Annotated in this window: 53 protein-coding genes and 1 tRNA gene (2 of these 54 only partly in view); 13 read left to right on the top strand and 41 right to left on the bottom strand. The window is 51.6% G+C overall.

Features of this window, described 5'->3' with window-relative positions; all coding sequences use genetic code 11:
• The 3 genes from NST37_RS07150 to NST37_RS07140 all read right to left on the bottom strand — a co-directional run.
• Positions 1-1,758, bottom strand: the 5' portion of a protein-coding gene (locus tag NST37_RS07150) for a UvrD-helicase domain-containing protein (RefSeq protein WP_327957009.1). It extends 312 nt beyond the left edge of the window; the window shows 1,758 of its 2,070 coding nt (coding positions 1-1,758); it begins with the start codon at positions 1,756-1,758; its stop codon lies beyond the left edge, outside the window.
• A gap of 199 nt (positions 1,759-1,957) precedes the next feature.
• Entirely contained in the window at positions 1,958-2,542 is a 585-nt protein-coding gene (locus NST37_RS07145) for a TetR/AcrR family transcriptional regulator (protein ID WP_003387927.1), read from the bottom strand.
• Between the two features lie 278 nt (positions 2,543-2,820).
• Entirely contained in the window at positions 2,821-3,396 is a 576-nt protein-coding gene (locus NST37_RS07140) for a LysE family transporter (protein WP_003387930.1), read from the bottom strand.
• Positions 3,397-3,533: 137 nt separating this feature from the next.
• Between NST37_RS07140 and NST37_RS07135 the strand changes: the two genes are divergently transcribed.
• Together NST37_RS07135 and NST37_RS07130 are read left to right on the top strand one after the other, a co-directional pair.
• Positions 3,534-4,400 carry a LysR family transcriptional regulator gene (locus NST37_RS07135; RefSeq protein WP_003387931.1) on the top strand — a complete coding sequence of 289 codons (867 nt, stop codon included), beginning with the start codon at positions 3,534-3,536 and terminating at the stop codon, positions 4,398-4,400.
• 142 nt (positions 4,401-4,542) lie between these two features.
• Positions 4,543-4,683, top strand: a complete 141-nt coding sequence (locus NST37_RS07130) for a putative holin-like toxin (protein WP_339186494.1) — start codon at positions 4,543-4,545, stop codon at positions 4,681-4,683.
• A 176-nt stretch (positions 4,684-4,859) separates the two neighbouring features.
• On the opposite strand, the gene NST37_RS07125 is transcribed toward NST37_RS07130, so the two are convergent.
• From NST37_RS07125 to NST37_RS07105, 5 genes are all read right to left on the bottom strand, one after another.
• Positions 4,860-7,136, bottom strand: coding sequence for an excinuclease ABC subunit UvrA (locus NST37_RS07125; RefSeq protein ID WP_339186492.1), 2,277 nt, complete (start codon positions 7,134-7,136; stop codon positions 4,860-4,862).
• A 155-nt stretch (positions 7,137-7,291) separates the two neighbouring features.
• The gene (locus NST37_RS07120; RefSeq protein WP_122958667.1) at positions 7,292-7,633 is read right to left on the bottom strand and encodes a metalloregulator ArsR/SmtB family transcription factor; all 342 of its coding nucleotides are present in this window, start codon (positions 7,631-7,633) and stop codon (positions 7,292-7,294) included.
• Positions 7,634-7,896: 263 nt separating this feature from the next.
• Complete coding sequence (locus tag NST37_RS07115) at positions 7,897-8,451, bottom strand: DUF1062 domain-containing protein (protein WP_339186490.1); 555 nt, start codon at positions 8,449-8,451, stop codon at positions 7,897-7,899.
• A 199-nt stretch (positions 8,452-8,650) separates the two neighbouring features.
• The gene (locus NST37_RS07110) at positions 8,651-8,926 is read right to left on the bottom strand and encodes a CD3324 family protein (RefSeq protein ID WP_003387935.1); all 276 of its coding nucleotides are present in this window, start codon (positions 8,924-8,926) and stop codon (positions 8,651-8,653) included.
• Between the two features lie 360 nt (positions 8,927-9,286).
• Positions 9,287-10,240 carry a YafY family protein gene (locus tag NST37_RS07105; protein WP_243015094.1) on the bottom strand — a complete coding sequence of 318 codons (954 nt, stop codon included), beginning with the start codon at positions 10,238-10,240 and terminating at the stop codon, positions 9,287-9,289.
• Between the two features lie 93 nt (positions 10,241-10,333).
• Between NST37_RS07105 and NST37_RS07100 the strand changes: the two genes are divergently transcribed.
• Positions 10,334-11,311, top strand: coding sequence for an NADP-dependent oxidoreductase (locus NST37_RS07100; RefSeq protein ID WP_251238156.1), 978 nt, complete (start codon positions 10,334-10,336; stop codon positions 11,309-11,311).
• Between the two features lie 55 nt (positions 11,312-11,366).
• Here the strand turns inward: NST37_RS07100 and NST37_RS07095 are convergent.
• A tRNA-Ala gene (locus NST37_RS07095) sits at positions 11,367-11,442 on the bottom strand.
• Between the two features lie 400 nt (positions 11,443-11,842).
• On the opposite strand from NST37_RS07095, the gene efeO reads away from it, so the two are divergent.
• The 3 genes from efeO to NST37_RS07080 are packed head-to-tail and all read left to right on the top strand — an operon-like array spanning position 11,843 to position 15,882.
• Positions 11,843-12,703 carry an iron uptake system protein EfeO gene (gene efeO, locus NST37_RS07090; RefSeq protein WP_051567333.1) on the top strand — a complete coding sequence of 287 codons (861 nt, stop codon included), beginning with the start codon at positions 11,843-11,845 and terminating at the stop codon, positions 12,701-12,703.
• Positions 12,704-12,706: 3 nt separating this feature from the next.
• Positions 12,707-13,978, top strand: a complete 1,272-nt coding sequence (gene efeB / locus NST37_RS07085) for an iron uptake transporter deferrochelatase/peroxidase subunit (RefSeq protein WP_339186487.1) — start codon at positions 12,707-12,709, stop codon at positions 13,976-13,978.
• Positions 13,979-13,995: 17 nt separating this feature from the next.
• Complete coding sequence (locus NST37_RS07080) at positions 13,996-15,882, top strand: FTR1 family protein (protein ID WP_251238158.1); 1,887 nt, start codon at positions 13,996-13,998, stop codon at positions 15,880-15,882.
• 206 nt (positions 15,883-16,088) lie between these two features.
• Here the strand turns inward: NST37_RS07080 and NST37_RS07075 are convergent, their stop codons facing one another.
• From NST37_RS07075 to NST37_RS07065, 3 genes are all read right to left on the bottom strand, one after another.
• A complete protein-coding gene (locus NST37_RS07075; protein WP_339186485.1) occupies positions 16,089-16,598 on the bottom strand; it encodes a copper amine oxidase N-terminal domain-containing protein in 510 nt (169 codons plus the stop codon).
• Positions 16,599-16,631: 33 nt separating this feature from the next.
• Positions 16,632-17,927 carry a hypothetical protein gene (locus NST37_RS07070; protein WP_339186484.1) on the bottom strand — a complete coding sequence of 432 codons (1,296 nt, stop codon included), beginning with the start codon at positions 17,925-17,927 and terminating at the stop codon, positions 16,632-16,634.
• Positions 17,928-18,153: 226 nt separating this feature from the next.
• Positions 18,154-20,739 (bottom strand): Ig-like domain-containing protein, encoded by a 2,586-nt coding sequence (locus NST37_RS07065; RefSeq protein WP_339186482.1) that lies wholly within the window; start codon positions 20,737-20,739, stop codon positions 18,154-18,156.
• A 457-nt stretch (positions 20,740-21,196) separates the two neighbouring features.
• On the opposite strand from NST37_RS07065, the gene NST37_RS07060 reads away from it, so the two are divergent.
• On the top strand, positions 21,197-21,808 hold the full coding sequence (locus tag NST37_RS07060) for a YdcF family protein (RefSeq protein WP_003387951.1): 612 nt from the start codon (positions 21,197-21,199) through the stop codon (positions 21,806-21,808).
• On the opposite strand, the gene dnaI is transcribed toward NST37_RS07060, so the two are convergent.
• From dnaI to nrdR, 3 genes are all read right to left on the bottom strand, one after another.
• Complete coding sequence (dnaI, locus tag NST37_RS07055) at positions 21,809-22,750, bottom strand: primosomal protein DnaI (protein ID WP_003387953.1); 942 nt, start codon at positions 22,748-22,750, stop codon at positions 21,809-21,811. It abuts the gene before it with no gap.
• 8 nt (positions 22,751-22,758) lie between these two features.
• Positions 22,759-24,237 carry a DnaD domain protein gene (locus tag NST37_RS07050; RefSeq protein WP_003387954.1) on the bottom strand — a complete coding sequence of 493 codons (1,479 nt, stop codon included), beginning with the start codon at positions 24,235-24,237 and terminating at the stop codon, positions 22,759-22,761.
• A gap of 228 nt (positions 24,238-24,465) precedes the next feature.
• Positions 24,466-24,939: a transcriptional regulator NrdR gene (gene nrdR / locus NST37_RS07045; RefSeq protein WP_024983186.1), complete on the bottom strand. Its 474-nt coding sequence runs from the start codon at positions 24,937-24,939 to the stop codon at positions 24,466-24,468.
• Positions 24,940-25,075: 136 nt separating this feature from the next.
• Between nrdR and NST37_RS07040 the strand changes: the two genes are divergently transcribed.
• The gene (locus tag NST37_RS07040; RefSeq protein WP_003387956.1) at positions 25,076-26,206 is read left to right on the top strand and encodes an HD-GYP domain-containing protein; all 1,131 of its coding nucleotides are present in this window, start codon (positions 25,076-25,078) and stop codon (positions 26,204-26,206) included.
• Between the two features lie 206 nt (positions 26,207-26,412).
• Here NST37_RS07040 and NST37_RS07035 read toward each other — a convergent pair whose 3' ends face one another.
• Complete coding sequence (locus NST37_RS07035) at positions 26,413-27,459, bottom strand: glyceraldehyde-3-phosphate dehydrogenase (protein ID WP_003387957.1); 1,047 nt, start codon at positions 27,457-27,459, stop codon at positions 26,413-26,415.
• A gap of 372 nt (positions 27,460-27,831) precedes the next feature.
• Here NST37_RS07035 and NST37_RS07030 point away from each other — a divergent pair, with 372 nt between their 5' ends.
• Positions 27,832-28,005, top strand: coding sequence for a hypothetical protein (locus NST37_RS07030; RefSeq protein ID WP_170208340.1), 174 nt, complete (start codon positions 27,832-27,834; stop codon positions 28,003-28,005).
• 221 nt (positions 28,006-28,226) lie between these two features.
• Positions 28,227-28,667 carry a VOC family protein gene (locus NST37_RS07025; RefSeq protein ID WP_122958654.1) on the top strand — a complete coding sequence of 147 codons (441 nt, stop codon included), beginning with the start codon at positions 28,227-28,229 and terminating at the stop codon, positions 28,665-28,667.
• Between the two features lie 281 nt (positions 28,668-28,948).
• Here NST37_RS07025 and argH read toward each other — a convergent pair whose 3' ends face one another.
• From argH to polA, 9 genes are all read right to left on the bottom strand, one after another.
• Positions 28,949-30,367, bottom strand: a complete 1,419-nt coding sequence (argH, locus tag NST37_RS07020; protein ID WP_024983184.1) for an argininosuccinate lyase — start codon at positions 30,365-30,367, stop codon at positions 28,949-28,951.
• 28 nt (positions 30,368-30,395) lie between these two features.
• Positions 30,396-31,124, bottom strand: coding sequence for an amino acid ABC transporter ATP-binding protein (locus NST37_RS07015; protein ID WP_122958651.1), 729 nt, complete (start codon positions 31,122-31,124; stop codon positions 30,396-30,398).
• Positions 31,125-31,153: 29 nt separating this feature from the next.
• Entirely contained in the window at positions 31,154-31,813 is a 660-nt protein-coding gene (locus NST37_RS07010) for an amino acid ABC transporter permease (protein WP_003387961.1), read from the bottom strand.
• 96 nt (positions 31,814-31,909) lie between these two features.
• Positions 31,910-32,737 carry a transporter substrate-binding domain-containing protein gene (locus tag NST37_RS07005; RefSeq protein ID WP_003387962.1) on the bottom strand — a complete coding sequence of 276 codons (828 nt, stop codon included), beginning with the start codon at positions 32,735-32,737 and terminating at the stop codon, positions 31,910-31,912.
• A gap of 230 nt (positions 32,738-32,967) precedes the next feature.
• Complete coding sequence (locus NST37_RS07000) at positions 32,968-34,263, bottom strand: hypothetical protein (protein ID WP_339186480.1); 1,296 nt, start codon at positions 34,261-34,263, stop codon at positions 32,968-32,970.
• A 122-nt stretch (positions 34,264-34,385) separates the two neighbouring features.
• Complete coding sequence (locus NST37_RS06995; protein ID WP_039071172.1) at positions 34,386-34,949, bottom strand: lytic transglycosylase domain-containing protein; 564 nt, start codon at positions 34,947-34,949, stop codon at positions 34,386-34,388.
• Positions 34,946-35,548: a dephospho-CoA kinase gene (gene coaE, locus NST37_RS06990; protein ID WP_003387965.1), complete on the bottom strand. Its 603-nt coding sequence runs from the start codon at positions 35,546-35,548 to the stop codon at positions 34,946-34,948. The genes NST37_RS06995 and coaE overlap by 4 nt, the downstream gene beginning before the upstream one ends.
• A gap of 4 nt (positions 35,549-35,552) precedes the next feature.
• Positions 35,553-36,422, bottom strand: a complete 870-nt coding sequence (gene mutM / locus NST37_RS06985) for a DNA-formamidopyrimidine glycosylase (protein WP_003387967.1) — start codon at positions 36,420-36,422, stop codon at positions 35,553-35,555.
• A 165-nt stretch (positions 36,423-36,587) separates the two neighbouring features.
• Positions 36,588-39,236: a DNA polymerase I gene (polA, locus tag NST37_RS06980; RefSeq protein ID WP_003387968.1), complete on the bottom strand. Its 2,649-nt coding sequence runs from the start codon at positions 39,234-39,236 to the stop codon at positions 36,588-36,590.
• A 141-nt stretch (positions 39,237-39,377) separates the two neighbouring features.
• Here polA and NST37_RS06975 point away from each other — a divergent pair, with 141 nt between their 5' ends.
• A complete protein-coding gene (locus NST37_RS06975) occupies positions 39,378-40,217 on the top strand; it encodes a divergent polysaccharide deacetylase family protein (protein ID WP_003387969.1) in 840 nt (279 codons plus the stop codon).
• Here the strand turns inward: NST37_RS06975 and NST37_RS06970 are convergent.
• Positions 40,194-40,940 (bottom strand): N-acetylmuramoyl-L-alanine amidase, encoded by a 747-nt coding sequence (locus NST37_RS06970; protein WP_003387970.1) that lies wholly within the window; start codon positions 40,938-40,940, stop codon positions 40,194-40,196. The genes NST37_RS06975 and NST37_RS06970 overlap by 24 nt on opposite strands.
• Positions 40,941-41,065: 125 nt before the next feature.
• Between NST37_RS06970 and NST37_RS06965 the strand changes: the two genes are divergently transcribed.
• Positions 41,066-42,010 carry a DMT family transporter gene (locus NST37_RS06965; RefSeq protein ID WP_003387971.1) on the top strand — a complete coding sequence of 315 codons (945 nt, stop codon included), beginning with the start codon at positions 41,066-41,068 and terminating at the stop codon, positions 42,008-42,010.
• Positions 41,973-42,113, top strand: a complete 141-nt coding sequence (locus NST37_RS06960) for a hypothetical protein (RefSeq protein WP_155807931.1) — start codon at positions 41,973-41,975, stop codon at positions 42,111-42,113. The genes NST37_RS06965 and NST37_RS06960 overlap by 38 nt, the downstream gene beginning before the upstream one ends.
• 15 nt (positions 42,114-42,128) lie before the next feature.
• On the opposite strand, the gene NST37_RS06955 is transcribed toward NST37_RS06960, so the two are convergent.
• The 15 genes from NST37_RS06955 to icd form a co-directional block, all read right to left on the bottom strand.
• Entirely contained in the window at positions 42,129-42,623 is a 495-nt protein-coding gene (locus NST37_RS06955) for a metallophosphoesterase family protein (protein ID WP_031932243.1), read from the bottom strand.
• 176 nt (positions 42,624-42,799) lie between these two features.
• Entirely contained in the window at positions 42,800-43,870 is a 1,071-nt protein-coding gene (locus NST37_RS06950; protein ID WP_003387973.1) for a branched-chain amino acid aminotransferase, read from the bottom strand.
• 194 nt (positions 43,871-44,064) lie between these two features.
• Positions 44,065-45,267 (bottom strand): macrolide family glycosyltransferase, encoded by a 1,203-nt coding sequence (locus NST37_RS06945; protein WP_003387974.1) that lies wholly within the window; start codon positions 45,265-45,267, stop codon positions 44,065-44,067.
• A gap of 75 nt (positions 45,268-45,342) precedes the next feature.
• Complete coding sequence (locus tag NST37_RS06940) at positions 45,343-45,909, bottom strand: PadR family transcriptional regulator (RefSeq protein ID WP_031932240.1); 567 nt, start codon at positions 45,907-45,909, stop codon at positions 45,343-45,345.
• A gap of 178 nt (positions 45,910-46,087) precedes the next feature.
• The gene (locus NST37_RS06935; protein ID WP_003387976.1) at positions 46,088-47,665 is read right to left on the bottom strand and encodes a DHA2 family efflux MFS transporter permease subunit; all 1,578 of its coding nucleotides are present in this window, start codon (positions 47,663-47,665) and stop codon (positions 46,088-46,090) included.
• A gap of 14 nt (positions 47,666-47,679) precedes the next feature.
• Positions 47,680-48,912, bottom strand: a complete 1,233-nt coding sequence (locus tag NST37_RS06930) for an efflux RND transporter periplasmic adaptor subunit (RefSeq protein ID WP_024983179.1) — start codon at positions 48,910-48,912, stop codon at positions 47,680-47,682.
• Between the two features lie 4 nt (positions 48,913-48,916).
• Positions 48,917-49,576, bottom strand: coding sequence for an efflux RND transporter periplasmic adaptor subunit (locus tag NST37_RS06925; protein WP_024983178.1), 660 nt, complete (start codon positions 49,574-49,576; stop codon positions 48,917-48,919).
• A gap of 9 nt (positions 49,577-49,585) precedes the next feature.
• A complete protein-coding gene (locus NST37_RS06920; protein WP_003387981.1) occupies positions 49,586-50,011 on the bottom strand; it encodes a MarR family transcriptional regulator in 426 nt (141 codons plus the stop codon).
• A gap of 177 nt (positions 50,012-50,188) precedes the next feature.
• Positions 50,189-51,145, bottom strand: a complete 957-nt coding sequence (locus NST37_RS06915) for a VanW family protein (RefSeq protein ID WP_339186477.1) — start codon at positions 51,143-51,145, stop codon at positions 50,189-50,191.
• 108 nt (positions 51,146-51,253) lie between these two features.
• Positions 51,254-52,342, bottom strand: a complete 1,089-nt coding sequence (locus NST37_RS06910) for a hypothetical protein (protein ID WP_227277843.1) — start codon at positions 52,340-52,342, stop codon at positions 51,254-51,256.
• A 174-nt stretch (positions 52,343-52,516) separates the two neighbouring features.
• Entirely contained in the window at positions 52,517-53,173 is a 657-nt protein-coding gene (phoU, locus tag NST37_RS06905; RefSeq protein ID WP_003387985.1) for a phosphate signaling complex protein PhoU, read from the bottom strand.
• A 102-nt stretch (positions 53,174-53,275) separates the two neighbouring features.
• Positions 53,276-55,039: an ATP-binding protein gene (locus tag NST37_RS06900; RefSeq protein WP_024983175.1), complete on the bottom strand. Its 1,764-nt coding sequence runs from the start codon at positions 55,037-55,039 to the stop codon at positions 53,276-53,278.
• 16 nt (positions 55,040-55,055) lie between these two features.
• Positions 55,056-55,751 carry a response regulator transcription factor gene (locus NST37_RS06895; RefSeq protein WP_003387987.1) on the bottom strand — a complete coding sequence of 232 codons (696 nt, stop codon included), beginning with the start codon at positions 55,749-55,751 and terminating at the stop codon, positions 55,056-55,058.
• Between the two features lie 504 nt (positions 55,752-56,255).
• Complete coding sequence (gene mdh, locus NST37_RS06890) at positions 56,256-57,194, bottom strand: malate dehydrogenase (RefSeq protein ID WP_031932236.1); 939 nt, start codon at positions 57,192-57,194, stop codon at positions 56,256-56,258.
• A 78-nt stretch (positions 57,195-57,272) separates the two neighbouring features.
• A protein-coding gene (gene icd, locus NST37_RS06885) for an NADP-dependent isocitrate dehydrogenase (protein WP_003387989.1) crosses the window boundary here: on the bottom strand, positions 57,273-57,671 show its 3' portion. 885 nt of this gene lie beyond the right edge of the window; the window shows 399 of its 1,284 coding nt (coding positions 886-1,284); the start codon falls outside the window, past its right edge; its stop codon occupies positions 57,273-57,275.

The following is a 57,671-nucleotide window of genomic DNA, read 5'->3' as shown; positions in this document are numbered from 1 at the left end:
GCGCTGCTCCGATTTCTGGAAGCTTGCGATGATTTTCTTGATCTGTGCAAGCTCGGCGCTGCTGTCACTCGCCTTTTTGATCTCAGGGGAAGGGCCATGGCGTTCGATCGGAATCATTCGGCTGTTCGGGTTGATTTGCTGGGCAAACCTGATAATTTCCATGGTCGAGCGGTAGCTCTTTAACAACTCAACGGTTTCCGCATTTGGAAACACCTTTTTGATCTCTGTTATCGAAGAGGAGGAGTAAGGATTCACGGATTGATTGCAGTCCCCCAGAATGGTCTTTTTGCATGTGAACAAACGGGACAAAACGGCGTATTGTACGGGTGTATAGTCCTGCATTTCATCCACCAGCAAATGCTTCACTTCCTCAAAGCCCTTTGTTCCTTCCAGGTGGATTTTTATATAGACCAGAGGAAAAACATCGGAAAACTCCAGCATCTTTGGCTTTTTCAGCTTGAACAATTCCGGTCTTCCCATGTATTCATAGAAATCCTTGTAGATTACAAGCAAATTCAGAGATGCAAACATTTTCTTGATTGCCGCTTTGACTTTTCTTGCTGTGGCTGCTGTTGCTTTGTCGCCATTTTCATCCCTTGCGTTTGCCGCAATGATCGACGCTGTTTTCTCCAGTCTTTGCTTGATTGGCAGGTTTGCGGCACCGCGATAAGCGCGCATGATGTCTTCTTTTGCGATATGCACGTTGTCGAATGCTATATCATCTGGGACAAAGGAAGCCTCGCTCATATGGGCCAGAAACTGATCCAGACGTTCTACCATCTCTATGCCGGATTTATATTGGATGCGTTCAATGAGAGACTGGTCGTTCGAGGCTGCAAGCTCCGCCACCTGCTGGCTGAAGCTCTCGAATTTGCATACGCCGTCAAGCTCTTTCTCCGCAATCTCTTCGATCCCGATCTCCATAATCTTCTCCTCCCCCAGCTCAGGGAGGATGTTGGAAATATAGTCGGAAAACACTTTATTCGGGGAGATAATCCATATATTCTGCGAAGTGATCGTCCCTTTGCTTCTGTACAGCAAAAAGGCGACCCGGTGAAGGGCGACCGAGGTTTTGCCTGATCCGGCAACGCCTTGAATGATTAGTTCATGGGAATGCTCATTGCGAATGATGACGTTTTGTTCCTTTTGAATGGTAGCGACAATATTTTTCATCTTCTCGTTGGATGTCTGACTGAGCTCTCTTTGCAGGACTTCGTCGTTGATGTTCAGCGAGCTTTCAATCATGTATTGCATGACGCCATCTTTGATCTTATATTGTCTTTTCAAACAGACCTCCCCTTCAACCTGTCCTGCCGGAGAGGGGTAAGAGGCTCTGCCTACCTCAAAATCATAGAACATGCTCGCGACAGGGGAACGCCAATCATAGATGAGGTTCTTTTGGCTGTCCTCTTCGCTGAAAGCATGGACCCCGATGTAGTGGGAATCGCTTCTGCTCTGGCCGTCAAGGACGAAATCCACTCTTCCGAAATACGGGGACTCTATTAGTTTCCGAAGCCTTCTTTCTTTGTCGACAGCCTTCTCTCCCTGGTCAATCGTGAGCATGATGTCGATCTTGTTTGCTGCTGTTTCCGCCGGGTCAAGCTCGGACCTGTTCTCCCAAAGGTATTTTTTGGATTCCATAATCTCATGATGTGCCTTGCTGATCTTTTGCTCAATCGTTTGCAGCGCTTTTTGCAGCTTGGACACGATGTTGGCCAAATGTTCTCTTTCTTCCATTTCCGTCTGATTCTCGATCATAGACGCCGCCCTCTTTTCTTAATAAGAATGTACTCATAAGTGTAGAGAACTTCGCAAAAAAATATAGACTTATACTTTTCTTTGTAGTATTATATTTTAATCGTGGGTCCAAAAAACGGCATACAAAAATGCCATAAATTTGCATATTAAAGATGACAAAAACCAAGTTCCTGAGAGCAGGACTTGGTTTTTTTGGTGATTAACCATGACAGAAATCCTTGATAATCTGCTTCTTTACTTCCTCAACCGGATAGCCGGGGTACACAGTCATCAGCAGCATAACACCGTGAAGCGCGGAGGAGAAGTATAAGGAACGGAGTGCTGGATTCGCTACTTCCATTCGCTCGAATATTGCACACTGGGTTTCGAATTGCCTGGCCATTTCCTGGTTTAACATTTGGCTGTATTTGGATAACACAGCATCCTCTTCAGGCTGCGTCTGCAGATGAAGGAGAAACCGGTACGCCTTCGGATTTTGTACAATGTGGCTTAACGCGCCTTCAACAATATGTGCCAACTGATCTTTTGGTGAAGGGAGCGCGGACGCCGTTTCGATGACATTCGCTATCTCGTCTGTCCGAATTCGAACGATTTCTGCCAAAAGGCCTTCTTTGCCCTGATAGTAGTTGTAAAGCAGCCCCTTGGAGATGCCTGCTCTTTTGGCAATATCCTCGACAGATGAAGCATGGTACCCCCGTTCAAGGAAGACCTCCATGGCTGCGGTACTTATACTGTTCTTGGTCTGTTGGCGAATTCGTTCGTTTTCTTCCCTGCTGCGTGGCATGGATCATTCACTCCTTCGATTTTAGAAAAGAATGAATATGCGTGGCAAGGTCCTCAGCGTGCGTCAATGTCAACATATGATCCGCTCCCTCCACCTTGGCGAATCTATTTCTTCTATCGCAACTTCCGAAGCCGAGCGCTTTTGAAACGGTCTACTGTGCCTGGAAGTCTTCTTACCGGACGGCTCCTTCCCTCGTTTTATTGTACATTTTCCCATTTATGCGTGACATGTTCGGGTCACAGTAATAAACGCTGGAGAAGGTAAAGCTCACTTCTTTCTTAGAAAATGGTTATCGCAGAATAGATGAGCAACAAGCACATGATCATATTTATGATCCTATCGTATTTTGCAAATACCTTTTTAAAAGTCGCACCACATAAGGCCCACAATAGCAATGCTGCGCAGCCAATCAGTATGGTGACGCACATAAAAAAGAGCTTGGCTTCATTTGAGTCGTGATAGGGAAGAATGAAAGTTGACATGGCAGTTAAGAAATACAAGATGCTTTTTACATTCAAAATCTGAAAAAGCAGGCCTGCAAAAAAAGAAGACCGGCTATTCGTGTCCGTACCCTCGGCTCCCTTGGAAAATGCCATTTGCCATGCCAGATACAACAGGTACGCCGCACCCGCTGCTTTCAAGTATGGTTCTGCCATGGGAATCCACTGATAAAGACTTGCCGTCAGCAGCGAGGTACCTATCCCAAGCATAATAAACCCTGAAACTATTCCCATGTTGAAGGGAGCAGATCCTTTGAAACCATATCTTCTTGCCGTGTTCATCACTAACAGGTTGCTTGGCCCCGGGGTAATGGATGTAATAATGATATAGAGAAGGAATGCGGTAAGATTCATTTCCTTGATCTCTCCTCTCGTTAATCAGTTGCAAAAGAATACGTGATTCATTGTAATACCTGCCTATTTATCGGTAAAATTGAAATCACGAATACCAAATATCATTTTTTTGAATACACAAGAGGAGGCCAACCCTTTTGGATATACGACATTTTCTTACGTTTCGAACCATTGTCGATGTCGGCAGCTACACGAATGCCGCCAAAAAATTGGGCTATACGCAATCAACCATTACTTCTCATATACAAGCGTTGGAAAGGGAGATCGGCGGCGAATTATTTACTTACATCAGAAGAGAGCTGCAGCTGACCTCCCTGGGAAAAGAACTGATTCCCATGGCCGATGAATTGCTCGATACGTATCATCGCATAACCCAGATGAAAAACCATGACAAAGTAAGCGGAGAGCTAAAAATTGCTGCCCCGGAGTCATTAACGATTTCGCGTTTGGGGCCCATTCTGAGGGAATATACAACGAAATATCCGGATGTTACGATCATCGTAAGCAATGGCACCTGCGGGCAAAACCAAAAAGATTTGATGAGCGGACTCGTCGATATTGCTTTTATGGTTTGGCCCAAATTGGAAATCGATCATTGCATCCACCATCAATTGCACAAGGAAGAGATCGTTTTGATCGCCAGTCCAAAAAAAAAGCGGCACTTTGATGAATATAAAGGGACTGACGAATACTTTATTGCGAATGAAGATGGATGCAGTTATCGCACCATGTTTGAGACGTATCTCGTGCAGAATCAAATCCCGACATTTCAAACGATGGAACTGTGGAGCCTGGAGGCCATCAAGCAATGTGTGATGAGCGGTTTGGGCTTTTCAGTATTGCCCTATGTCACCGTAAAAAATGAAGTTGAAAACGGATTATTGAATATTCTTGAACACAACGAACAATTTGAGCCCATTTACTCGCATCTGCTCGTCAAGTCAAAAAAGTCGCTTTCTCCTGCGGTGCAAAAGTTTATTGAGCTGACGTTGGAAGCTGTGTAGGTACGGAGAATGGAAATGCTGAAACGCAATGGGTCTCTGCTTTTATAGCATTTTTGAAGCTGGTGGATCGTAAAAGTTCAATAGCCGATATTCTACTTAAAGAACATCGGCTTTTATTTTTTTATATACCGTACAACTTTTCATGTTTTACACGGCCAGTGTAACGTTTCTACCGGCTAGGGTTAAAGACGCTTTGACACGGATGATCGGTTTTGGTCCGCTTCTTATTGCACTGCTCTCACTGATTGTCGCGATCAGTGCTGCGATTAGCCAAAAGAAATAGACCGCCCTCGCCAAGGTAAGCGGTCTATTTCTTGATCACAGATCCGAAGCCGACTGCCTTTGAAGCAGTCTGCTGTGCCGGGGAGTCGTGTTACAGCACGGCTCCTTCTTCTTCTTACCAAACATTTTCCAGTTTTTACAGGCAAGATTCGCGTCATGAAAATATACAGACTTGCTTTACGGCAGTGGATTAGATGCCTTCATCAAGTATTTTCCCGTGATCGACTGTTCCGCATGGATGATCTGCGAAGGGGTGCCCTCGAACACCACCTGCCCGCCCTTGCTGCCGCCGTCCGGTCCCATATCGATGATCCAATCCGCTTGGCTGATCACATCGAGATTGTGCTCGATGACGATCACCGTATTGCCGGCATCCACGAGACGGTTCATGATCCCCAGAATGTGACCGATATCTGACATGTGTAGTCCGGTCGTCGGCTCATCCATCACATAAATGCTGCCTTTCTTATGCAGCTCGCTTGCCAGCTTGATGCGCTGGCATTCCCCTCCCGAAAGCGTGCTGAGCGGCTGACCGAGCGTAATATAGTTCAGCCCCACATCACTCATCGCCTGGAGCTTGCGAACAACCTCTTTTAGCTCAAAAAAATCCAATGCCTGCTCCACAGTCATCTCCAGCACTTCTGCAATTGACTTGCCGTTCAGCTTGTACGCGAGCACTTCTTCCTTGAATCGTCTACCTCCGCATACTTCGCATGGCAGCTTCACGCTGTCGAGGAATGCGAGGTCTGTATACACAACACTCAGCCCTTGGCAGTTCTCGCAAGCCCCCTTGGAGTTGAAGCTGAACAATCCTTGGCTCACCTTGTTCGCGGAAGCAAACGCCTTGCGCACATCATCCATAATGCCCGTATAGGTCGCGGGATTCGAGCGTGTTGACACTCCTACCGCCGATTGGTCGATGATAATCGCATCCGGATGCTGGCTGAGGAATACTTCGTTAATCAGCGTGCTCTTGCCCGAGCCGGCGACACCCGTAACGACTGTGAGCACCCCCGTTGGAATATCTACACTTACATTTCGCAGGTTGTGCAGTGTGGCATTCTTTATGGACAGCTTGCCGGACGGCTGCCTGCAATCGTGCTTCAGGAGGAGCGGCCGCTTCATATGGGTGCCCGTCAGCGTATCTGCTTCGAGCAGCCCCTGGAAGCTTCCTTCATACACGATGGTACCGCCGCGGCTCCCGGCATATGGTCCAACATCGACGATATGATCCGCCACCTTGATCACATCGGGATCATGCTCGACGACGATCACGGTATTCCCCTTGTCGCGCAGCTTCTGAAGCAACCCATTTAACCGGTGTACATCACGGGGGTGCAAGCCAACGCTGGGCTCATCGAAGATGTAAGTGACATCCACAAGACTGCCGCTCAGGTGCTTCACCATCTTGACGCGCTGCGACTCGCCGCCGGACAATGTATCCGTCTCCCGGTCCAGCGTCAAGTAGTCAAGTCCGATATCCACCAAATGCTGCAACCGCTCTGTCAGCGATTTTACGATCGGAGCGGCGACCTCGTCGTCAATCTCCCGTATGACGCCGATGAGCTGTCCGACCTCCATGGAGGACAGCTCCGCAATGTTCCGTCCATTGATCCTGCAACTGAGCGCGGCCTGACTGAGTCTCGCGCCGTGGCAGCTGGAGCAGGTACCTTCGGTGATGTACGGTGCAACAGCTTTTTGTGTGCGCTCCGATTTCGTCTTTACATCCTGCTTGATGTACTTGTTGGTGAACTTCTCGATGACACCCTCCACTGTAATATTCATTGCCTTCCCGGCGAAATCCATCTCCACTTTCCTCGCCTTGGCGTACAGCAGCTGCTCCAGCTCCTCCTCCGAATAATCGCTCAGTTTCTTATCGAGATCGAAGGCCCCCGATTGCACGATCATATTCCACTCCCAGCCGTTCACCTTATAGTCAGGGAGCAGGATGGCCCCTTCATTCAACGACTTTGACATGTCCAGCGCCTTGCTCATGTCTACTCCCAGCCTGCGGCCGATTCCGTTGCACTCGGGACACATGCCCTGCGGATCGTTAAATGAAAACATGTGCGCTTGTCCAATATAGGGCTGACCCACTCGGGAGAAGAGAAGACGAAGAATGGGAGAAATGTCGGTAATCGTGCCCATTGTGGAATGGGAACCGCCGCCCAGCCGCTTCTGATCCACAATAACCGCCATGCTCAGGTTCTCGATCGCATCCGCATCTGGCTGCGGATAGCGCGGCAGGAAATTACGCACGAACATGCTGAAGTTCTCATTTAGCAAACGCGTGGATTCTGCGGCAATCGTATCGAAGACGATTGATGACTTGCCCGATCCGGATACCCCGGTGAAAATTGTGATCTTCCGCTTGGGAATGCGCAAGGATACGTTCTTGAGATTGTTTTCCCTTGCAGCCGAGATTACGATATATTCCTGATTGGATTCGCTCATGTTATCATCCTTCCGAAAGTGAATTTCTGCTTGCCTCCTCGCAGAACGGCCGCAAGCGCTTGAAGATCAGGGTTTGGCATTGGCGGTTGATACGCACTCGTTCCAGGTTGCCTGGTAGTTCCGAGAGCAATTCGCGGTAAAGCTATTGAGCCCTGTCATACGTTCTCCTTTCTTTTGTAGTCGTAGTCGAACATATTGTCTTCGAAATTGTCGAGTCGTTCTTCCCACAGGATGCTGAATGAATCGAACCATTCATCCAGCTCCTGAAACGGCCGGGCTTCAAGGCTATATATTCGCTGCTGGGCCTTGCTGCGGACGCGTACCAACCCAGCCTCGCTCAAAATACGCAAATGGCGAGACACTTGCGGTTGGCCGATGTTGAGAGCCTGAACGATTTCACTTACGGATCGCGGTCCTTGTTTTAAAAGTTCGACAATGTTAAAACGGTTCGGCTCGGCGATCGTAATTAATGTTAGTTGCATCGATGTCGTGTTCATGTTTTTAATATACACCATCGCGTATATACACACAAACGCATATAACGACTTTTTTAACCACCTCACTATCAGGGAACCAGCATTTCTTTCCAGCTTCAAAACTCCGAAGCTGTGAGTGCGATTTTTTACGTTCGATGTCGGAAACCGCCAGTGAACGTCTTCGACGGAACTCCGTCATTTAAAGATAAACAAAAAAACGGCATCTCTGCCGTGTAGAAGGAAAACGGCGGCTACATACCTGTTGTCAAAACCGCCGTTGACTTTCAGTTCTCAATTATCAAAACAACTTCTGTTTGTATTCTGCATTTTTTTAAGTCAAGCCCGCTAGCGCTTCGGATTGACTCGTTGGTTATCCTTTGCTCAAAAGCCTTTTGAGACAAATTCAAGATTTCCCGTAACAAAGCAGATACTTTCAGCCGAGATGGATAGGGGCTTTTTATGTGTAATTCGATAGGCATGGAAAAATCAATAGCGGGCCCTCGTATTTTGTACTTTGGAAGGCCAACTTCAGCTCCGTTTTTCTGTATCAGCTCCGTATCCATAGCATATTTCTCCACAAGCTCTCCGTTATTGCTATGGAACCCCTCCAATATTTCGGAGGCAATGCTTTTGCGATTGATACGGGAGTAAATAGTCATATTCCATGTAGAATCGCAATTTGAACATTTATAGATTAACCATATATCTAAATACTTGCATTGAGCATTTACACGAAATAATCCGGAACAAACATACTCTGTTTTTTTGCCACATTTCTTGCAATACTTGATTGCAGGTGGTGGAGATAGATACTGTATATCCACGTTTACGATTTGCATAAAATGTTATCCTTCCTATTCAGAATGAAATAGGAAAGAGAAAAGGCGGATTGTCACAAATCCTTTTCATAAACGTCCCCCCAGTCTGGCATTTCGTCTACCTACATTGTATGATCCTGTCCTGCAAAGCCAAACCTCAAAGACTTTTCGTAAAAGAAAATGAGCCAATACAGTAGATAAACTGCATTGGCTCATTCTATCAAGGAATGTTTCTTTGTTCCCGTATTATCCTTTGCATGCTTTTCAAAGACAAAAAATATTTATCAGCTAATTGTTGCAGACTATTCCCCGCCAAATACTCTTCATAAATCTGCCTATTTCGCTGCTGTAATTCTGTGCGGGTAGATGTATTTGACCCCCATTCTTTTTTCTTGCCTGATTTTCTGGGGATATAGATAAACTCACCGTCTACATACTCTTGCACCATCTCAAGCAAGTCATTCGGGAGTATATGAATCGCTCTCTTATAGCTCATTTTGCTCTCCTAAAAGTTTTATTTTTAGGAATAGCAAAGGCTATCTATGTTCGCATCTGATTTCTACCCTTGTAGCTGTTCATTGCAATAGCCTTTGCTATGCAATGTTAACGATTGGATTAAGCATATATACAAGCCTCCTCCTGCCTAATTTTGTAAAATTATAACACCGCCCTGCTTTGTTATCAAGAACAAGAGCATTTTGGTGCAGCACCGAGCGTGGGCTCCAGATGGGACCTACCCGGGATCGAACCGACGACCACTTGACTGCCCAGTGTGGCGCACTCCCGTAGTAGTGGTTTATTCAACTGCTCCAAAAAGCTGATTGGGTACGATCCGCGACTGCAACGGGAGCAACCGTTACCTATCAGAATAGTGCTTGAGCAGCTCTTGTGACAGGAAATAAATACGGTCAATGATTTCACGCGGCTCGATAACCTTTGCCGCAGTACCTAACTGGAGAAAATACCTGGATACAAATTCGACTTCACTTTTATCAATCATAGTGTCAATGTATCCTTGATCTTCATTCATCATCACAATATCAGGCTCCAACCAGGGCTGGCTCCGGCATTGTCTCAGTCCTTCCCTCGTCAACTCCACGTATAATCGGAGCGGATTCATTGGCGATTTGGCAGCGTGTCTGTCCAACCATTCACGAAGAGTGACTTGCGGGTCTTGATGCCTTTCCATAACCTTCAAGGATAAAATCCGGTCTGTTCGAAACAATTTTACCTCGTTTTTGGCAAGATCAATGGCAGGCATATACCAGAATCCATTGTACGTATAGATACCGATTGGGGAAACTTCGCGGATCGTATTCTTTTCTTTTGACGCGTATTCGATTTGCAGGTTCTGCTTCTCTACAGAAGCTTCGATAATTTCCTTTAGAAATTGTGACGGAACGCTTCTTTTTATATTCCAAAAGGACAACACACCCTCCAGCCGATCTATTTTTCTCTTTATATCATGCGGAAGGCTTGAATACAGCTTTGCGGAAACAGATTTGATCTCAATGTCAAAGGGCAGTGATTGATAGAATTGAAGTGATTGAAATGCAAAGAAAATGGAGAAGGCTTCATTCTCGTCAAAGATAATGGGCGGCAGCAGCCTGCTGTTCAACACTCGATAACCGCCGTTTCGACCAGGCTCGGTATAGAGGGGGACGCCCATTTCACTCAACTCTGACAAATACCTATGTGCTGTTCGCACCGAAATATCGAATTCATAGGCAACGTCCTGAGCAGTAAAGGAGCGCTTCGCATTGACATACATCATCAGGTTGAATAAGAGCTTTGCCTTGGATATAAACATTCACTCCTCACCATAAAACATGTCAGTTATTGTCATGGTATTCTTGTACACTTTCAAATGCAACAAAAACACAGGTCAAATGAGGAGGTTGCTATGATTAATAAGATGGATACGATGAAAGCTGCGGTGCTTAATCGGTTTGGTGGTCCTGAAGAACTCGTTCTGCAAAAGATTGATTTGCCCGAGATCGGACCCGAGGACGTGCTGATTCGCGTTGAATACGCAGGTGTGGGAGAATGGGATACATTTGAACGTCAAGGAGGGTATGCGTCAATGCTGGGCATAGAACCCCGTTTTCCTTATGTATTAGGTTCAGAAGGGGCTGGAACTGTGGCTGCAACAGGCGAAAAGGTTTTGGCATTCAACATTGGCGATAAAGTGTACGCCCCCGGCTTTCTTCATCCCCGAGGCGGATTCTATGCAGAGTATGCATCTGTTCATGTCAAATACGTGTCTCCGATTCCAAATGGTATGACCGTTCAGGAAGCAGCGGTGGTCTCCGGAGTGGGGATTACTGCGCTGCGTGGACTTGAAGATGTATTGGAGCTTAAACAAGGAGAGTCTATCATGATTTTTGGCGCCAGCGGAGGAGTAGGCCACTTGGCGGTACAGCTTGCGAAGTGCAAAGGGGCACGAGTATTTGCCGTTGCTTCAGGTAAAGACGGCGTTGAGATGATACAGAATCTCGGCATCGATGCGGTGATGAACGGCCGTACAGAGGATATTGCTTTGGCATCTAGTACGTTCGCTCCTGAAGGTTTCGATGCTGCCTTGTTTTGCGCAGGCGGGGAGGCCGCCAATGCAGCGATGAAATGTATTCGCAGGGGGGGACGCGTCGCATATCCCAATGGCATACGCCCCGCGCTGCAGGCACGTGACGGAATAATCGTATCTGGATATAACGGCGAACCGGATACCGACATTATTAGGCGATTGCATCATTACCTTGAAAATGATCAAATAACCGTTCATACCAGCCGCACGTTTTTGCTGGAAGAAGCACGCGATGCACATATCGCGCTCACGAATCATTACCTGGGGAAATTATGTCTGAAAGTAAGCTCGGAATGATGGTGGCATGAAATCAAAAAACGCAGCCGGGATTGGCTGCGTTACTTGCTATATATGGTGGAGCATAGCGGGATCGAACCGCTGACCTCTACACTGCCAGTGTAGCGCTCTCCCAGCTGAGCTAATGCCCCATATTTTCCTTAACTTCTCTCGCTTACAAATAGGAGTATAGCACATCCAAATTTATGATGCAACTAAAAATTTCGCTTTCCAAACCTAAAAAGTTTAACCCCCGCCTTTCAATTATATCCTCCATCCCCCTCGGAAACACTCCCCCGTTTTCACTCCCTGCCCTCAACAAAAAACAGTTGACGATTTCCCCTCTCCCCTATTACTATAAACAACAGCATTGATAATGATAAACATTATCAATTACTTATATCCAACTTTTATCTCTTCCTTATTCATTCGTTCAACCCATACTTACTGACCAAAAATCAAAACACAAAACGCTCAACCAGAAAGGGGAAAACTCCCGTGTCCATCAAGTCCAATCCTACCAAATTCCTCGCAGTTCTCAGCCTGTCGGCGATGCTTGCTGCTTGCGGCCAAGCCGGAACCGCCGAAAAAACGGACACAGCGGCCGGTCAATCGCAGTCCGACGCAGTAGCCGGCACTAGTCAAGCCGGTGAAACCACTCAAACTAGCCAGTCCGCCGCTTCAAACGAAGCCGACCAGGCAGCGATCGAGCAATACCACAAATTCGTCATCAGCCAGACGGATCAATTTGTAAAAGAAACCGACGCTTTCGTCAAAGCGGTCAAGGCGGGCGATCTGGAAACGGCCAAAAAGCTGTATGCGCCTACCCGCATGTACTTTGAAAGAATCGAGCCAATCGCCGAATCGCTCGGAGATTTCGACCCGTGGATCGACGCTCGCGAAGGCGATGTACCGGATAGCGAATGGCGCGGCTTCCACCGTTTGGAGAAAGCGCTATGGGTAGACAAGTCAACCAAAGGCATGGACAAAGTGGCTGACCAGCTGCTCCAGGACGTAAAACAACTCCGCGTGAAAGTAGAGCACGTCGAGATCGACACCCAGATGCTCGTGACCGGCGCTGTCGAGCTGCTGAACGAGGTCTCCTCCAGCAAGGTTACCGGCGAGGAAGAGCGCTACTCCCATACCGACCTTTACGATTTCGCAGCCAACGTCGAAGGCGCCAAGGAAATTTACCTGGTCCTGAAGCCGACACTGGAGAAAAAAGATGCAGCCCTGGCGAAAGAAATCGACACCCGCTTTGCTGAGCTTGACCAGTCGCTTGCACCGTACCGCAAAGGAACCGATTTTGTTCTCTACACAGAATTGAAACCGGAAGAAACAAAAAAACTGAGCCAAACGATTGACGCTTTAGCCGAGCCATTGTCCAAAATCGGCACGGTGTTGGAGGGGTAACGGATGGATTCCAATCAGGACCGGAAAACATACACCCGCCGCGACTTGCTGAAGCTGGCCGGAGCAGGAGGCGTCGGGCTGCTGCTCGGCGCCGGCGGCGTGGGCAGTCTGATGATGAACAGCAAGACGACGGCATCTGGGTCCCCCGATACTCATCCATCTGCTTCCGAAGACATCGTTCCGTTTTACGGGAAGCATCAGTCTGGCATTGTGACGCCCATGCAGGATTTTATTTGCATGGGTGCTTTTGATCTGACGACGACCGATGTCCAAGCGGTGCGGGAGCTGTTCAAAAGCTGGACAGAGGCCTGTGCGCGGATGACTGCGGGGCAGGGCGTCGGGGATGAAAGCACGAATGCATTCCTTCCCCCTAAAGATACGGGCGAGGCCATTGGGCTATTGCCGACACGGCTCACCTTTACATTCGGGGTGGGCGCTTCCTTCTTTGACCAGAGGTTTGGCCTGGCTGGAAAACGGCCGGAGGCACTGATCGACATGCCCCGCTTCAAAGGGGACGCGCTGGTCGACGATTGGTCGGATGGCGATGTGGTCGTGCAGGTATGCGCCAACGATCCGCAGGTCGCCTTTCACGGAATACGCAACCTGGCCCGGATCGCCCGGGGGAAAGCTGTCCTGCGCTGGCTCCAGCAAGGCTTCCAGCGCACAGGTGCCGCTGACCCGAAAGGCTCCACTCCCCGCAATTTGCTCGGCTTTAAAGACGGGACGAACAACCCCGATGTACAAAATGCGAGCGTTGCCGATGAGGTCGTCTGGGTTTCCTCCACTGACGGTCCGGCCTGGATGACAGGCGGCAGCTACATGGTCGTCCGCCGGATTCGCATGCGTATCGAAGTGTGGGACCGCACCTCGCTTGGCGAACAGGAGCTGACCTTTGGCCGCCACCGCGATTCCGGTGCACCAATCGGGGAGAAGGACGAATTCGCCAAGCTCGATTTCAGCAAAAAAGATGCCAAAGGAAGGCCGCTCATCGACCCGGCCTCGCACGTGGCGCTTGCCCATATGGAGGGCAAGGTGCAAATCCTGCGTCGAGGCTACTCCTACTCGAACGGCATTGACCTTAAGACCGGCCAGCTCGATGCAGGCCTGCTGTTTATTTGCTACAACCGCGATCCGCGCAAGCAATTTGTCCCGATGCAGCAAAAGCTCGCTGCCCAGGACCGGTTGAATGAGTATATCGTGCACGTCGGCAGCGGACTGTACGCGTGCCTGCCCGGTGTCGGGCAGGGCGGGTATATCGGAGATACATTACTGTGAGGTTGGAGGTGGGCTTTTTGAAACGCACAATATCGATTCTGCTGCTATGCTTCCTGCTTGTGTTGCCGGCCTCCTCATTCGCCGCTCCCGAATCGGGCGCCGCCAAGCAGTCAGACCAGCTGATCTCCCTCGTCAGCGATGCGTTGATCTCAGCAGGAGACAAAAATCTGGATCAAGTGAAGGACGCGATCTCCAAGCTGAAGACGCTCTGGGCGGAAACAGCTGCAAAGGAAGCTGAGGGAGCTTCCTCGCCTGGTACGAGCAGTAATTCTACGCCAGGCACAAGTACGGATTCCCCGGACGCCCCCGCCCCGATTGCGGGCGAGGCCAAGAGCAACGGTCCAGAGGCGAAGGCTGTCACGGAGGCCATTGCCGCTGTCGAGCAAGAGCTCTCGCAAGCAAATCCCGATACGGATGCCGTTTATGCGAGCGTGTCTGCCTTGGCAAAAGCGATCGATACGTACGTCTCTTCCCTCGACGGCGAGAGCAAGCAGGAAAAGGCGCATGAAAGCATCAAGAAAATCCTGCCGCTCATTCAAAACAGTCTGACCGCAATCCAGTCGGAGAAATGGGAAGAGGCCAAAAGCAGCTACCAATCGTTCGTCAATGGATGGTACAAAGCAGAGAGCCTGATCCGCCAAGAGGACGGCAAGTTTTACGGAAAGATCGAAGTAAAAATCACCGGCGTGCGGATTGCGCTGAATACAGAGCCGCCGGACAAGGCAAAGGCCGTGCAAAAGGTGCAAGAATTGATCTTTGTCCTGGACGACTATCTGGCCGGCAAATCTGCTGCAGCAAGCGGCGATACGGGGGCTATGGGCGAGATTCACAGTATCTCCGACCTGATTCAGCTGCTCAACGCTGTGCAAACGGACGTGCAAAACGGCCGGGCGACAGACGCAGCGGACAAAATGGACCAGTTCATTGTAGCCTGGCCAACGGTCGAGGGAGTCGTTTTGACGAAGTCGCAGGATGCGTACAACCGGATTGAAAGCAGGATGGTTTCCATCCCCAGCCTGCTGCTCTCCCAGCCTCCGAAGCTGGAGCAGGCGGATGCATTGTTAAATGAGCTCCGTGATGAGCTTGCGCCGTACAGCCAGTCCGCTTCCTACTCGGCTTGGGATGCCGGAGTGATCCTGTTCCGCGAAGGCTTGGAAGCTATCCTGGTCATCGCTGCCCTGCTGACGTTTTTGAACCGCACGGGCAATGCCGACAAGCGAAAATGGATCTGGTCCGGCGCCGGTGCAGGCGTGGTTGTGTCTGGAGTGTTTGCGCTCGTCCTGACTGTATTTTTGTCCCACCTGTCCACAGGCAACTCCCGCGAGCTGATCGAAGGGGTTACCGGTCTGATCGCCGTTGTCTTCATGGTGACGATCGGGGCGTGGCTGCACAGCAAGTCCAATCTGCGCGCCTGGAACCAGTTCGTGGAAAAATCGATTGGCGCATCGGTGGCAAAAGGAGCGCTCTGGTCATTGGCTTTGACGTCTTTTCTGGCTGTAATGCGGGAAGGCGCAGAAACGATCATTTTCTACATCGGGATGGCGCCTTCTATTCAAATGTCTGACCTTCTGTTCGGCATCGGGGTCGCACTCGTTTTACTGGCCGTGATCGGGTACGCGCTGATCAAAATGAGCTCTCGCATTCCGATTCGCTCGTTCTTTTTGGTCGCGAGCCTATTGCTCTACTATTTGGCGTTTAAATTTATCGGCGTGAGCATACATGCCCTGCAGATTTCAGGGAAGCTTTCGGCGCATATGTCTGATCTGTTGATCGACGCCCCTTCATTTGGTTTGTACAGTAGCTGGGAGGGCACCATTCCGCAACTGATCGTTCTGCTTGTCATTGTGTGGAATATAATCCGGGTCGAGCGGAAAAACCTGAAAGCCAGGGCTGCTGTCTCTTAACGCTGAGCATTCCCATTCAATAGAAAATCCCTCTGGCAATACGGCGACTGCTCTTTCGTTTGCAGTCCGCCAAAGCTAGAGGGATTTTTTATTGACTAACACAAATCTTTTTATTGACTAGTTACTACACTTATCAAGGAAGAAATATCACGTTAAGCTCTGCCGTCTTTTCGGGCAGCGGACAAAAACGGTTTCCCCCGCTTCGCCTATTCGTTGCTGATCACGACCGAGTTGGAGTAAGCATCCCAGCCTACCTTCGCTCCCAGCGCTTCGCTGACAAAACGGATCGGCACCATCGTCGTGTCTCCGTTAAAGAGCTGGGCCGGGACGTCCAGATTGATCTTTTTTCCGTTCTTATACGCGACCTTGGACCCGATCGTCAGTTGAATCGTGTTGTTGTCTTTCGTAGCCGTTACGGTTTGGGTCGCTTCGTCCCATTCTACCTTTGCCCCTAGCGCTTCAAAGATGGCACGCAAAGGAACCAGCGTACGACCGTCGATTTCGACCGGAGGCATTTGGAACACTTGCAGCGCCCCGTCGATGAAAATGACGATATCCCTCGTTTGGTTGACGGTGACAAAAGCCGGCAAAGAGGTTGCCCAGGAACCGCTGGCCGTATCCTCCACCTCGATCACAATCGTGTATCCACCTGTCGGCAGGTTCAGCCCTTGCAGGGAGAAGACCGGATTCTTCGGATTCAGCGAAATGCGCTTCACCGACTTGCCGTACTCATCATAGACGACGACATACTACTCATAACTGCTGTACGAGCTTTTCCACTCCAGGGTGATGCTGATCGTTCCATCGCTGTTTACTTTGATGCCGCCCGGAAAGGAGGCGCCGCTCGGAATCGTAAACGTCGAGCTGCTTTTCGTTGAGATCGTCCACGAAATGCTGGAGGAGTACGATTTTTTGCCGCCGTTCACCATTTCCAGAACGAGCGCGTATTCGCCTGCCGGAAGGGACAGGCCTTTGCCGGAGATGGTTGGATTTTTCAGGTTGATCGGAATGCGTTTGACGACCTTGTCGTCCTCATTCAAGACGAGGAGCGTAAATCTCGCCTTTGCGTACTCACTGGTAAGGTCCAGACGGATCTGAATGGTGCCGTCGTTTGACAGGCGGATTTGTCCAGGGAAGTTGAGGCTCGGTACAAATCCTCCGTTGCCCGCAGTTCCTGTGCCTATTCCTACACCTGCTCCCGGTCCTGTACCGACATTACCCGCGCCGCTTCCTGCCGTTCCCGCTGTCGGTATGACAAGCACAGCCGATTCGGAGCGAAGAACGTCACCGCCGTCTGTGACTTCCAGATATATCGTGTATTCACCGCTCGTCAGCTTCAGGCTGCCAAGTGAAATCTGCGGGTTCTTTGGATTGATGCTGATGCGCTTTACTTCCTCGCCATTCTCATCGATGATCACCATCACCCATTTGGCTCGCGTGGAGACAGCGGATGACTTGATCGTAATCTGGATGGTGCCATCCTTGTCGACCTTGATTCCTCCAGGAAAGACTTTCTCCGCTCCCGCATCAGGCAGCACGATTTGCTTTTCCTTGGAGTACTCTTCTCTCGTCACGTCCGGTACGAAAAACGCGGTATCGCGTCCCCGTACGATTACCGTGTACTCGCCCGGGGCGAGATCCAAAGCCTTCGCCGGAATGGTGAATGTCAGTGTTTTGATATTGATTTCAATGCTTTGTCCAGATGGATGGAGAACTCTTTCCTTGCCGTTCTTTGCTTTGGTCGTCACGCCCGAAGCCAGCTTCTCTTTGCCTCCATTCCAAATCTGAATCTCCCCGCGATTCTTTCCTTTTTCATCGGTAAACAAGAGCGACACGTCTGCCTCGTATCGCGTATCGACCACCACCGTACCCGTAATGCTTCCTGTCTGATCTGCGATTACCTCCTGAAAAACAGGGGGAAACGAGTACGTAGAGACAAGCTTCGCCGTATCGTAATCTGCTGCGTAGGCGGGACCTATCCCTGCGGAAAGAATGAGAGAAAATACGGTAAATACGATACTGCCTGCTTTGAAACCCCTTTTCATGCTGTCAGTCTCCTTTTGTCTGATTAAAAGAATAATGGCCGTTCTCCTGAGTGTTCAGGAGATATATTTGTTGCACATTCTTTTATCGGCAATAACCGATGCGAAATTTAGGTATTTGTACCTGATCTTTAAGTCCGAACAAACGAAAGAACCCTGCACATTCGCAGAGTTCCCGTTGCTGATAGACACGCTATTTCTGTTGCACTTTTTCTTTCTGTTGCATTCGCTATTTCACGATCACGACCACCGGTGTACGCTTGCCGCCATACGTGACCGTAATCGTCGCCTTTCCTGTACCCGTCGCCTTGATGATGCCGTCCTTCACGTCGGCCGTCAACAGGCGGGAGGTTGTCCAGAGAGCCGGTATGGTTACATCTTCTTCCGTGCCATCCGTATAGGTGGCAATCGCCTTCACCTTTTTGGTCTCTCCTTTTTTCATTTCGATCTGAACTACATCGGTTTTCAGATACTTCAACATATCCACTTCGACCGGAATGGTAACGGTTTTTCCGTTGTAACGGGCAGTGACGGTCGTCTTGCCGTAGCCGACGCCCGTAATTAATCCTTTGGACACATCGGCGACTTTGTAGCCGGATACCTTCCATTCGGCATCTGCACTGACGTCCGAAGTCCTGCCGTCGGAGAACTTGGCGGTCAGCGCGACTTGCACGCTTTTACCGGATTTCAGTGAAACAAATCGCTTGTTTGCCTCCAGGGCCGTCACGATTCCGACTTCGACCGGCACGGTGACGCTTTTGCCTCCGTAAGTGGCTGTAATCGTGGCGCGTCCGCTGCCATAACCAATGACATGCCCTTTGTCGACATCCGCCACCTTTGGATTGCTCGATTTCCATACGGCGTCATCCGTAACCTTGCGGGATGTGCCGGAAGCGTCTGTTGCTGTCAAAACGATGTCAGCCGACTCGTTGACGGTCAAGATCAGCATGCGAGGCTCAATGCTCAGTGTTTGGGCCTGATCGACTTCGACAGGAATGGAGATCGTCTTGCCGTCAAAGACAGCCGTAACTGTTGTTTTTCCTGAAGCCATCGCCGTTACTTTGCCAAGCACGACTTCAGCAATTTCCGGATTAGCACTTTTCCATACAGCCTGGGCGGTGACATCCTTTTCTTCGCCATCCGTGTAGGTAGCGGTCAGCTTGATCGTCTCGCTTTGTCCATTCTTCATGACCAGCTTCTTCTGGCTCGGGACGATGCTTTGGATGACACCTACGTTCACCGGCAGACTGACAGAGCGGTTCGCATAGGTGACCGTAATCGTAGCCGCACCAGTGCCGACGCCAATTACCGTACCTTGGCGCACAGTCGCTACATTATCCGCGCTGCTCTTCCATTCCGCCTTTTTGGTTACATCTTCGTTGGCTCCGCCCGGATAAATGACGGTCGCCTTTACGTCTGCAGAACCGCCGATTTGGAGATTCAGCAAGGTTTCATCCAGTGTCAGCTTTTGCGGCAGGTCTACATCGACCGGGATGGTCACTTGCTTTCCGCCGTATTTGGCTGTAATGGTGGCTGATCCGGCTTTATAGGCAGAAACAACGCCGTCCTTGACGAACGCGATGTCACTGTTGGAAGAAGACCACTCTGCCTTGTCGGTAATGATTTCCGGTTTCCCGGAGACAAAGGTTGCTTCCAGCGTAATTTTCTCAGAGCTTCCAGAGCGCATTGGCAAGTATGCAGGCTTCGGATCGAGATAGCGGGGCACCTCTACATCCACCCGGATTTGCACGCTTTTTTCTGCGTATTTGGCAGTAATGACCGCTTCGCCTGATGCGTGGGCAATGATTTTTCCTTTGCTGACAGAAGCGACCTCAGGCTTGTCGGAGCTCCATTCCGCTGTTTCTGTTACCGTATCCTTGTTGCCATCTGCGTAGAGAGCCGTGAGCTCAAGCGTTTCCTCGTCGCCAACGTGCATGAACAGATCCTGCTTGTTCACTGTCAGCGTACGAGTCGAGTCAACATCTACCTTGATAGTAGCTGTTTTTGTACCGTACTTGGCCGTAACGACCGCTGTACCCGGCCCGTATGCGGTGATTTTCCCCTTGATCGCATCCGCTACCGCTTCGTTGTCGCTGGACCATTCTGCGACACCGGCGACGTCTTCTTCGACCGAGCCATCCGGGTACAAGGCGGTCAATTTAATCGTTTCAAATTTGCCATTCAGCAAGGAAATTTGCGTTTTTTCCGGCTCCAAACGACGGACAATTTCCACGCTGACCGGGATGGCGACGGTCAGGCGTCCGAACTTGGCTGTTACCGTAGCCGTACCCGAGCCATGACCTTTGATCAGTCCGTTGGTCACAGTGGCTACCGATGTATTGTCGATCGCCCAGTCCGCTTTTTCTGTTACCTCTTCCGTTTTGCCATCACTATAGGAAGCGGTCAATTTCAACTGTTGGGATTTATCCTTCCTGATATCGACCGACTGCTTGTCCACTGTCAAGGCTTTCAGCTTTTGGGTGACCGTGGCTGTAGCCACCGCTTGTTTTCCCATGTAAGAACCTGTAATGACAGATGTCCCTACCGCTTTGGCTGTAACCGTTCCTGCGTAGACAGTGGCTACGCCTGTGTTTTCACTATTCCATTCCGTCTTTATCGTGACATCCTCTGTCTTCCCTGAGACATATACCGCAGTTACTGACAGCGAGATCGTGTCTCCGGTCTCCATCGCTAATTCGTTTTTGGACAGGACCAGACGTGAGATTTCATCCGCTGCCAATGCTGTCCCCACGGTTCCGCCTCCACATATGAGCAGCAGAGCGAGAAACCCAAGTAACAGTTTTCTCCAGTTCATGACTTTCCTCCCCCGTTGGTATTTTGAAGTCCCTTTTATGGTTATCGGCACCAGGGAATAATTTTACATGAGCCTTGCGTTTTAATTGTGTCCAAAATGTGTCTGAATAGTGTCAAGGAACCGCCTTTGGAAAAACTCCCCGGAAAAACATGCGCTCCCGTAACGCTTTTCAAGCTAGAATCGTCATTAATACTTGAAAAGCTGCTCGACCAAATCCATGACGTGTCTTGTGGTCCGACTGCAGCCATACAGCTCCGAGCGTGTGCCGAAGTACCGAACGTGTACCGCGTCCGCAGGAGGCACCCTTTTCCGCAAAAAAAGCAGCCGTCGGGGCGGGCTGGGCATTTTTCATTGGTTCGGACGATTCTTTTGGTCCAGCCGATTCTACATAATTGATACAGGAGCTTGAGGAAAAATGAATGTACAAACAGGAAATAACGATGGAAGGTCAGTTCGAATGAATCCATCCCGCATAAAGCCCAGCAAGAGCCGAAAGCAGCGAATATTTCGAATCCTCGCTGCCTGTATCGTGATCTTGGGCTGCTGGTCCGGATATCTTTTGTGGAAAATCGAGCGCACGATTCAGGAGGCTGTGCCGCGAAAGGCGGATGTGGCGATCGTTCTCGGTGCAGGCGTCTGGGGTGACCGTCCGAGTCCGGGACTGCGGGAGCGGCTGGACCAGGCGGTGGAGCTTTATCGGGAGGGGTATGTACCATACCTCTTGGTTACGGGGGGGCTTGGCGAAGGGAAAACGTCCACGGAAGCAGCCGTCATGCGAAACTATCTGGTTGAACAGGGGGTGCCCGAGGATCGGATCTTCATGGAGCATCAAGCCCGGGACACCTACGAAAACCTGCTTTTCAGCAAGGAAATCATGCAGCAGCACGGGCTGTCGCAAGCTCTCGTGGTCAGTCACGATTACCACCTGGCGCGAGCGGTCGACATGGCCGAGTCGATGGAAATAGACGCTTCGCCCGTCGGAGTGAAATCCCACGTCCTGTACGGCCCTTACCATAAAGCAAGAGAGGTGCTGGCTCTCACCAAATGGCACCTCTCTCATCCGTTTTGACTATTTTCCTTCGATCCGCTGGTTTTTTCGCATAATCGGATATACATCGACATAATGGCGGATTCGCTCCATGACGCGAGCCGCCTTTGTTCGTTCGATCCGGTTGCCGTTGGAGATGGACATGTGCTCCTCCAGCTCTTCCAGCGAGTAGTTGGAAGTAAACAAGGTAGGCAGGTGATTGTTGACGCGATGGTTCAAGATGACGCCGATAATCTCGTCTCTCACCCATGGCGTCAGGTTTTCCGCCCCGATGTCATCGAGGATGAGCACGGGCACTTCCTTCAAGACCTCCAGCTTCGCCGAATGGGAATGGTCAGCCAGCGAGTCTTTCATCTCCCGGATGAAATCCGGCACATAGACCATCAGCGAAGGCACGTTCCGTTCGGAAAGCTCGCGGGCAATCGCCCCCATCAGGTAGCTTTTTCCGACTCCAAACGGTCCGTGCAGGTACAAGCCTTTCAGCTTTTCCCCTGTTCCTGCCCGCTCGCTGAATAAAATCCCCGCTGCGACAGCGGCCCGATTCTCCGCATCCAGCTCCAGTTTTTCAAAGCTGGCCTGCATCGTCTCTTCGGAAATATAGTAGCTGCGCATCAGCCGGCGGCGGCGCTGGTCTTCCTCGTACACTTGCTGCTTTTCACAAGGCGTAATCGGACTGACGATGGAACCTTGAGTCACTTCGAGTTTGCTCCTGTGTCCCTTGACCAGGTTCGGGCATTTCTCCAATCCTGGACAGCGCTCGCACCAGTATTGCTCCTTTACGGCTGTATAGACGCTGGAGAGCGCTTTGAGATAGTCATCGCGGCCAAGCTCGGGATGTGCCTGCTGAAACGCCTGGAGGTACCCGGATGAACGGAACATTTTGTCCAGCTGCTGGTCAGGCGTCAGTAGCTGCCGAGGCGTCCGCTTGGCCAGCTCTTGCATAAATTCTCCGATTGATTCCATCTGCCTTTTTACACTCCTCTCTGCCGCTTCCTGAGGGATTCGAGCATCTTTTTCAGTTCCGGATCATCCTCGATCGTCTTGACCCGCTCCGGCTTTGCTTGTGGCGTCTCCTGATCGCTTTGTTCCCGCTGCTGCTCCTGGGAAAGCTGCCATTCTACCGAGGCAGGCAGCTTGTCCTGCAAAACGGCGCGGCCATTTCGGCGGACCGGTGTATCCTTGCCCGTTTTTGTTTGTCTTGTTTTCTCCGCATGCTGAGCCTTTTGGTCGGCCCGCTCCAGTATCTGGCGGACGGCTTCGTCCACTGTCGTAATCCGCTTTGCCTTCCAGCTGTCGCGGATTGTCTCCATGTAAGCCTTTGGCAGCTCCATCTGCATGCTGCTGAGCGTATGGAGCAGCAGCGCATTGACCACCTCGACCGTCATCCCGTCGTTGAACAGCAGGCTCTCCGCCCGCTCCAGAAATACTTTGCTCACGCGGCCTCCGACGACCTTTTCAAGCAGCGTCAGCGGAGAGAGCTGGCGGCAGACCCGGACGAACATTTCGCTGCCTGGCTGAGGAAGCTGGCCCGGCCCCCATTCCTCTTCACCGGGAACCGCGCTCGGCGCTATCCGCACGAGCTTGTCGTCGGTATAGCGTTGAATCAGCCGTTTGCGGAGCACCTCGCTGTCCAGCGAGCCGTCCGGCTTGTACAGCGTCCAGTCTCTGAGCTCCTGGCCCAGTCCCCAACTGTCCAACTGGTAGAAATGTTGCAGCCTGTACAGAACCTCGACGCCTTCTTTGGAAAACACCTTGTCGGACTTGGCGTTGTCCGGAAGGTAGTGACGCAGCGAAGACAGGCTGAGCGGATGGTCCACGGCAGGCTCAAACCCGGCCTGCATCGGTGCGGGAGGATAGCTCTTTTCCATCTCCGAGAGGAACTGCTCCCGCTCCGAGCCCCGATGCACTTCCAGCTCGGAAGCTTTCAATGATTGAAACACTTCGTGAAAATCCTTGGTCACATCTTCGGTGATCGTATATTCCTGATCCAAAGCCGCTCCCAAGTGATCCGCATATTTTTGTCTGAGCTGCTGGTAACGAATATTTTCAATCTTGTTTAACAACATGAGCGACAATACGTAATCCGCAAAAAATTCATTCGGTGTCAGCGGAGGCTTCACCATGTACTCGTAAAAGTAGTCTCGCTGCAGGTTTTCCCTGCGCCGGACTGTGACGAGGCCGAGTGCTTCCAGCCGCTCACGGGCCAAGAGCAGTCGATCCAGTGTAAGTCCGCTCATCAGCATCAGATTGCGGTGTGTGCTTTCAGCTGCGGCCCCGCTTACCTCCTGCACCTCGTGAACGAGCAGTTGATAGAGGGAAAACGAATCTGAACCGATGATCGGCAAATATAGCTGCGTGACGTAGCCCAGCTCGGCGAAGCTGAGAGGTCTCATCATTCGGACCACGCAACGATCTTTGGGCATCAGTTCGTTCCAAACGAGACGGCGCATGTATCTTGTTCCTTCCTGTCCATTCTGGTTCTCCTATTATAGCATGTCTGACTGGTGATAGATACGAGAGTGACTGGAAGCCGGGAGCCGAAGCGGCTGCAAAGCATGCCGTCTCGGTCCGTCGAATATGGGCTGCCTTTCGTCTGTATGCCAAAAAAGGCGGAGGCTGAAGCGCCTGTCGCCTGAGACTAAGTACCCAGAAAAATATATGGTGACCGCAGTGGCTTTTTATGATTCCGTGTTGCCGCGAGCCTGGGACAGCAGCTCCTCCAGTTCTTTCATGAAAACATTGATGTCTTTGAACTGGCGGTAGACCGAGGCGAAGCGGACATATGCCACTTCATCCACATGGTACAAACGCTCCATGACCTTCTCCCCGACATCCTTGCTTGGTATTTCGGCTTGACCGCAGCTGCGGAGCTCTCTTTCAATCTCATTTACCACATTTTCCAAGACTTCGAGCGTGACAGGCCGTTTCTCGCATGCCCGGACCAACCCGCGCAGTACCTTCTCCCGGCTAAACTCTTCTCGTGTTCCATCCTTTTTAATGATCAGCAGCGGTGTTTCCTCGACCACTTCAAACGTGGTGAAACGGCGCTCGCATTCTTCACATTCGCGTCGACGTCGGATTGACTTGTTATTGTTAAAAGGGCGGGAATCTAGGACTCTAGTCCCGTTATACTCGCAAAACGGACATCGCATCCGAAATCAACTCCAATACTGTCAATACTTTTAATAGTGTCCCTCAATTTGACAGCCAAAGTCAAGTCAATCCTTCTACCTATTTCATGCACCTGACTATTGGAGTACAATAATGGTACAAGCTGGAGGGATTCGTATGAGATTAGTTTCAATCAGACATGTGCAACCCGGGATGAAAGTGGGACGCACGATCTTTACGGAAGACGGCAAGGTTTTGCTCGGCGTTGGAATGACGCTTACCGATCGCCTGATCCAGGGATTGCAGCGATCCGGTATTGACTCTCTGTACATAGACGATCCGCGCACGGCCGATATTGTGGTGGAGGATGTCATTCGTCCGGAGACCCGTCAGGTTGCTGTCGAAACCATTGAGAAAACCGTCAAACAGATCACCAATTCCAATAAATTGGCCCGCAAAATTTCGCTCAAGGAAATGGGGCTGCACTTTCAACAAGCATTCGGCTCCATCTTGGACGACCTGATGCAAAACAGACAAATCGTCATGCATCTGGCCAATATATCTACTCACTCCCCATCTCTGTACCATCATTCCGTCAATGTCGCGGTGCTGTCTACCGCCGTGGGAATGTCGCTTGGCTACAATCGCAATCAGTTGATGGAGCTCGGGATTGGGGCAATGCTGCACGATATTGGCAAGGTGGAATTGCCCGCCGAGATGCTGAAAAAGACCGAGCGCTGGAATCAGGAAGAAATGGAAGCTGCCAAACAGCACTGCATTCTGGGATTCAATATATTGCGCAAACAGCACGATATTTCACTTCTCTCTGCGCACGTCTGCCTGCAGCACCACGAACGTCTGGACGGCAGCGGATATCCACAGGGCCTAAAGGGTAAGAATATTCACGAATATGCACAAATTGTTGGCATTTGCGATATTTACGACTCGCTTACTTCTCCGCGTCCATGGCGCAAGCGCTACATGCCGCAGGATGCTCTCGAATATCTCCTCGGCTCAGGCGGCCATTTGTTTGAACATCGGCTGATCAATGCCTTCCGCAGCCACATCGCGATTTTTCCGATCGGAAGCAGCGTGGTGCTCAACACGGGCGAGGTAGGCGTCGTCTGCCGCGTCGATCCGGAGTACTGCCATCGTCCGACCGTCCGAATCCTGAAGGACGGGCGCGGGAATGACGTGCGGGCAAGCTATGATCTGGATCTGAAGACGAATATCAAGCTGTTTATCGTCGGATTTGAGGACGATCAGCTCTTCTCCCTCGGAGGATTGTCGGAGAGCAAGACGACGTAATTCCATTACTTGGGAATTCCCTCTGCCAGGAGTTGTGATTTCGAAGACAGGACGCAGAAATTGTATCTGCGTCTTTTTTGTGCGTGGCTTTTGTAACGGGAGCGTAAGTATGGTACACAAAAAACCCCCAAGCAGTTGGGGGTTTTCGCAATTTATTGTTTCATTCCGCTCATTGATTCTGTGTTTCCATTCTCTAAGCTTCTGCATTACTTCGCTGCGACTGCTGCCTTCGCCTCTTGGCGAGCCTGATTGTGGTCTTCGGAGACGTGGCGAACCAAATCGACTACACGGCAGGAGTAGCCCCACTCATTGTCATACCAGGCGATTACTTTGACTTGGTTGGTGCCCATTACGAGAGTGGAAAGACCGTCGATAATAGAGGAATGGTCATTGCCGTTGAAGTCGCTGGACACGAGCGGCTCATCGCAAAATTCGATGTACCCCTTCATGCTGCCGTCCGCCGCTTCACGCAACACGCGGTTTACTTCCTCTACAGTAACTTGCTTTTTGGTATTGATCACCAGATCGACCACGGAAACGTTTGGCGTCGGTACGCGCAATGCAAAACCGTTCAGCTTGCCGTTCAATTCTGGCAATACTTTTCCTACGGCACGAGCTGCACCAGTCGTTGTAGGAATGATCGATTCGCCAGCTGCACGAGCCCTGCGCAGGTCTTTATGCGGATTGTCGATGTTTACCTGGTCGTTGGTGATGGAGTGAACAGTCGTCATCAGGCCCTGCTCGATGCCAAATGCCTCATGCAGCACCTTGGCAACCGGTGCCAGACAGTTGGTCGTGCAGGATGCGTTGGAGACGATGTGGTGCTTCTCATGATCGTAAATATCGTGGTTGACCCCCATAACGATGGTTGCGTCTTCTTCTTTGGCGGGAGCTGTGATCACTACTTTTTTCGCACCGCTCGCAAGATGCTTGCCTGCCCCTTCGCGGTCCTTGAACTTTCCGGTTGCTTCCACCACGATTTCCACGCCGAGCTCTCCCCAAGGCAGCTTGAGCGGATCGCGGTCAGAAAGGACAACGGTCGGTTTTCCGTCTACGATGATTTTGTTGTCTTGTACTTCCACTTTATGGTTAAACCGTCCATGAATGGTGTCGTATTTCAACAGGTGTGCGAGTGTTTCGGGCGGATAGCTTGCGTTGATAGCGACGATTTCGATGTTGGGGTCCTGAACGGCGCGGCGAAATACCATGCGCCCAATTCGGCCGAAACCATTAATACCTATTTTGATAGTCATATTTAGAAACCCCTTCCCTTATTGAGTTACACTTATCCGTTACTCTTATTATAATAAGTATGACACAATTATCAATGTGTTTTACTGAAAAATAAATATTTGGACGATTTGCCTGATGCGATTGTCCTGAATTTCCGCTGATTTGTCCTGACGTTCCCTGGTTTCGGGCCTCTCTTCGGCCTGATTTTTGCCTGCTTTTGGCTATTTGGAGAGGCCTATAAAAACTCATTGAAGGGCTTTAGTGGAGGAGATGAAAAAGGGAGAAAACGGCTCAAGGTTCGGTGGGACACTGCATGGAAGCTACTCTGTCCGGCCGGCTTCCAAAAGCGAAACCGCGTCCAAAAGCAGTATATTCAGGAGGCAACTCAGAGGTTGGACGCTAAAAACGTGTTTCGCTTTTGGAAGCAGGCCTGGGTCGTGTCCCAAAGACCTTCGCTGTTTTCTCCCTTTTTCATCTCTACAGCTTTTTTCTTTGGCCGTCTTTTTTTGAGAGCGAATCATGGTGGTTTGCTGTTTGCTCAAATAACTGGATTTGGCTGGCGGTGATTCGCCAACGGCAGCTATGTTTGGGGACGCTTATCGGTTGATTCCACGATTGCAGAAGATAAAGTCAAAAAAAAAAGAATCTACTATTGTTTATTGGAAGATCAGGTGTTGGATAGGAAATGATATGTGATAATTACTTTCATAGATACTTCAACATATTCATTTGGATGTGCTCGCAAGTGTGATTGAAGCAAGTCAAAATAATTGGAGGCGTTCAAAATATGGTACAGTCAATCGTTCATATCGCTCTCGTTGTGAAGGATTATGATGAGGCAATCGAGTTTTATACGAAAAAGCTGAATTTCACATTAGTAGAGGACATCTACCAACCAGAGCAAGATAAGCGGTGGGTCGTAGTATCTCCCCCCGGTTCGGCTGGCACGACGTTGTTGCTTGCAAGGGCATCCAAGCCTGAACAAGAGCCCTTTGTCGGAAATCAGACAGGCGGCAGAGTTTTTCTCTTCTTGCATACAGATGATTTTTGGAGAGATTATCATGAAATGGTTTCCAGAGGTATCGAATTTGTGAGAGAACCCAAAGAGCAACCATATGGAATGGTTGCGGTATTTAAGGATCTGTACGGGAACCTGTGGGATTTGCTGGAACTAAATGATGATCACCCCATTTCTCAAAGAATGAAGCGGGGAGAAGGTTTGTCCTAAACAGAAGCAGTTTATAACGTGAACTATAGTAGGCGGCAATCGTGAGTTTGCCGGATAGCATTGCTCTGCAGGAGATTTCCTGACAGTGAATACTGTCAGCAAGCAAGAAAGCCGCTTGGCCAGCAATCCTGACCGCTTGAGCTCTCGTATTTTATTCAGTCGAGTGCTTAAAATTAAAAGTTAAAAGTTATCGCTTATAAAAAAACACGGGCCCCTGTGTAGGCGACCCGTGTTTTGCATTGTTCTTTTTCATTGTTCATTGTTTCAAAATTCTTCGCCGCTTAGTCCAGCGGCTCGACTTTCATGGCCTCGTCCACCCAGTCCTTTAGCTCGGAGATGGCTTTGTCGGCACGCTCGATGGCCGCTTGCACGCGCTTGCTGCCGGTGCCGCCGAAGACGTCACGGGCGTCGACCACTGTCCTCACGTCGATGGCTGCATACACGTCCTGCTCAAAATGCGGGCTGTGCTCCTGGTACTCCTCCAGTGTGAGGTCGGCGAGGAATTTGCCCTGGGTGATGCAATACAAGACCAGCTTTCCGATCACCTCGTGCGCCTGGCGGAACGGCATGCCTTTTCGCACCAGGTAGTCTGCGAGGTCTGTCGCGTTGGAGAAATCCTCCTTGACTGCCTGCGCGAGCCGCTCCCGGCGGACTTCCATCGTGCGGACCATCCCCGCGAACAGGGCCAGCGCTCCTTTTACCGTCTCCACAGTGTCAAACATGCCTTCCTTGTCTTCCTGCAGATCCTTGTTGTAGGTGAGCGGCAAGCCTTTGAGCACGGTCAAAAGGCCGAACAGATTGCCGTACACTCTGCCGGTTTTTCCGCGCAAGAGCTCGGCCACATCAGGATTTTTCTTCTGCGGCATGATCGAGGAGCCTGTGCAGTACGCGTCGTCCAGCTCGACGAAGCCGAATTCGGTGGACGACCAGAGCACCATCTCTTCGCAGAAGCGGGACAGGTGCATCATCAAAATGGAGGAAGCTCCGAGGAATTCCAGGACGAAATCCCGGTCGCTCACGGCATCCATCGAGTTGTCGTACATGCGGGCAAAGCCCAGTTCTTTGGCGACGAGCTCCCGGTCGATCGGAAACGTCGTGCCGGCCAATGCCCCGGCTCCCAGCGGCAGGATGTCAATCCGTTTGAGCGCATCCTGCAGCCTTTCCGCATCGCGGGCAAACATGCCGAAATACGCGAGCAGGTGATGGGCCAGGAGCACTGGCTGGGCCCGCTGCAGATGAGTGTAACCGGGAATAATCACGTCCTGATGCTCCCTCGCTGAATCCGTCAAGGCTTGCAGCAGCTCTGTCACCAGCGCGATGATCTGTTTCGTTTCACGGCGCAGATAGAGGTGAATATCTGTCGCCACCTGGTCGTTCCTGGATCGGCCGGTATGCAGCTTGCCGCCCACGGGACCAATCCGTTCGATCAGGCTTTTTTCAATGTTCATGTGGACGTCTTCGTTTTCGACGGAGAACACAAACCGTCCTTCCCGGACATCCTGGAGAATGCCCCGCAGCCCTTCAGAGATCGTGTCAGCGTCCTCCTGCGGTATAATGCCGCAAGCGCCCAGCATCTTGACATGGGCCAGCGAGCCACGGATATCATCTGCCGCCATCTTTTGGTCAAAGCCGATCGAAGCGGTAAATTCCTCGACCAGCTTGTCCGTCGGCTTGGTAAAACGTCCGCCCCATAGTTTCATCCTGCTTCTCTCCTTTTGGTTCAATCGATCAGTGGTTGAGCACCTTCGCCAGGAAGTCTTGCGCCCGGTCCGTTTTCGGGTTGCTGAAAAATTCCTTTGGCTCCGCCACTTCAACAATCTTTCCTTCCGCCATAAAGACGATTTGATTGCATATTTCCTTGGCAAAGCCCATCTCGTGGGTCACGACGGCCATCGTCATACCCGTCGCTGCCAGCTTGCGGATGGCATCCAGCACTTCCTTGACCATTTCCGGATCGAGCGCCGATGTGGGCTCGTCGAACAGCATGACCTTCGGGTCCATCGCCAGCGCTCTGGCAATCGCCACGCGCTGCTGCTGCCCGCCCGACAGCTGGCCCGGATAGGAGGCGAATTTGTCACCCAGCCCGAGAGAAGCCAGCAGTTCTTTTCCTTTTTCTTCCGCTTCCTTTTTATTGGCGTTTTTCACATTGACCGGAGCGATCGTGACATTCTCGAGAGCCGTCAAATGCGGATACAGGTTGAACGACTGAAAGACGAATCCGATGTTGGCCCGAAGCTTGTTGATATCCGTTTTTTTGTCATGGACAGAGACGCCGTCGATCAAAATTTCCCCTTCCTGGATATCCTCCAGGGCATTGATCGTGCGGATCAGCGTACTTTTCCCCGCTCCGCTCGGTCCGATCAGGGCAAACACCTGCGACTGCGGAATCTCCAGATCAATATCGTGCAGGACCTTTACCTGCCCGTAGCTTTTGGAGACGTTCCGGATGGAAATCATGAAGCAGTCCTCCTTCTCCTTGTCAAAAGTTATTCCAGCACGCGGTACTTCCGCTCAAAGTAACGAATGATCTGCGAAAGGCTGAATGTAATGACGAAGTACACCGCGGCGATAAACGTCCATACCTCCAGTACGCGGAATGTCGTCGCAACCAGATTGTGTCCGACCAGACTGAGATCGACGACGGCGATGACAGAGGCAAGCGACGAATCTTTGATCAGGATGATGAATTGGGAAGCGAGCGGCGGCAGCACCTTTCGCAAGGCCTGCGGCAAAATGATCAGCTTCATCGCCTGAAAGTAATTCATCCCCGAAGACCGGGCCGCTTCCATCTGCCCGCGCGGCACAGACTGAATTCCAGCCCGTACAATTTCCGCCACGAAGGCGCCGGAGAACACCGCAAGACCGATAACCGCCGACCAAAACGAGCCGAGCTTCATAAATTTGCCGAGAACAAAGAAAATCCACAGAAGCAGCACCAACAGCGGAATCCCCCGGATGACCTCTACATAGCTTGCCGCTAAAAACGAGAGGACACGATTGCGGGAGATCCGGCACAAACCGGCTATGATCCCGATCGGTATGCTGATCGCAAGCGACAGCGCGGAGATTTTCAAGGTAACCAATAATCCTTCCATGAAAATGTCGAAATTATCGGTGATGACGCTCCAGTCCATCTGGTAATTCACATGCTCACCCTCCCACTTGCAACATTTTTTCTTGATAAGACAGAGGCGGGAAGAACCAGACGATCGGCTCTTCCCGGCGAGGACAAACCCGTGCTCCTATTTCTTCTGCTCCACATTGCTTCTCCAATCGCTGGAGTTAAACCATTTATCGATGGATGCCTTGTCTTCCGGGCTGTTTTTGTAGGCAGCCAGGAATGTATTCAGCCATTGCAAGGTGGCAAAATCATTCAGTTGAACGGCAATCCCCAGATTTTCCGCAGAGATCAGGTCATAGATGCCTTTGACGCTGTAGTCTTTTTGCGCTTCGTATTCGCGAACCACCACTTCTTCTGTCACGACCCCGTCTGCTTGTCCCTGATTCAGCGCCAGCGCAGCGGAAGCGACGTTTTCAAAGTCCATGACCTGGGCTTGCTTGAAAATTTGCTTAGCCAAAAGGGCTCCTGTCGTGCCTTGCGATACGGCGATTTTTTTGCCTGGCTGATCGAGGTCCTGCCAGGATTTTGTCACGTTGTCCGCTTTCGGTACCATGATGATTTGTCCGGTGGAATAGTAAGGGTCCGAGAAGCTGACAGACAGCGCGCGGTCGCCGCGGATCGTCATGGCGGCAATGGCCATATCGATGTCACCTGTCTGCAGGGCCGGAATCAACCCGCTGAATTTCATTTGCTTGAATTCTACCTCTACGCCCAGCGCCTTCCCGATGGCATTCCCCATGTCGATGTCATAGCCGACAAAGTTCCCATCCTTGTCTTTCATTTCAAACGGCAGATAGGCGACACCGGTACCGATGACCAGCTTCTTTTTCTCTTTCACCCGGTCAAGGGTGGAAGGGACCTGCTGACCCGGTGCAGCAGTTTCCCCAGAACACCCGGCGGCAAGTACGACCAAAAGCAGAGACAACAGAACGATAAGTACTTTTTTCATAGAAACATTCCTTTCCGGCATCAAGCGATCAATTTTAGGGTTATTTAAGGGTAAATACCCTGATATAAGTATTATAAGGAATACTTTGAGTATTTCAACACTTTTTTCACCTCGATTAAAAAAACATAATACTGAATAAATATAAATCATGTACGAATTTTTTTCCATATGACGAAAAAAAATAACCGCCCTTTTTATTTGGGCGGTACAAGAGACAGGTGCTTGTTCATTTATTTCAATCGATAGATTTTGCTCGGCCTTCCGCGTGTGGATACTGATTCTTCGCCTATGCATTCCGCGAGGTCCACTTCGCATAAATATGCGACAATTCTCCGTGCATTCCGCTCGTCCAGATGGAGGTGCAGTGCGAGATCCTTGGTCGTAAACTCGCTCCACCCCATTCTCCGGATCAATGCCTCGATCTTGTTGTACGTTCTGACGCTGATATTTCCCTTCTTCAGCTTTTCCAGAAACTCTTGGTCCTGCATGCGGTATGAATACGCAAGCTCCGATTCCAGGCCAGCCGCTTCGATCACGGTGCCATCCTCCTGGACGATGACAATTCCCCGCTCGGCTTTTTCCTTTGACTGCCCAATCGCGCGGCGAGCGTTGACTTCCGCTGTAAACACCGTCTCCCCAAATCCGACGCCGACCGCTACCATCGACTCCGAGACGAGCGACAACTGCCTGATCGTCTCACGCAAAATGTCAATCTCCCGTTCAATCGCTCCCCGGGAGCTGAACACAACGTAGCGTCCATTCCCTTTTTCCAAAAGCGAACCGTTGAGCTTTTCGCACAAATTGAGCAGCGCTTCCTTCAGGCGCAGCTCCAGATGCTGCAGGTGATAGGGGCTTTTCGCTTTCTCCGCGACCCTGTCAAAATGCTCGATCTCGATGATTTCGACCCCGATCTGCGTATCCTTGAAATACAGGGTCCGCACTTTTTCGGCCACGATCCGAAACGTTTGCAAAATCTCCAGTCGTGTCGGGGTAAACCAGTAAACCGGCACTCCCGCCGCTTTCAGACCTCTGTAAATCCCTTCGAAACAGGTGATGGCCCCGTCCGTTTTGCCTTCTCTCCACATCTGCAAATGAAAGTCGAGCAGCTCCTCCGGATTGGTATCTACGTCGTAAATTTTCAGGTAAACGTCGCGATGCTCCATCTCCAGCTGCTGCAGCGCATAATCCAGCTGCGTCTTTTCCAGCTCGTCAATGCTGACCCGCTCCAGAAATCTTCCCTGTTCTTTTGCCATCATCAAAAAACATTTGTAGAGACTCGCTTCCGTATGCTGGACATGCACCATATTTTCCGCACTGCCAAGCTCCTGTCTGGCGATCATATACGACAGCTTCCCCGAGAACAGCCATACATCCACCTGATGATCGTTGGCCTTCACCAGCTCGCGCGTTTCTTGAAACCTCTCGTAGGGATAGGGATAAAAACGCATGTCCTTCTCAAATGCCTTGCCCATATCAATCATCCGTTCCACAGATGGCTGCGGCCCGACGACTCCGATCCTGTGCATACGATACCTACTTTCCCAGTTTCGTAAAAGTACACTAAGTATAATCGATCGCGCTCGATTTCGCTAAACCTCCGTTTGAGACAAAAAGCAAAAGCCGCTTCTCCTTTTGACAAGAGAGCGGCTTATTGCAATTGATCCGTATAGATGCTCCGATATCGATCATGGTAGTAAAGGACTCGCTGGACGTACTGGCGTGTTTCCCCGAACGGAATGTCTTCGATCGTCTCACGCTTGCCGTCCCACTGTTCCCGCATGAGCCAGCTGCTCACCTTGCCCGGTCCGGCATTGTAGGCTGCGATCACTTTCACGACGTCTCCCTCATACCGCTTCTCCAAAAAAGAGAGATACCACGTGCCCATGTTGATATTTGTCACCGGGTCGTACAAATACTTTTCATCCGCTGGCCCCAGACCGGCTTGTTCCGCGATCCACTCCGCCGTATCAGGCATCACCTGCATCAGTCCGATGGCGCCCTTCCTCGATACTCTGTCCGTCTCAAAACCGCTTTCGGAGCGGATCACTGCCAAGATCAGGTACGGGTCTACCTGATAGCGGCTGGACGCCTCCAGGATCTCCTTTTGGTATTTGATCGGGTACATCCATTTCCAGACAATCGGTGAATTGATCAGGAAGAAAACAGCCATCAAAAAAAACAGAAAGACTGCCGCTCGCTTGCTCCTTTTCATGGAGCCGTTTCCGCCTTTAACCGGCCCAGCAGCTGGATTACTTGTTTCTCGGTCTCTTCCCGTGAACCGGTATTGTCGATGACAAAGTCAGCATCAGCCCGTTTTTGCTCAATCGGCAATTGCGCACGCAAACGCTTTTGCGCCTGTTCTTCCTCAAATTCGTCGCGTTCCATCATCCGGGCCAATTGCAGATGGGCGGGGGCGTAGACGACGACAATCTTGTCCACCATATGCTGCAGCTTGCTTTCAAAAAGCAGCGGAATGTCCATAAACACAATCTTGGCGCCGTTTTTCTCCGCTGCCTCCGCCTCCTCGCGCATGACGCGGCGGACTTCAGGGTGAACGATCGCATTCAGCTTTTGACGCTCCGCTTCATCCGAGAAAACAATTTCCCCCAGCTTTTTTCGATCGATCTGTCCCCCTGGGAGCAAAATCTCTTTTCCGAAGTGGCGAACAATGGCTTCATAAGCCGGTTTGCCCAGCTCAACCACTTCACGGGCAATTTGATCCGCATCGATGACAGGTATTCCTTGCTCCCGAAGCATAGCCGTAACCGTGCTTTTTCCAGTGGCTATGCCTCCTGTCAGTCCAAGAATCATCCGCTCACCCTCCTTTTGGCTGCTGAGCCCCTTTTTTTCGCGTGACCGCCGTCTTTTGACAAGCGGGACAAATATGCGTCCCCCTTCCGCCAACGACAAAGCGGATGATTTCCGTACCGCAGTTTACGCATGGCTCTCCCTTGCGTCCGTAAACCAGTAGCGATTGCTGGAACATGCCCATCTCGCCTTGTCCGTTTACGTAAGACTTGACCGAACTGCCTCCTTGCTCGACAGCTTCGGAGAGCGTGGCTACAATCGCCTCGTGCAGCTTCGCTACCTGCTGGGCGGTCAGCTTTCCGGCGGGACGCTCGGGATGTATCCGCGCCCGAAAGAGGGACTCGTCCACATAAATATTCCCCAAACCGACGATACATTCCTGGTTCAGCAGAAGCGGCTTGATTTTTGTTGTCCGCCCCTTGAGCAGACTGCGCAGCACCTCTGGCGTAAACTCCTCTGCCAATGGCTCGACACCGAGCTTGGCAAGCGGACCTTCTACGGTCTCCTTGCCGAGCGGAAAGAGATCCATCGTCCCGAACTGCCGGACGTCGCGATACCGCAGCTCTGTTCCATCGGTAAAATGGAAGATCACATGTGTATGTTTTTCGACGGGCTCATCCGAGCGGTAAAGACCGTAGCGCCCCTCCATCCGCAGGTGAGAGATCAGCACGTCCCGATCCAGTATGAACTGGATAAATTTGGCGCGACGCTTGATCTCATGGATCGTCTGCCCGACGAGCATCGCTTTGAACTCTTCCATATCGTCCGGTCTGCGGATGATTCGCGGCAGCAGTACGCTGACGCTCCCGATTGTTTTTCCCAAGACGAGTTGGCGCAGCGTACGCACCACCGTCTCCACCTCTGGCAATTCCGGCATGGCTCTCCCTCCTCCTGTTGTCTGTTTGTCATGCCTGCGCAAAGCAAAAGCACAGCTTGTCTCTTATGCAGTGAACCCGGCTTGCCGTGTCAGCAGTGGCCTCGGCTTGCCGGCTTGCCGTTGCCCTGGGCACTTCCGCCTCGTTCCTTGTTCGTTCCTTGCTCGTTACTTGGCTTCGTACCAGCTTCGCCCGTAGTTGACATCCACCTTCAGCGGAACCTCCAGCTTCAGGGCGTTTTCCATCACATCGGGGACGAGCTGCTGCATGATGTCCAATTCCTCTGTCGGCACTTCAAAAATCAGTTCGTCATGCACCTGAAGCAGCATGCGGCTCTTCAGGCCTTTTTCCTGCAAGCTCTCCTGCATGCGGATCATCGCCAGCTTGATAATGTCAGCCGCCGTACCCTGGATCGGCGTGTTCATCGCTGTCCGCTCTGCAAAGGAACGCAGGTTGAAGTTGCTGCTCTTGATGTCCGGGAGATACCGTCTGCGATTCAGCAGCGTCGTGACGAACCCGTCTTCCTTGGCCTGCTTGACGATGTCTTCCATGTATCGCTTGACCCCGGAGAAAACGGCGAAGTAACGCTCGATAAACTCTCCGGCTTCTTTGCGGGTAATATTCAAATTCTGAGACAAGCCGTAGTCGCTGATGCCGTAAACAATACCGAAGTTGACGGCCTTTGCTTGGCGCCGCATGAGAGAAGTGACCTCGTCCTCGGAAACGTCAAACACATCCATCGCCGTCCGCGTGTGAATGTCCATTCCTTTTTGGAAAGCGTCGATCAGATTCTCATCCCCCGAGATGTGAGCCAGCACCCGCAGCTCGATCTGGGAGTAGTCCGCCGCCAGCATGAACCATCCTTCCTCGGACGGGATAAACGCCTCCCGTATTTTCCGTCCTTCCTCCAGACGGATCGGGATGTTCTGCAGGTTGGGGTCCGTACTGGACAAGCGGCCAGTCGCTGTCGTCGCCTGGTTGAAAATGGTGTGAACCTTGCCCGTGCCTGGATGGATTTCCTTTGTCAGCCCTTCGATATACGTCGAGCGCAGCTTGCCGAGCTGACGGAAGTGAAGGATCGACTCAATGATCGGATGGTAAGGGGCCAGTTTTTCCAAAACGTCGGCGCTGGTGGACGGCCCCGTCTTTGTTTTTTTCAACACCGGAAGGGCCAGCTTGTCGAACAGGATTTCCCCCAGCTGCTTCGGCGAGTTGATATTAAAAGACGTGCCGGCCAATTCATAGATTTGTCCGGTCAGCTTCTCCAGCTGGGCGTCCAGTTCTTCACCCATTTGCTGCAGCCGCTGCTCGTTTACCTTGACCCCCTGTTTTTCCATCGTGGCCAAAACGAGGCTGAGCGGTCCTTCCATCTGGTCAAGCAATTCATCCAGCTTGCTTGCGCCCATCTCTTCTTTGATCTTCGGTACGCTCTGGTACATGGCGGCAGCCTTCAATGCCACGTGTTCGCTCAGTACATCCGTTTCCGGGACGAGCCGCTTTGCTCCTTTGCCGTAGACCTCTTCGTCCGGCATTACCCGCACATCCGCATAGTGAACGGCAATATCCGACACCTGCGGACTGCTCTCTGCCGCATTGAGCAGGTAAGAAGCCAAATAAATGTCAAAGCCGATGCCGGCCATGTCCAGTCCGTGCCATGCCAATCCGACCGTGTCGCGCTTCCCGTCAAATACCCACTTTTCCTTCGTTTCATCTGCCAGCCACTGGCGGAAAGCGGACCATTCCTTGGCTACATCAAAAGGAATGTAGAGCGAAACGCCTTTTGCAGCAAGACCGAAGCCCAAAATCGGCGCTCGGTGGTAATTTTCTCCGTCCATCTCCACGCAGACCGCCATCGGCGAGGTCAGCTTGTCCTCAAAGCGTTCCGCATCCCCGCTGTAGACCACATCGAAGGCAAACGGAGCGGCATCCCGCTGCTCGCCCTCAACCGCATTGCTTGTTCCTTTTACTTTGGGCAAAAGGGATTTGAACTCCATTTTTTTAAAGAATTCAATAACCGAATCGGCTGTATAGCCGGCGTAGGCGGTCTCTTCCACATCCACTTCCACCGGAGCGTCGCGCATGATCGTTGCCAACGCCTTGCTCAGCTTGGCCTTGTCGACGTTTTCCCGCAGGTTTTCTTGCAGCTTTTTGCCCGACACCTTATCAATATTCTCCAGCACCGATTCGACCGAACCGTATTCGTGCAGCAGCTTCAGCGCTGTTTTTTCACCCACCCCGGGCACGCCCGGTATGTTGTCCGAGCTGTCCCCCATCAGTCCCTTCAGATCGATGATCTGCAGCGGCTTCAGGCCGTATTTCTCGGAGATTTCCTGTGGTGTGTACATCTCGATCTCGCTCACGCCTTTGCGCGTCAAGGCGACCGAGACGTTGTCGGAAACAAGCTGCAGCATGTCCTTGTCCCCGGTGATAACCGTCGTTTTCCAATTGTTTTCGTCCGCTCGGAGCGTCAGGGTGCCGATGATGTCATCCGCTTCATACCCTTCCAGCTCAAACCGCTGGATCGAAAATGCGTCCAGCAGCTCGCGTATCAGCGGGAACTGCTCCGACAATTCCGGAGGCGTTTTGCTCCGGCCACCCTTGTACTCGGCAAACTCGCTGTGGCGAAACACCACCTTGCCCGCATCAAACGCAACCAGCACATGGGTCGGCTTCATTTCGTCCAGCACCTTGAGCAGCATGGTGGTAAAGCCCAGTACCGCATTTGTGTGCAATCCCGCTGATGTGGACAAAAGCGGCAAAGCGTAAAACGCCCGGTTGGCGATACTGTTCCCGTCTATCAACACCAAATGGCTCATTTTGTCCGCACCCTCTCACTTTTTTCGCTATCCTTCATCTTACCATAGGGGTCGGATAACGGCAAAGCTCAGGTGTTGCCAAGCAAGTCGGGTAATCGGCGGCTGGCTGACACACACTAAGAGGAAAAAGAAAGGCTGGCGATGCACATGACACTCGATAAACGGGGAAGCCTGCAAAAAGCACTCGCGTTCACGATTGCAAGCATGATCGTGTCCATCAGTATGTTGGCGGGAACGACAAGTGCTCAGGATGTCATTGAACGTCCCCCGCTCAAGCCGATTTCTGGGCCAAAAGCCAATCAGGTCGCGTTTGTCATCGATGACTTTGGCAACAACATGGAGGGAACAGAAGAGATCCTGGCTTTGCCCGTGCCTTTGACGGTGGCTGTCATGCCCTTTCTGCCGAGCACCAAGCGGGACGCGGAGCTTGCCCATGAAAAGGGGCATGATGTGTTTGTCCATTTGCCCATGGAGCCGATGAAAGGAAAGGCGTCCTGGATGGGGCCCGGGGGGATTACCACGAAAATGAGCAACGAGGAGATTCGCAAGCGTGTGGAAAATGCGATTGACGACGTTCCTCATGCAATCGGCATGAATAATCACATGGGCTCCAAGGCGACCGCAGACGAGCGCGTGATGCGAATTGTCCTGCAGGTTTGCAAGGAACGCGGCCTCATTTACCTGGACAGCAAAACCACGGCACGCAGCGTGGCGCAAAAGATCGCAAAGGAGCTGGGCGTTCCTTATCTGGAAAACGGAATATTTCTGGATGACGTCTACACCTTGTCGCACATCACCCGGCAGATGGAGCGGCTGTGCAAACGGATCGACAGCAAAGCCGGACCTGTGCATATTGCGATCGGCCACGTAGGGCCTCCGGGAAAAAAGACGGCCTCCGTCCTGTCCGAGTACATACCGCGGATACAGAAGGAGGCGTCGTTTGTAACGATTTCCATGTTAATTTCGAACGGGATGCCATAAACGTTCCCACCAGGTGCGCTTTTGCTCTCCCATTGATGCACGGCTGCCATCTCCGGCGAGCTCGCCCGTCAGGAGTAGGTATTCGCCAACAGCGTCGCTGATCACCCGGGCCAGCTTTTCCTGCTGCTCGGGATTGGTCAGCATGGTGCGGTCAGCGTAATTGCTAATGAACCCCATCTCCACAATGACAGTCGGACAATAGTCGTGGCGAAGCAGATAGTACGTCCTTCCCTTTACGGGTCGGCTGTTTGTCTTCGCCATCTGATTCATCGCATCCTGAAGCAGGGAGGCGAGCCAGTAGCTTTGTTCATTTTGCTGGTAAATGACCACCGGTCCCCGTCTTCTGCCGTCGGAAGACCAATTGACATGCAGACTGATCATCAGCTGTGGCCTGATCTCTTTGGCCAACTGTCGTCGTTGGGCCAAATCGCGGATATGTCTGGAGGGATTGTTCAACCATTGATTTTCATCGCTCAAGGCAACGTCCCGATCCCGATTGAGGACTGCTCTGTACCCCTGTTCGGTCAAAATCCGATATAAGCGTTTGCCCACCTCCAGATTAATCTCTTTTTCGAAAATCGTGCCGTGAGATGTTCCCGAATCCACACCTCCGTGCCCCACATCGATCAAGACCTGGACATTGGTTAGCGGCACTGCGGCAGCGGGCTCCGGCAGCAAAAGAAGGAAAGCGCTCAGCATCAAAAACAGCCATCGTTTTCTCATAGTGTTAGAATTGCCTCTCACCCGGCCATTCTATCCTTGATCTGGCATCGTACAACGATTGTGAATTTTCCGCAAGGCAGGTACAATAAGATTCATGCGAGCGATTATGACAAGAGGTGCTTCCCATGAACAAGCCGTTAGACAAGCCTTTATTTCCTCCGTATTTGGCCTTATTTTTCGGAGTTTTAGCGATATCGACATCTGCCATTTTCGTCAAGCTGTCTGACGCGCCTTCGCCGATCATTGCGACCTACCGACTCGTTTTCTCGGTCGTCTTGACCCTTCCGCTGCTGTTCTGGAATCGGGGAGCCATAGCGGAAATTGTGCGAATGCCGCGAAAGCAGTGGTTGCTTTGCGCACTGTCCGGCGCATTTTTGGCCAGCCATTTTTTGCTCTGGTTCGAATCGCTCAACTATACATCCGTAGCCAGCTCGACTGTCCTGGTAACCTTGCAGCCGCTGTTCGCCTTTATCGGCGGGTACTTCTTCTTTGGGGAAAAGCTGCGCCCGCTCGCGCTGACAGGCGGCCTGCTCGCCATCGCCGGCAGCTTCGTCATCGGCTGGGGCGACTTTCGCGTCGGGGGCATGGCCCTGTGGGGAGACATCCTCGCTTTGGCCGGAGCCGCTACTGTTACCGGCTACTGGCTGATCGCCCAGTATATTCGCCAATACCTTTCTTCCTTCAGCTATACATTGGTCGTCTACTCGATCACGAGCGTCATCCTGGTGGCGTACGATCTGGCATTCGGGTATTCGCTCACGGGCTATTCTGCAGCGAATTGGGGGTGGTTCTTCTGCCTGGCGCTGTTCCCTACCTTGCTTGGCCACTCGATCCTGAACTGGATCATCAAGTGGCTGAACACGACGACGATCTCCATGGGCATTCTCGGCGAGCCGATCGGAACTGCCATTCTCGCTTATTTTATCCTCGGAGAGGTCGTCACCATGCCGCAGTATGTCGGCGGTCTGATCATTCTGGCCGGTATCTACCTGTTTATCCGCAACAATCAAACATCCAAAGGAGTGGAATCCGGTGAACCAACTGCCTCCCCGCCGAAAAAGCTTGCGTGAGTACGTCAAAGGGTTAAGCGTCTGGGCCAAGATCGGCTGGACGATCTTTCTCGGCTACATCGTCGGCCGTATCGTGTACTGGATCATCAAGGTGTTTTCCTGATCGCTTGACCGCTGCCTACTTTTGTTCGTAAGCTTCATGCCTGGCCGTTATTTCAGCCCCGATTTCCACGATGCCATACGTATAGAGCGGCTGTTTTCGCTTGTCTGTCGGAGAACCGGGGTTGAACAGCAGGATGCCGTTCCTCTCTTCCCATAGCGGAATGTGGGAGTGGCCGAAAATAATCAGATCGACCGTTTGACCGGAGAATGTATCGACGGCCCTTTGCGGGGTCGTCTTTCCTTTTCCGTCCCCGTGGACGACGCCGATCCGCTTTCCTTTTGCTTCCACGATTTCTACCCGGTTCAGCCGGGCTTTGACTTGATCATCGTCTGTATTGCCCCATACTCCGACGACGTGGGCGATCTCGCTTAGCTCCTCGTAAACCTGGAGGGTATTCCAGTCGCCGGCATGGATAATGAGCTCCACTCCGCGCAGTCCTTCGATTAGCGGCTTTGGGAGCGTGTGTCCCCGTCTGGGGAGGTGAGTATCTGATACGACACCGATTTTCATCTGCTTTCTCCTCCACTGCCACTCAACTGGCAGCGTTCAGTAAGACTATTCTTCTTTCTAGCCCCAGGATTTCCATTCCATACATGAAAAAAGAAGGCACAAAAGTCCAGTAAATGGAGCTTCCGTGCCATCGGCTTTTCACTAGATTCCATTGATCAAATCCGTGTTTCTTCTTTTTATAAAACCTTCACTGTCCAACCGAACTTGTCCTCAACCTCGCCGTACTGAATGCCTGTCAGCGTGTCGTACAGCTTCATCGTCAGCTCGCCGACTTCCTGACCGTTGATGAACATTTGATGCTGGTTCCAGTTCAATTCTCCGATCGGGGAAATAACAGCGGCGGTACCGGTTCCGAATGCTTCTTCCAGTTCGCCGTTGGCGTGTGCCTGCTGCAGCTCCTCCATGGAGATGCGCTTTTCATGAACGGGAAGTCCCCAATCCCGGAGCAGCTGGAGTACGGAATTTCTCGTTACGCCGTCGAGAATGCTGCCGTTTAATGCGGGCGTCCAGATTTCCCCTTTGACTTTGAAGAAGACGTTCATCGCGCCGACTTCTTCAATGTACTTGCCTTCGACGCCGTCCAGCCACAGTACTTGCTCGTAGCCCAGAACCTTGGCTTCAGACTGCGCCTTCAAGCTGGCCGCGTAGTTGCCTGCTGTTTTGGCGTTCCCGGTCCCGCCTCTGACAGCCCGCACGTACTTGCTTTCTACGTGGATTTTAACAGGCTTCATGCCTCCAGCGTAGTAAGCCCCTACCGGCGAGAGGATGATGACGAGCTTGTAGGAATGAGAAGGACGGACACCCAAATACGGCTCTGTGGCAATCATGAACGGACGGATGTATAGAGAAGTGCCCGGCGCGGACGGAATCCAGTCCTGGTCAATCTTGATCAGTTCCCGCAATGCCTCCAGGACGAAAGCTTCATCGATCTGCGGCATGTCGATGCGCTCGTTGGACACATTCATTCTGTGCATGTTTTTGTCCGGACGGAACAGAAGGATGTTGTTTTCCCGGGTCCGATACGCTTTTAACCCTTCGAAAACGGACTGGCCGTAGTGAAACACCATGGCTGCCGGATCAAGCGTGAGCGGTGCATACGGCACGATACGCGGATCATGCCAGCCTTTCCCTTCGCTATAGTCCATTACAAACATGTGATCGGTGAAAATCTGGCCAAAGCCCAGCTTGTTGAAATCGGGCTTTTCCTTTTTTTCAGTGGCTAATGAAACCTCAAGCTGTAGGGCCATAGGTCATGCATCTCCCTTTTTATGAAGTACAAGTCAAAATCTTTTATCATGATAATTAAAACACAATTTTCTGCTTTCGGCACCTTTCTTTCCACAAGGCAAACCTTGGGAAGCACAGGCGACAGGAAAATGCCCTAACCCTATTTCCGGCCACAGCAAGGGGTAGTACCAGCGTAGCCTATACAAATCTTTCATTAATGATGTAATCCTGCTCTTCGTTTGTACGCGAAGATTTCCTCGACGGCTCGACGATACCCACCCGCAGCTCGGAACGAATCGCCAATTTCTGCACATACCTTTCGCATGGACGCATCCTTAAACACCCGTTCCGCCGCCTCTCTGAGATCTCCTGCGGTTAAGCCTTCTGGATTTAGGTGGATGCCTGCCCCGAGTTCAGCTACCCTTCGAGCCAAATAAGGCTGGTCAGCACTTTGTGGAAGGACAATCAGCGGCACACCGTAATAAAGGCCTTCACTCGTGCTGTTCATGCCGCCATGCGTGACAAACAATTTGGCGCGCTGCAGTATTTCGAGCTGCGGCACGTAGCTCTGAACAATAAAATTTGCCGGAATGTCTCCCAAATCCAATAGATCGGTTTGTCTGCCAACAGACAGGATCACGGTGTACTTCGTTTCGGCGAAGGCCGCAAAACAAAGTTTGTAAAAATCCACGGCTCGATTGATTACGGTGCCAAGTGAAATATAAATCAGGTGTTCTGTATTTATCGGGGAGAAGTCAAATTGATCGTGTGGGCGGGGCACGATAGACGGTCCAACAAAGTTGTATGTCTCGTCGAATTGTTCTTTATCCGGTTGAAAAAGCTTCGACGTATAAATGATAGTCATTGGCGCGGGATTGCAGAAAATCTCATAGGCAGAACCAACTTGCACATTGTATTTCGCTTGCACATGACTCCGCAGCTCTTGATACTCCTGTTGCGAACGTCTAATATCGTTCTCTGGAAATTTGCGTGAAAGGCTATCTTGCAGACGGTCAAAGCTATCTTGCTGCATTGCAAAACTGCTACATGAGCTGATTGCCGGCAGGTCGAGTATTTGTGCAAGCAAACGCCCACAGCCGAACATCGAGTCATGAATGAGGTAATCAAAATGGTCTCCTTTTGTTTGAGTAAGGAGACTGGGAATGACGATGTCGGCGGTGCGCAATAGCCCGCCCACTCGGGCCCAAGGATTTCGTCCCCCGGCAAGGAACGCTTCTACAAATTTGTTTCCATCGAACGTGATCACCTCTGCGCCCGTTGGCTCTACGCGATCACGATATTGTTCCGCTGTAAAGTAAACCACTTCTTCGCCTCGACGGATAAGTTCTTGAACAACGCCGAGGGTTGGATTGATATGTCCTTCCGAACCTCCGTTGATGAACAAAACGCGTGCCATAGTCATCACCTTTCATCATGAAGTACACAGCTCCAGGCGCAAACCATTTGCGTCGTCGCCACCACTATACATTCACTAACGCTCAATCCCCTCCATACGAAGGTTATTGATTAATTGTAGAACCCACTCTTCGTCAAAACGGAGTTTGTCCAACCTATGCCGGAACCAGATCAAATTGTAGTGTCGTTCCGCATCGGGCATCATTTCGTCTTTGCTCACATTCTCCACCCGTTCTTCTTCATGGCGGATCTCAAACCGCAGGTAATCCTTGTACTGGTGCAAAATCAAGAACTGCAGTTCTCTGCTGATCATGTCAAAATTTGAAAACTTGGTATAAAAATGCAGCTCATAATCCGGCGAGTATGGAATCGGTTCTTCCATTAGCTGAAAAAAGCGGCGTCTGCCATCCTCCGTTATTCTGTACATTTTTTTCTTCTTTCCTCTTCCCTGCCGGGCACCTTCCTGCTGTTCATCGGGGACCTGCTCGATCAGCCCATCTGCAACCAGGCTATGAATAAGCGGATACAGCACCCCCCAGCTGATTTTTCGCGTAGGTCCGATAATCCCGTTCAAAATCGTGTGCAGCAAATACCCATGCATCGGAGATCCCGTCAATTCGCCTAGTATGAACAATTCGGTCAAGCTTATGGCCTCCTTAATCGATTGATCTGCCTCCATTATATCTAAAAGATATAATATCACAATATATTTTTTTGTTATAAAAGACGCCCAAGAGGTGCAGAAGAACAAAAAAAGAGGCGTCCCCAAAACGAAAAAACGCTTTGAGAACAACCTCTCGCTTCTTGAAATATGCCAGCCATTACGCTGCCGCTTTTTGCTTTTCTTCCGCGGCGCCTTGTTTCTTCGGCTTTTTGTGCAGGAAGTAAATCAGCGGAATCGAGCAGAAAATGGGGATGGATGAAATCAGCATCGCGTCGGCAATGCCGCGCACGGTTGCTTCCTTTATGATCATCCCCATCAGCACGGAGCTGGCTCCGCCTTGCGCTGTTGCCGCATCCACGCCCGCCTGGGTAAACATGCCGGTCAAGCCTCTGATAAAGTCAGCAGCTGCCGTAGATGTGATGGTAATGCTTTCGGAAATCGTCGCAGAGTGGAAGTTCGTCCGAGTCGTCATGACCATCGTCAAGAGCGCGATCCCGAACGAGCTCATCACCTGCCGGATCACGTTGGACAAGGACGAGGCTTTCCCTACGATCATCCGGGGGACGGCGTTCATCCCTACGGTCGACAGTGTCATCATGCACAATCCGATTCCCAGACCGCGAATCGTCAGGATCGTATTGAGCCAGTGGTGCGGCGTATCCGCCTCCAGATTGTGCAGCTCAAATGTCGTGATCCCCATGACTGTCAAACCTACCAGGGCAATCGGACCGATTCCGTATTTGTCAAACAGCTTCCCGCTGATCGGCATCATGATGGCCATCGCGATTGATTGGGGCATGAGCAGCAAGCCTGAATCCATCGCCGACATGCCCTGAATGTTTTGCAGGAAGATCGGCATCATGAAGATCCCGCCCATCATCCCCATCATGACGAAGCTTGAAGTGATCACGCTGAGCGTAAACACCGGTATTTTAAACAGACTCAGATCAAGCAGTGGCTGCTCCTTGCCAAGCTCCACCCATACGAACAGAGCCAGACTGGAAAAAGCGATGAAAAACAGGCTGACAATGAAGAAGGAGCTCCATCCTTCCGACTGGCCTTTGCTGAGCGCCAGAAGCAGGGTCCCAAAAGCGATGATCGACAGAATCGCTCCCGGGTAATCAAACTTCAGATCAGGCTTCTTCTCCGTTTCCTTCAACAGGGCGCTGCTCATGATAATCGCGAAAATGCCCACAGGGACGCTGACCAGGAACAGAAAATGCCAGTTGAGGTATTGGATCAAATATCCGCCGAGCGTCGGCCCTACAGCAGGGGCCACCATCGAAGCGATCCCGAACAAACCGAGCGCCATCCCGATTTTTTCCCGGGGGACGATCATGTAAATCATCGACATCCCGATCGGCATGATCAACCCCCCGCTCAGACCTTGAATGATGCGGAAGGCGATCATACTCGTGTCGCTCCAGGCCATCGCGCACAAGACGGAGGATGCCGTAAACGCGATCAGCGAGATCAGGAAGACCCGTTTGTATCCGAATTTGTCGCCGAGGGAACCGCTCATGGGAATGACAACGGCGTTGGCAAGCATGTATCCCGTCAATACCCATTGGATCGTATCAGTGGTTGAACCGAATACGTTTACCAGCGTTGGCAAGGCGACGTTGATCAGACTGTTGTTCAAGATAGCAACGAAAGTCCCCATGAGGATGGCCAGAAGTGTAATCCACATTCCGCCACTCCCGCCGTCCTTTTGCTGTGTCGCTGCTTCCGCCATTTTTATCACCTCCGCTAGTTGACGATTACTTTGCTGCCTTCGGCCAATGAATCAGTCGGTGTCAGCACCAGACGGTCGTTTTGGTTCACACCTTGCGTGACACTCGTCCATTCGCCCGATGTTTCTCCTACAGAGACTTCCACCTGATGAACGACATCCTGGTCTACTTTGAAAACGTAATGTTTATTGTCTTTCGTTACGATAGAAGAAGCGGGCACTTTCCAAGAGTTGGATGCTTCTGCCTGATTCGGCAGGTACACCTCGGCAAGCATGCCGGCGCGCAGCTCGCCGTCTTTATTGTCTACCGTTACTTTGATTGGGAAAGAGCTGCTGTTGGCGTCAGAGATCGGGCTGACGAACTCTACGGTTCCCTTCAGCACCTTTCCGCCAAGACTGTTAACCTTCACATCGACCGGGGCGCCTACCTTGATCTGGTTGATCTGCTCTTGCGGAACGCTCGCTTCCACTTTTACCCGGTCCATGTTGACCAGTACGAGGAGCGGCGCGCCCGGCTGTGCCATTTCACCCGGATCGATGTTTTTCTTGGCGACGATACCGGAAATCGGCGATTGGATCATCGTGTTTTGATAAGTGTTTTTCGCAAGCTCCAGGCTGGATTGCAGGCGGCTCACCTCAGCCTGCAGGGCTGCTATTGTATTGGAGGTAGGTCCCTCCTTGGCCAAATCGTATTGGGCCTGTGCCTGGTCGAGGGCTGTCCTTGCCTTTTCCAGATCGAGTGTAGTCTTTTCGTACTCGGCTTGGGAAATCGCGCCCGAGTCAAACAACGCCTTCATCCGGTTGGCTGTATTTTCAGCCACCTGCAGCGTAGCTTTTGCCTGCTCCACACCGCTTGCCAGGCGTTGCAGCTCTTGTGTCCGCGCTCCTGCCTGGGTGTCATGCAGCCGCGCTTGTGCGCTCGCGATCGCGGCTTCGGCTTGCTTCATTTGCTCCAGGTAATCTGTCGCCTCCAGCGTTACGAGGATGTCGCCTTTTTTTACGACAGAGCCTTCCTTTACATTGACCTGTGCTACTTTTCCGGACAGCTTGGAAACGACTTGAATTTCATCAGCTGCTGCTATTTTACCGTTGGAGATCGCACTGGTTCCGGCCATGTCCGCTTTCCATACCTTTACAACCGGAGCGCTTTCTGATGGTCCGGCTGAAGACGGCTCACTGCATCCAGCCGCAATCAGCGAAACGGCTGCCAATACGGTACCCAGCGTCTTCCATTGTCTCGCTTTATTCATGTTTTTACATCTCCTTCACGTGCACTTTGATTTCTGCGTTCAGTCCGGCGGCCAGATGAAGCCCAGCGGTATCGTCGATCGCGATTTTGATCGGAATGCGCTGGGTGACTTTGGTAAAGTTGCCGCTTGTGCTAACAGCAGGCATCAACGAAAAAGTGGAGTTTGTCGCTTGGCCGATCTCGATCAAGTGTCCAAGCAGCTTGGTTTTCGGATAGGCATCCAGCACAATGTCCACTTTTTGTCCCAGTTTCAGCCGGTTGAGCTCTGTTTCCTCCACATTGGCAGAAACGTACAGCTTGGATTCGTCAACGACCATGGCGATGGATTGACCCGGGGAAACAACCTCCCCTTCCTTTGCCAGCGTTTTGATCACCGTACCTGTAATGGGTGCGCGAAGAAGAGCATTTTCCAGAAGATTGGTCGTCAGATTGGTCGTATCCTGTTGCCCTACGATTTGATCGGCAACGACCGTATCGCCATCCGCAATGGAAAGCTTCTGGAGCTTTCCGGCAATACGCGGCATAACGCGGTAAATGTCTCCGCTGATTCGTGCGTCTTCGGTAGTAACGTAATGACTGCCTTGATACCAGTAGTAATAGCCGATGCCTCCTCCCGCTGCCACCACCAGGAGCAAGATGACATACAAAATGATTTTTCGCTTCATGGTTTCTCCTCAGCTTTCTTTCTCTAGTTTGGTGATCAGAGTCTCCAAGGCGCGAACGATTTGCCCCAGCTCTGCATCAGAAAAGTCGCTAAACAGTGTACTGTAGTACGCTTCAGAAAAGATCGGCAGTTTTTCGAATTGCTCCCTCACTTTATCCGTCGAGCGAATCCAGACAACGCGGCGATCTTTTTCATCTCTTAGACGTTCTACCAGCTGCTCTCTCTCCAACCGATCAATGATGCCTGAAACCGTACTGTAAGACAGATCGACAGCCTTGCTGATCTGGCCGATGGTGAGCATTTCATCTTTAAGATGCCGCAAAACCATCAACTGCGGATAGGTCAATCCGACTTTCTCCAATTCTCTGGCAGCAATCATGTTGATCGTCTTGTTCAGGCGTTTTAAAAGGTCGCGGATGACCACTGGCTTGTTCATGGCTTCCCCCTTCTGATCAATTTATTTCGCACACGAAATTTTATCACACGAAATACTATACGTGTTTTCGTTTATGATTACAACCTTTTTTTGAATTGCATTTGAATAAAACTGTCTTCTGTTGAACATTTTTTTCTTTAAAAACGAGGAAGACAGCCCCCTGGAGCAGGTGCTGTCTTAAACTGGAAGCTGCGAACTGACAACTGTTGTACCCTTATGCGAAACAGGACCGGCTGGCTCTTCTTCCGGAAGCTGAAACTGTACGCTTGGCACATTTCTCGGTTCGTATTCAATCTCCGGGAATGAGTGAATCGTCACCATCATGCTTCCATTCGCGGAATAAGCACAGATCAGGATCGGATATGCGTATTTGTTCTGGAAGACGAAATCGGGGCCATACCAGCTTACGGTAGCATCCCTGCCTGGAGGAACATACGGCACGTTGCGGCTGTGCGAATACCTTTTCACGATATGTAGGCCAGCTTTGTCAACTGCATTGAACAGAGTCGAAGAAACCTGGCAAATCCCGCCGCCAATCCCCTCCGACAGTTCTCCTCTGACGATAATCGGCGCTTCGAGATAGCCTCTGCTTTTCGTTCGCTTGCCCACCACTTTATTGAAAGAAAACGTTTCTCCCGGCAGAACGACATAGTTGTTAATCGCTTTCGTAGCCAGCTGTATGTTATGAGAGCGATTGTGGTTTCGCGGATTAAAATACGTCGTGTATTGACCGATCCTGCGCTTGCGCACCTGCTCCAGCAAAGCGCGGTCCACACGCGGAAGCACATCGCGCACGACAGGGGTGATCTGGGCCGGGCCGTTTCCGTAAAAGTAGGCATACACCTGGCCCCAAAAGGCCTTTTCATCCAGAGCTTGTCCTCTCTGTTCAGCGATAATCTGCCCTCGCTCATTGATAGCGGCATCTACCGGTGCCCGATAGACTTGAGCCGCAACACTTTTTCGCACCTCATCCAGCCTCGCCTCGTCTATCAAAGGGACGCCCGAAAGCGGCAATGTGTAATCGGCGCGATCCAGATAGGCAATCGGGGTTCCCTGCCAGACGATCCGGAGGAAATCGGTTGCGTCCAAGGGATGCACAAGAAGCATCAGTGCCATGACAAAAGAAAAACCCATCCGGCTGCTCACCTCCTTGGCATAGTATGAGCAGTCAAACGGGTTTCATGCGAATGGTCCGTTCTCCAGTCGGCCTCTCTGGCCGACTAGCTGTCAGTTTCAAGCAGGCTATCTGTCAGACCCCAGTTGGCTGGAGATCGCTGCCTCAAGCTCTGCGAGTTTTCTTTCGTCTGTCGCTTCCTGATAGATCAGAGACAAGCGGATCCGGCATTCCTCTGCCGCCTTCAAGCAGGCAGTGCCTCTTTTCGTCGCCTCCTTGTAACGCTTCTGGAAGGTGGCGATTTGACTTTGATACCGCTCATCCGTCCCTGGCTGGATTGCCCTCTCGTACATGTCGATGACCTCGTCGGCATCCCGCTCCGGAAAGTATTCATGCGGGGCTGTACTGTCAAAGATGGCGAGACCCCGTTCCGGCAGGACCACCATATCCAGGCTGTTCGGGTCCAGGCCGCAGTGGTATACCTCCGCATCAAATCCCCGTCTCTGCGCTTCTGCGACCAGGCGCTTCAAGATCGTGGATTTGCCCGATCCCGGCCTTCCTTTTATCAAATACCGCTTCGATACTTCCGCTGTCAGGTTGGGGACGAAATCCTTCGGACCCGCAGAAGTGGCTGCTCCCAAATACATCCGTCGGACTCGGGCTCTCTTCGCCGCTGTATCCTCACCGAAAAACAGGCGGATCACTTCGTCGCCCACCTGATTCGCCTTTTCCCGGTCGAGGTGGGCGATAAAGATACCCTCCCATTCATCGTGAATCCGCAGCGCTTCCGCAAACGCTTGGTGCGCCTCCAGCGTGCTTGCCTCGATCCGCTCGAGCAAAGTAACGATTTCTTCGCGATGAGACGCAAGCTTTTGTTTATCCACAGCATCTTGCAAATTGACATAGGTCTCGATCAAGCCGGGTCCCTCGGGCTTGAACTGGCGCGGGTATCCGCCGTCAACTACTGCTGCACTCCACTCCGGTATCACTACGCCATCAAAGGCTCCATTCACAAAAGGAGAGTGAATCCATTCGACCCGCTGGCCAAGTCGAATCGCCTGTTCTCCGATTTTTTCGATTAACCTGCTGGCGAGTCCCTCTGCATCGCCAGTAAGAACAATGCGCCGATCGATCCCGGTCAGTATCGCGTTCAAAAAAGACCGATACCCTCTCGCTGTATTTCCGCCTGCATAAATATGACGCTCGTTGACGCTCATGGCAATCCCTCCTGTAGAACTAAAAGCAAAATCAGCTTCCCGATATCGTATGCAGCAGCCGCCCATTAGGCGATTGTACCAATACGGACGTGCCGGCGTTCAGTAACAGCTTGCAGGCAAGCAAAAAGGCCGCTCTGCGATGCAGTCAGCGGCCTTCTTCCTGAGTCTTCTATTCTAATTGTTCAGATCGGTCATTTTTCCGGTGCTCATGTAAATAATCCACTCGCAAATGTTGGTCACATGATCCGCGATCCGTTCCAGATACTGTGCCACCAGCAACAGATGCGTGCCCTGCGAGATCGACTGTCCGTTCTTGGTCATCACGTCGATGAGATCCCGGAAAATCGTCGAAAACAATTTGTCGACAATGTCGTCGCGGGCCGCAATCTCTTCTGCCGCCTGCTTGTCAATCCCGATATAGGCATTCAGGCTGTCCCGCACCATCGCCTTGACATGATCCGCCATCAACGGAATATCGATCAGCGGCTTCACATACGGCTCGGCCATCAACCTCCGCGTAGTCTTCGCAATCGAGACCGCGTGATCGCCCATCCGCTCCAAATCGGTCACCAGCTTGAGCATCGTCCCCAGCCGCCGGAGGTCTCCGCCGACCGGCTGTTGCAAAGCGATCATCTGAAAGCAGCCGACCTCGATCTCGTGCTCCAGCTCGTTGATCAGGTGGTCGCTGGCGATGACTTGCTCGGCCAGTTGAACGTCACGCTCGACCAGGCTTTTGATCGATTTATGAATAGCTTCCTCTACTAGCGTCCCCATCGACATCAGCTTGCGATGCAAGCCGTCAAGCTGTTCTTCGAAAGCATGTCGCGTCATACCCTGTTTCCCCCTCATTTGTCTGTCACGACCATGGTACAAGGGGAATGTATACCGGGAGTAAAGGGAGTGTTATCTTTGTGTAAATGTTTCAAAAGCTCTCTACCATTCAATCGGCAGTGTCACTGTAAAGGTGCTGCCCTTTCCTTCCACGCTCTTCACCGTGATTTGCCCGTGGAGGCTTTCTACCAGATGCTTGACGATGGCAAGGCCCAATCCCGTGCCGCCCGAGTCGCGGCTGCGCGCTTTATCGACCCGATAAAACCTTTCAAAGATCCGCGGCAAATCCTGTTCCGGGATGCCGATGCCCGTGTCTGTCACCTGGATTTGCACGTGCCTGCTGTCCTGACGAAGCTCAAGCGTAATAGCCCCGCCCTCCGGCGTGTAGACGACAGCGTTGGTCACGAGATTTAAAATAATCTGTTGCAGACAGTCCTTGTCGGTCGTGAGCGTGATTCGCGGCTCTGCTTTGGGCAATGTGATCGAGATTTGCTTGCGCTGCGCCTGGTCTTGCAGGAGCGCAACGGTCGAGCTGATCAGGTCCTGAACATTGACCTGCACCAAATTCAAGGAAATTCGCTTCTGCTCGATTTTGGAGAGGTCGAGAATGTCCCGGATCATCCGATACAGTCTCTCGCTCTCATCAGAGATGATCTGCAGGAAATTGCGGCACGTCTCTTCGTCCTGCATCGCTCCGTCCAGCAGTGTTTCCGTAAAGCCCTTGATGGATGTGATCGGCGTCCGCAGCTCATGCGAGACGTTCGCCACGAAATCGCTCCGCATCTTTTCCAGACGGCGTACCTCGGTAAAGTCGTGCAGGACGACAACGACTCCTTTGGCTTCCCCTTTAAAGTTGATGTAGGGAGCAAAATTGACCTCAAGGATGCGCTCCTGCGGATAGTAAATATGCACTTCCTGCCGGAACTTTTCTCCGCGGTCCAGACAGCGGTCGATATACTGGCTTAGTCCGAAGCTTTTCCCCGCTTCGATGTGGAGCTTCCCGATCAAGTCGTTGGCCGAGGTTCCCAACAGCCGCTCTACCGCCGGGTTCACCAGCATAATCCGGCGCTGTTCCGAAATAAAAATGACACCGCTTGTCATATTGGTCAGCACACCCGAGAGTCTCTGCTGATTTTCCGAGATTTCGTACATCTGCTGCTCAAGGCTGGACGCCATGAAATTGATCGCGGTTGCCAACTGCCCGATCTCATCTTTTGCCTTGATCCTGACGCGGCTCTCGTACTCGCGCTGCGTGATGTTTCTCGCTACCCGCGTAATTTCTTCGATCGGCCTCGTGATGTTGTAAGAAATGCGGGAAACGACGATCGAGCCGAGCACCAGGGTAACGAGCAATCCCGTCACCAGGCTGTACCACAGATTGTGTACCGTGTCGGTAATATCCTGCATCGACATCGCCGAGCGGACCGCACCGATAATTTGATCTTCGACAACGATCGGAACCGCGACATACATCATTTCGTAGCCCAGCGTCTCGCTGTAATGTCTGTCTATGCCCGTCTCCCCGCGAAGCGCGGCCGAAAACTCGGGACGGTCGGCGTGGTTCTCCATTCGCTCCTGTTCATACGTATTGTCAAACAGCACGCGGCCTGTACGGTCTATCAAGGTAAGCCGCACCTCTTCTCCCGGAGCCACCTGTTCCACCCTCTTGGCCAGTGTAATTTCGTCACTGAGCACTTCCGGGCGGACCGCCTGCGCTACCAGCTTGGATTCGCGGGTCAGAAGCTCGCTCAACGTCTCCAGGTAGGAACGCTCCAAAACCTTGGCAAAATACATGCCCATCAATAATAAGACAAGAGAAATCAGTCCGAGAATCGTGAGGGTGAGTTTGATCCGAAATCGCGTCAAGGAATCAGTCCCCCTGTCATCCTTCCAGCTTGTAGCCTAGGCCGCGAACGGTTTTGATATAACGGGGACTTTTCGTGTCTTCCTCCAGCTTTTCGCGCAAATGGCTGACATGCACGTCGACGATCCGCGAGTCGCCGATGAAGTCGTAATTCCAGACGGCATTCAGCAATTGGTCCCGAGTCAGGACTCTGCCGTGATGGCTGGCGAGATAATGGAGCAGTTCAAATTCCTTTGGCGTCAGCTCCACCTTCTCACTGCCTCGAAACACTTCGTATTTTTCCGGATAAATCCTGATTTCCCCAAATTGCAATACTACCTCGTCCGGGGCGGCCGCCGCCTCGGAAGATGTCTGGGTACGGCGAAGAATCGCTTTTACCCGGGCGATCACTTCTCTGGGGCTGAAAGGCTTCGTCAAGTAATCATCCGCCCCCAGCTCGAGACCAAGGATTTTGTCCAGTTCATCGTCTTTGGCTGTCAGCATCAGGATCGGCGTGTTGTTGCGCTCCTGGCGCAATGTTTTGCAGACGTCCATGCCTTCCATCTTGGGCAGCATCCAGTCGAGAATAATAAAATCAGGCTGCTCCGTGCGAGCCATATCCAGGGCCTGCTTTCCGTCACAGGCAGTTATTACTTGAAAACCGGCTTTTTCCAGGTTGAATTGCAGCAATTTGACGATAGACGCCTCGTCGTCTACCACTAAAATCTTTGTCATTATGTTTCCCCCCTACGCTGCCGTCCTCGGCTCTTCTCTAGTGTTCTCACGTTCCAGTCTGCCAAATCCAGCTTAGGTAAGACAAGTAATTTTTTTGTAAAGATGTTGTTGGGGCTGTGGTGGAGGAGATGAAACAGGAGAAAACTGCTGCAGGTTCGGTGGGACACTTGCTGGGGGCGGGGGGGTGTCCGGCGCCAAAGCAAAAGCGGAACCGCGTCCAAAAGCAGCAGGTTCATTGATGTCTCTCAGAGTTGGACGCTGAAAGCGTGTTCCGCTTTTGCTTTGGTGCCTGGGTAGTGTCCCAAAGACCTTTGCCGTTTTCTCCTGTTTCATCTCTACAGCCATAGTGGTTGGAGGGGGTGTTTTTAGCAGATACAGGAAGCATAAGGGTGAAAGCGATTCGAAGATGAGCAGGCATGAATCATTGTTAACTTTTTTCAGGAAAAATCAAAAGACGCCCCCTTGGGAGCGTCTTTCACTAGTAATAGCTATTGCGGGACTTTGTTATTGCAAAACCTTCATGACATTGCGCACGGAGTCGGCGGATTTGTCGAGGGCGGCTTTTTCTTCCGCAGTCAGTTCCAGCTCGATGACTTTCTCGATGCCTTTTCCGCCGAGCAGGGTTGGCACGCCGAGGTAGATGTCATTGTAGCCGTACTCGCCTTCCAGATAAGCGATGGAAGGCAGAATGCGTTTTTTGTCCTTCAGGATGGCTTCTGCCATTTGAACGAGAGAAGCAGCCGGCGCATAGTAAGCGGAGCCGTTGCCCAGCAGGTTGACGATCTCTCCGCCGCCTTTGCGGGTACGCTCGACGATCGCGTCCAGGCGATCCTTCGGAATCAGCGTTTCCAGCGGTATACCGCCCGCATAGGAGTAGCGTACCAACGGGACCATGTCGTCGCCGTGGCCTCCCAATACAAAGCCGGTAACGTCTTCTACGGACACGTTCAGCTCCATCGCTACAAAGGTGCGGAAACGGGCTGTATCCAGCACGCCGGATTGGCCGATTACGCGCTCTTTCGGGAAACCGGACGTTTTGAAGAACGTGTAGGTCATCGCATCGACCGGGTTGGACAGAACCAACACGATGGAGTTCGGAGCGTGCGTTTTCACTTGCTCTGCAACGGAGCGCATGATGCCTGCGTTGGTGTTGACCAGATCGTCGCGGGACATGCCTGGCTTGCGGGCAATCCCAGCCGTGATGATGACAAGGTCAGCACCCTTGATTTCCGCATAGTCCGCTGTGCCCGTGATGCTGGAGTCAAAACCGAGGACCGGAGAAGATTCCATCATATCGAGCGCTTTCCCTTTTGTCGGGTTTTCCAGTTGCGGAATGTCCACCAGCACGACATCTCCCAGTTCTTTTTGAGCCAGAATGAATGCTGTCGTTGCACCAGTGAAGCCGCTGCCGATCACTGCGATTTTTTTGCGTTGGAATGCCATATAAGGTCGCCTCCATAGCATTGCTTTTTGTTGGTTTGCTAATGGTCCCAGAAAGCCTTTTTGCTCGGTACTTTACACTTACATGTTTTTGATCAGGGCATCAGCGAACTCGGAGCATTTCAGCTCGGTTGCGCCTTCCATCAGACGTGCGAAATCGTAGGTTACGGTTTTCGCGGAAATTGTTTTTTCCATGGAGTTGATGATCAGATCTGCCGCTTCGTTCCAGCCCAGGTGACGGAGCATCATTTCGCCGGAGAGGATGACGGAAGACGGGTTCACTTTGTCCAGACCGGCATATTTCGGAGCAGTACCGTGAGTCGCTTCGAAGATTGCGTGTCCAGTCAGGTAGTTGATGTTTGCGCCAGGAGCGATACCGATACCGCCTACTTGTGCAGCCAGCGCGTCGGAGATGTAGTCGCCGTTCAGGTTCAGTGTAGCTACTACGTCGTACTCAGCCGGACGAGTCAGGATTTGCTG

This window comes from Brevibacillus sp. FSL K6-6036, from assembly GCF_037964015.1.
GTDB lineage: Bacteria > Bacillota > Bacilli > Brevibacillales > Brevibacillaceae > Brevibacillus > Brevibacillus borstelensis.
The sequence above is the reverse complement of the archived record's forward strand: the minus strand, read 5'-3'. Positions and strand labels throughout refer to the sequence as shown.

Coding starts and splice junctions, on each gene's coding strand:
- NST37_RS07145 (WP_003387927.1), bottom strand. CDS start 2,542: ATGCCACGCAGCAGGGAAGAAAACGAACGAATTCGCCAACAGACCAAG.
- NST37_RS07140 (WP_003387930.1), bottom strand. CDS start 3,396: ATGAATCTTACCGCATTCCTTCTCTATATCATTATTACATCCATTACC.
- NST37_RS07130 (WP_339186494.1), top strand. CDS start 4,543: ATGTTTTACACGGCCAGTGTAACGTTTCTACCGGCTAGGGTTAAAGAC.
- NST37_RS07125 (WP_339186492.1), bottom strand. CDS start 7,136: ATGAGCGAATCCAATCAGGAATATATCGTAATCTCGGCTGCAAGGGAA.
- NST37_RS07120 (WP_122958667.1), bottom strand. CDS start 7,633: ATGAACACGACATCGATGCAACTAACATTAATTACGATCGCCGAGCCG.
- NST37_RS07115 (WP_339186490.1), bottom strand. CDS start 8,451: ATGCAAATCGTAAACGTGGATATACAGTATCTATCTCCACCACCTGCA.
- NST37_RS07110 (WP_003387935.1), bottom strand. CDS start 8,926: ATGAGCTATAAGAGAGCGATTCATATACTCCCGAATGACTTGCTTGAG.
- NST37_RS07105 (WP_243015094.1), bottom strand. CDS start 10,240: ATGTTTATATCCAAGGCAAAGCTCTTATTCAACCTGATGATGTATGTC.
- NST37_RS07100 (WP_251238156.1), top strand. CDS start 10,334: ATGATTAATAAGATGGATACGATGAAAGCTGCGGTGCTTAATCGGTTT.
- efeO (WP_051567333.1), top strand. CDS start 11,843: ATGCTTGCTGCTTGCGGCCAAGCCGGAACCGCCGAAAAAACGGACACA.
- efeB (WP_339186487.1), top strand. CDS start 12,707: ATGGATTCCAATCAGGACCGGAAAACATACACCCGCCGCGACTTGCTG.
- NST37_RS07070 (WP_339186484.1), bottom strand. CDS start 17,927: ATGAAAAGGGGTTTCAAAGCAGGCAGTATCGTATTTACCGTATTTTCT.
- NST37_RS07065 (WP_339186482.1), bottom strand. CDS start 20,739: ATGAACTGGAGAAAACTGTTACTTGGGTTTCTCGCTCTGCTGCTCATA.
- NST37_RS07060 (WP_003387951.1), top strand. CDS start 21,197: ATGAATCCATCCCGCATAAAGCCCAGCAAGAGCCGAAAGCAGCGAATA.
- dnaI (WP_003387953.1), bottom strand. CDS start 22,750: ATGGAATCAATCGGAGAATTTATGCAAGAGCTGGCCAAGCGGACGCCT.
- NST37_RS07050 (WP_003387954.1), bottom strand. CDS start 24,237: ATGCGCCGTCTCGTTTGGAACGAACTGATGCCCAAAGATCGTTGCGTG.
- nrdR (WP_024983186.1), bottom strand. CDS start 24,939: ATGCGATGTCCGTTTTGCGAGTATAACGGGACTAGAGTCCTAGATTCC.
- NST37_RS07040 (WP_003387956.1), top strand. CDS start 25,076: ATGAGATTAGTTTCAATCAGACATGTGCAACCCGGGATGAAAGTGGGA.
- NST37_RS07035 (WP_003387957.1), bottom strand. CDS start 27,459: ATGACTATCAAAATAGGTATTAATGGTTTCGGCCGAATTGGGCGCATG.
- NST37_RS07025 (WP_122958654.1), top strand. CDS start 28,227: ATGGTACAGTCAATCGTTCATATCGCTCTCGTTGTGAAGGATTATGAT.
- argH (WP_024983184.1), bottom strand. CDS start 30,367: ATGAAACTATGGGGCGGACGTTTTACCAAGCCGACGGACAAGCTGGTC.
- NST37_RS07015 (WP_122958651.1), bottom strand. CDS start 31,124: ATGATTTCCATCCGGAACGTCTCCAAAAGCTACGGGCAGGTAAAGGTC.
- NST37_RS07005 (WP_003387962.1), bottom strand. CDS start 32,737: ATGAAAAAAGTACTTATCGTTCTGTTGTCTCTGCTTTTGGTCGTACTT.
- NST37_RS07000 (WP_339186480.1), bottom strand. CDS start 34,263: ATGCACAGGATCGGAGTCGTCGGGCCGCAGCCATCTGTGGAACGGATG.
- NST37_RS06995 (WP_039071172.1), bottom strand. CDS start 34,949: ATGAAAAGGAGCAAGCGAGCGGCAGTCTTTCTGTTTTTTTTGATGGCT.
- coaE (WP_003387965.1), bottom strand. CDS start 35,548: ATGATTCTTGGACTGACAGGAGGCATAGCCACTGGAAAAAGCACGGTT.
- mutM (WP_003387967.1), bottom strand. CDS start 36,422: ATGCCGGAATTGCCAGAGGTGGAGACGGTGGTGCGTACGCTGCGCCAA.
- polA (WP_003387968.1), bottom strand. CDS start 39,236: ATGAGCCATTTGGTGTTGATAGACGGGAACAGTATCGCCAACCGGGCG.
- NST37_RS06975 (WP_003387969.1), top strand. CDS start 39,378: ATGCACATGACACTCGATAAACGGGGAAGCCTGCAAAAAGCACTCGCG.
- NST37_RS06970 (WP_003387970.1), bottom strand. CDS start 40,940: ATGAGAAAACGATGGCTGTTTTTGATGCTGAGCGCTTTCCTTCTTTTG.
- NST37_RS06965 (WP_003387971.1), top strand. CDS start 41,066: ATGAACAAGCCGTTAGACAAGCCTTTATTTCCTCCGTATTTGGCCTTA.
- NST37_RS06955 (WP_031932243.1), bottom strand. CDS start 42,623: ATGAAAATCGGTGTCGTATCAGATACTCACCTCCCCAGACGGGGACAC.
- NST37_RS06950 (WP_003387973.1), bottom strand. CDS start 43,870: ATGGCCCTACAGCTTGAGGTTTCATTAGCCACTGAAAAAAAGGAAAAG.
- NST37_RS06945 (WP_003387974.1), bottom strand. CDS start 45,267: ATGGCACGCGTTTTGTTCATCAACGGAGGTTCGGAAGGACATATCAAT.
- NST37_RS06935 (WP_003387976.1), bottom strand. CDS start 47,665: ATGGCGGAAGCAGCGACACAGCAAAAGGACGGCGGGAGTGGCGGAATG.
- NST37_RS06930 (WP_024983179.1), bottom strand. CDS start 48,912: ATGAATAAAGCGAGACAATGGAAGACGCTGGGTACCGTATTGGCAGCC.
- NST37_RS06925 (WP_024983178.1), bottom strand. CDS start 49,576: ATGAAGCGAAAAATCATTTTGTATGTCATCTTGCTCCTGGTGGTGGCA.
- NST37_RS06920 (WP_003387981.1), bottom strand. CDS start 50,011: ATGAACAAGCCAGTGGTCATCCGCGACCTTTTAAAACGCCTGAACAAG.
- NST37_RS06915 (WP_339186477.1), bottom strand. CDS start 51,145: ATGGGTTTTTCTTTTGTCATGGCACTGATGCTTCTTGTGCATCCCTTG.
- NST37_RS06910 (WP_227277843.1), bottom strand. CDS start 52,342: ATGAGCGTCAACGAGCGTCATATTTATGCAGGCGGAAATACAGCGAGA.
- phoU (WP_003387985.1), bottom strand. CDS start 53,173: ATGACGCGACATGCTTTCGAAGAACAGCTTGACGGCTTGCATCGCAAG.
- NST37_RS06895 (WP_003387987.1), bottom strand. CDS start 55,751: ATGACAAAGATTTTAGTGGTAGACGACGAGGCGTCTATCGTCAAATTG.
- mdh (WP_031932236.1), bottom strand. CDS start 57,194: ATGGCATTCCAACGCAAAAAAATCGCAGTGATCGGCAGCGGCTTCACT.